This is a genomic window from Amycolatopsis sp. NPDC003731 (genome assembly GCF_053586895.1).
The window spans coordinates 1-56,273 of record NZ_JBSFNC010000012.1; the positions used below are offsets into that span (position 1 = coordinate 1).

53 protein-coding genes are annotated in these 56,273 nt (G+C 72.7%); 23 read left to right on the forward strand and 30 right to left on the reverse strand.

The genetic code is table 11. From position 1 onward, the window contains the following. The first annotated feature begins 162 nt into the window (after positions 1-162). The gene (locus tag ACWDN5_RS07515; RefSeq protein ID WP_449675245.1) at positions 163-717 is read left to right on the forward strand and encodes a transposase; all 555 of its coding nucleotides are present in this window, start codon (positions 163-165) and stop codon (positions 715-717) included. Between the two features lie 10 nt (positions 718-727). Here the strand turns inward: ACWDN5_RS07515 and ACWDN5_RS07520 are convergent, their stop codons facing one another. The 4 genes from ACWDN5_RS07520 to metH are packed head-to-tail and all read right to left on the reverse strand — an operon-like array spanning position 728 to position 6,987. Next, a complete protein-coding gene (locus ACWDN5_RS07520; protein ID WP_449675247.1) occupies positions 728-1,213 on the reverse strand; it encodes a methylated-DNA--[protein]-cysteine S-methyltransferase in 486 nt (161 codons plus the stop codon). 17 nt (positions 1,214-1,230) lie between these two features. Then, complete coding sequence (locus tag ACWDN5_RS07525) at positions 1,231-2,694, reverse strand: AlkA N-terminal domain-containing protein (protein ID WP_449675249.1); 1,464 nt, start codon at positions 2,692-2,694, stop codon at positions 1,231-1,233. A 58-nt stretch (positions 2,695-2,752) separates the two neighbouring features. Continuing rightward, complete coding sequence (locus tag ACWDN5_RS07530) at positions 2,753-3,385, reverse strand: HAD family hydrolase (RefSeq protein ID WP_396136953.1); 633 nt, start codon at positions 3,383-3,385, stop codon at positions 2,753-2,755. 47 nt (positions 3,386-3,432) lie between these two features. Further along, positions 3,433-6,987, reverse strand: a complete 3,555-nt coding sequence (metH, locus tag ACWDN5_RS07535; protein ID WP_449675251.1) for a methionine synthase — start codon at positions 6,985-6,987, stop codon at positions 3,433-3,435. A gap of 38 nt (positions 6,988-7,025) precedes the next feature. Here metH and ACWDN5_RS07540 point away from each other — a divergent pair, with 38 nt between their 5' ends. After that, positions 7,026-7,931, forward strand: a complete 906-nt coding sequence (locus ACWDN5_RS07540; protein ID WP_086839241.1) for a PAC2 family protein — start codon at positions 7,026-7,028, stop codon at positions 7,929-7,931. A gap of 1 nt (position 7,932) precedes the next feature. On the opposite strand, the gene ACWDN5_RS07545 is transcribed toward ACWDN5_RS07540, so the two are convergent. After that, positions 7,933-8,835, reverse strand: coding sequence for a phosphotriesterase family protein (locus ACWDN5_RS07545; RefSeq protein ID WP_449675253.1), 903 nt, complete (start codon positions 8,833-8,835; stop codon positions 7,933-7,935). 38 nt (positions 8,836-8,873) lie between these two features. On the opposite strand from ACWDN5_RS07545, the gene ACWDN5_RS07550 reads away from it, so the two are divergent. After that, entirely contained in the window at positions 8,874-9,419 is a 546-nt protein-coding gene (locus ACWDN5_RS07550; protein WP_449675255.1) for a CGNR zinc finger domain-containing protein, read from the forward strand. Here ACWDN5_RS07550 and ACWDN5_RS07555 read toward each other — a convergent pair. From ACWDN5_RS07555 to ACWDN5_RS07565, 3 genes are all read right to left on the reverse strand, one after another. After that, positions 9,414-10,247 carry a metallophosphoesterase family protein gene (locus ACWDN5_RS07555; RefSeq protein ID WP_449675257.1) on the reverse strand — a complete coding sequence of 278 codons (834 nt, stop codon included), beginning with the start codon at positions 10,245-10,247 and terminating at the stop codon, positions 9,414-9,416. The two genes, ACWDN5_RS07550 and ACWDN5_RS07555, sit on opposite strands and share 6 nt — an antisense overlap. Positions 10,248-10,335: 88 nt before the next feature. Continuing rightward, a complete protein-coding gene (locus tag ACWDN5_RS07560; protein ID WP_449675259.1) occupies positions 10,336-11,568 on the reverse strand; it encodes an MFS transporter in 1,233 nt (410 codons plus the stop codon). Then, complete coding sequence (locus tag ACWDN5_RS07565) at positions 11,565-12,152, reverse strand: ArsR/SmtB family transcription factor (RefSeq protein ID WP_449675261.1); 588 nt, start codon at positions 12,150-12,152, stop codon at positions 11,565-11,567. Before ACWDN5_RS07565 ends, ACWDN5_RS07560 begins: the two co-directional genes overlap by 4 nt. A 146-nt stretch (positions 12,153-12,298) precedes the next feature. Here ACWDN5_RS07565 and ACWDN5_RS07570 point away from each other — a divergent pair, with 146 nt between their 5' ends. After that, positions 12,299-12,775 carry a MarR family winged helix-turn-helix transcriptional regulator gene (locus ACWDN5_RS07570; RefSeq protein ID WP_310972969.1) on the forward strand — a complete coding sequence of 159 codons (477 nt, stop codon included), beginning with the start codon at positions 12,299-12,301 and terminating at the stop codon, positions 12,773-12,775. Positions 12,776-12,930: 155 nt separating this feature from the next. Then, on the forward strand, positions 12,931-14,556 hold the full coding sequence (locus tag ACWDN5_RS07575) for an ABC-F family ATP-binding cassette domain-containing protein (protein ID WP_449675262.1): 1,626 nt from the start codon (positions 12,931-12,933) through the stop codon (positions 14,554-14,556). A gap of 55 nt (positions 14,557-14,611) precedes the next feature. On the opposite strand, the gene mshC is transcribed toward ACWDN5_RS07575, so the two are convergent. From mshC to ACWDN5_RS07595, 4 genes are all read right to left on the reverse strand, one after another. Beyond that, entirely contained in the window at positions 14,612-15,850 is a 1,239-nt protein-coding gene (gene mshC / locus ACWDN5_RS07580) for a cysteine--1-D-myo-inosityl 2-amino-2-deoxy-alpha-D-glucopyranoside ligase (protein ID WP_449675263.1), read from the reverse strand. A 24-nt stretch (positions 15,851-15,874) separates the two neighbouring features. Beyond that, on the reverse strand, positions 15,875-16,651 hold the full coding sequence (locus ACWDN5_RS07585; RefSeq protein ID WP_449675265.1) for a MerR family transcriptional regulator: 777 nt from the start codon (positions 16,649-16,651) through the stop codon (positions 15,875-15,877). Between the two features lie 452 nt (positions 16,652-17,103). Continuing rightward, the gene (locus ACWDN5_RS07590; RefSeq protein ID WP_449675267.1) at positions 17,104-19,065 is read right to left on the reverse strand and encodes a hypothetical protein; all 1,962 of its coding nucleotides are present in this window, start codon (positions 19,063-19,065) and stop codon (positions 17,104-17,106) included. Beyond that, positions 19,062-20,459, reverse strand: coding sequence for an ATP-binding protein (locus tag ACWDN5_RS07595; protein WP_449675269.1), 1,398 nt, complete (start codon positions 20,457-20,459; stop codon positions 19,062-19,064). Before ACWDN5_RS07595 ends, ACWDN5_RS07590 begins: the two co-directional genes overlap by 4 nt. A gap of 100 nt (positions 20,460-20,559) precedes the next feature. Here ACWDN5_RS07595 and ACWDN5_RS07600 point away from each other — a divergent pair, with 100 nt between their 5' ends. Further along, positions 20,560-21,357 carry a hypothetical protein gene (locus tag ACWDN5_RS07600; protein WP_310972975.1) on the forward strand — a complete coding sequence of 266 codons (798 nt, stop codon included), beginning with the start codon at positions 20,560-20,562 and terminating at the stop codon, positions 21,355-21,357. A gap of 3 nt (positions 21,358-21,360) precedes the next feature. Beyond that, positions 21,361-22,119, forward strand: coding sequence for a class I SAM-dependent methyltransferase (locus ACWDN5_RS07605; RefSeq protein ID WP_449675271.1), 759 nt, complete (start codon positions 21,361-21,363; stop codon positions 22,117-22,119). Here ACWDN5_RS07605 and ACWDN5_RS07610 read toward each other — a convergent pair. Beyond that, positions 22,116-23,159: a ferrochelatase gene (locus ACWDN5_RS07610; RefSeq protein ID WP_449675273.1), complete on the reverse strand. Its 1,044-nt coding sequence runs from the start codon at positions 23,157-23,159 to the stop codon at positions 22,116-22,118. The two genes, ACWDN5_RS07605 and ACWDN5_RS07610, sit on opposite strands and share 4 nt — an antisense overlap. Positions 23,160-23,245: 86 nt before the next feature. Between ACWDN5_RS07610 and ACWDN5_RS07615 the strand changes: the two genes are divergently transcribed. Both ACWDN5_RS07615 and ACWDN5_RS07620 read left to right on the forward strand, forming a co-directional pair. Next, the gene (locus ACWDN5_RS07615; RefSeq protein ID WP_310972977.1) at positions 23,246-23,827 is read left to right on the forward strand and encodes a TetR/AcrR family transcriptional regulator; all 582 of its coding nucleotides are present in this window, start codon (positions 23,246-23,248) and stop codon (positions 23,825-23,827) included. Positions 23,828-23,895: 68 nt separating this feature from the next. Beyond that, entirely contained in the window at positions 23,896-25,056 is a 1,161-nt protein-coding gene (locus ACWDN5_RS07620; protein ID WP_449675275.1) for a Cmx/CmrA family chloramphenicol efflux MFS transporter, read from the forward strand. A 3-nt stretch (positions 25,057-25,059) separates the two neighbouring features. On the opposite strand, the gene fabI is transcribed toward ACWDN5_RS07620, so the two are convergent. Together fabI and ACWDN5_RS07630 are read right to left on the reverse strand one after the other, a co-directional pair. Continuing rightward, complete coding sequence (fabI, locus tag ACWDN5_RS07625) at positions 25,060-25,827, reverse strand: enoyl-ACP reductase FabI (RefSeq protein ID WP_449675277.1); 768 nt, start codon at positions 25,825-25,827, stop codon at positions 25,060-25,062. A 34-nt stretch (positions 25,828-25,861) separates the two neighbouring features. Continuing rightward, a complete protein-coding gene (locus tag ACWDN5_RS07630) occupies positions 25,862-26,566 on the reverse strand; it encodes a beta-ketoacyl-ACP reductase (RefSeq protein ID WP_310972979.1) in 705 nt (234 codons plus the stop codon). Between the two features lie 223 nt (positions 26,567-26,789). Between ACWDN5_RS07630 and ACWDN5_RS07635 the strand changes: the two genes are divergently transcribed. From ACWDN5_RS07635 to ACWDN5_RS07670, 8 genes are all read left to right on the forward strand, one after another. Next, positions 26,790-27,398, forward strand: coding sequence for a GntR family transcriptional regulator (locus tag ACWDN5_RS07635; protein ID WP_449675279.1), 609 nt, complete (start codon positions 26,790-26,792; stop codon positions 27,396-27,398). 80 nt (positions 27,399-27,478) lie between these two features. Next, positions 27,479-28,789 carry an MFS transporter gene (locus tag ACWDN5_RS07640; RefSeq protein ID WP_449675281.1) on the forward strand — a complete coding sequence of 437 codons (1,311 nt, stop codon included), beginning with the start codon at positions 27,479-27,481 and terminating at the stop codon, positions 28,787-28,789. 7 nt (positions 28,790-28,796) lie between these two features. Continuing rightward, the gene (locus ACWDN5_RS07645; RefSeq protein WP_449675283.1) at positions 28,797-29,465 is read left to right on the forward strand and encodes a response regulator transcription factor; all 669 of its coding nucleotides are present in this window, start codon (positions 28,797-28,799) and stop codon (positions 29,463-29,465) included. Positions 29,466-29,469: 4 nt separating this feature from the next. Continuing rightward, on the forward strand, positions 29,470-30,864 hold the full coding sequence (locus ACWDN5_RS07650) for an ATP-binding protein (RefSeq protein WP_449675285.1): 1,395 nt from the start codon (positions 29,470-29,472) through the stop codon (positions 30,862-30,864). After that, positions 30,861-31,805 (forward strand): TAXI family TRAP transporter solute-binding subunit, encoded by a 945-nt coding sequence (locus ACWDN5_RS07655; protein ID WP_310972983.1) that lies wholly within the window; start codon positions 30,861-30,863, stop codon positions 31,803-31,805. The genes ACWDN5_RS07650 and ACWDN5_RS07655 overlap by 4 nt, the downstream gene beginning before the upstream one ends. Before the next feature lie 14 nt (positions 31,806-31,819). Then, on the forward strand, positions 31,820-32,242 hold the full coding sequence (locus ACWDN5_RS07660; protein WP_310972984.1) for an acyl-CoA thioesterase: 423 nt from the start codon (positions 31,820-31,822) through the stop codon (positions 32,240-32,242). Positions 32,243-32,246: 4 nt separating this feature from the next. After that, positions 32,247-32,708 carry a tRNA (cytidine(34)-2'-O)-methyltransferase gene (locus ACWDN5_RS07665; protein WP_310972985.1) on the forward strand — a complete coding sequence of 154 codons (462 nt, stop codon included), beginning with the start codon at positions 32,247-32,249 and terminating at the stop codon, positions 32,706-32,708. Positions 32,709-32,731: 23 nt separating this feature from the next. Continuing rightward, the gene (locus tag ACWDN5_RS07670) at positions 32,732-33,241 is read left to right on the forward strand and encodes a hypothetical protein (protein WP_449675288.1); all 510 of its coding nucleotides are present in this window, start codon (positions 32,732-32,734) and stop codon (positions 33,239-33,241) included. A gap of 1 nt (position 33,242) precedes the next feature. On the opposite strand, the gene ACWDN5_RS07675 is transcribed toward ACWDN5_RS07670, so the two are convergent. Genes ACWDN5_RS07675 through ACWDN5_RS07685 form a run of 3 tightly spaced genes read right to left on the reverse strand, consistent with a single transcriptional unit; the run spans position 33,243 to position 36,245 of the window. Beyond that, positions 33,243-34,223 carry a VWA domain-containing protein gene (locus ACWDN5_RS07675; RefSeq protein ID WP_310972987.1) on the reverse strand — a complete coding sequence of 327 codons (981 nt, stop codon included), beginning with the start codon at positions 34,221-34,223 and terminating at the stop codon, positions 33,243-33,245. Beyond that, on the reverse strand, positions 34,220-35,164 hold the full coding sequence (locus tag ACWDN5_RS07680; RefSeq protein ID WP_310972988.1) for a DUF58 domain-containing protein: 945 nt from the start codon (positions 35,162-35,164) through the stop codon (positions 34,220-34,222). The genes ACWDN5_RS07675 and ACWDN5_RS07680 overlap by 4 nt, the downstream gene beginning before the upstream one ends. 7 nt (positions 35,165-35,171) lie before the next feature. Further along, positions 35,172-36,245, reverse strand: a complete 1,074-nt coding sequence (locus tag ACWDN5_RS07685) for an AAA family ATPase (protein ID WP_043784031.1) — start codon at positions 36,243-36,245, stop codon at positions 35,172-35,174. Positions 36,246-36,446: 201 nt separating this feature from the next. On the opposite strand from ACWDN5_RS07685, the gene ACWDN5_RS07690 reads away from it, so the two are divergent. From ACWDN5_RS07690 to ACWDN5_RS07700, 3 genes are read left to right on the forward strand one after another with little or no spacing between them, the layout of a single operon-like run. Then, the gene (locus ACWDN5_RS07690; RefSeq protein WP_449675291.1) at positions 36,447-37,982 is read left to right on the forward strand and encodes an HD domain-containing phosphohydrolase; all 1,536 of its coding nucleotides are present in this window, start codon (positions 36,447-36,449) and stop codon (positions 37,980-37,982) included. A 42-nt stretch (positions 37,983-38,024) separates the two neighbouring features. After that, positions 38,025-38,408 carry a hypothetical protein gene (locus tag ACWDN5_RS07695; protein ID WP_449675293.1) on the forward strand — a complete coding sequence of 128 codons (384 nt, stop codon included), beginning with the start codon at positions 38,025-38,027 and terminating at the stop codon, positions 38,406-38,408. A gap of 14 nt (positions 38,409-38,422) precedes the next feature. Next, positions 38,423-38,701: a DUF4242 domain-containing protein gene (locus ACWDN5_RS07700; RefSeq protein WP_449675295.1), complete on the forward strand. Its 279-nt coding sequence runs from the start codon at positions 38,423-38,425 to the stop codon at positions 38,699-38,701. Between the two features lie 496 nt (positions 38,702-39,197). Here ACWDN5_RS07700 and mobA read toward each other — a convergent pair whose 3' ends face one another. Both mobA and ACWDN5_RS07710 read right to left on the reverse strand, forming a co-directional pair. Continuing rightward, positions 39,198-39,749, reverse strand: a complete 552-nt coding sequence (mobA, locus tag ACWDN5_RS07705; protein ID WP_449675297.1) for a molybdenum cofactor guanylyltransferase — start codon at positions 39,747-39,749, stop codon at positions 39,198-39,200. Between the two features lie 9 nt (positions 39,750-39,758). Continuing rightward, positions 39,759-40,472, reverse strand: a complete 714-nt coding sequence (locus ACWDN5_RS07710; protein WP_449675299.1) for an SAM-dependent methyltransferase — start codon at positions 40,470-40,472, stop codon at positions 39,759-39,761. 61 nt (positions 40,473-40,533) lie between these two features. Between ACWDN5_RS07710 and ACWDN5_RS07715 the strand changes: the two genes are divergently transcribed. Further along, positions 40,534-40,932 (forward strand): DUF1801 domain-containing protein, encoded by a 399-nt coding sequence (locus ACWDN5_RS07715; RefSeq protein WP_310972995.1) that lies wholly within the window; start codon positions 40,534-40,536, stop codon positions 40,930-40,932. Here ACWDN5_RS07715 and ACWDN5_RS07720 read toward each other — a convergent pair. After that, positions 40,929-42,242, reverse strand: a complete 1,314-nt coding sequence (locus ACWDN5_RS07720; RefSeq protein ID WP_449675301.1) for an NlpC/P60 family protein — start codon at positions 42,240-42,242, stop codon at positions 40,929-40,931. The genes ACWDN5_RS07715 and ACWDN5_RS07720 overlap by 4 nt on opposite strands. 343 nt (positions 42,243-42,585) lie before the next feature. On the opposite strand from ACWDN5_RS07720, the gene ACWDN5_RS07725 reads away from it, so the two are divergent. Next, positions 42,586-45,399, forward strand: a complete 2,814-nt coding sequence (locus tag ACWDN5_RS07725; protein ID WP_449675303.1) for an aconitate hydratase — start codon at positions 42,586-42,588, stop codon at positions 45,397-45,399. Positions 45,400-45,450: 51 nt separating this feature from the next. On the opposite strand, the gene ACWDN5_RS07730 is transcribed toward ACWDN5_RS07725, so the two are convergent. The 8 genes from ACWDN5_RS07730 to ACWDN5_RS07765 form a co-directional block, all read right to left on the reverse strand. After that, positions 45,451-46,155, reverse strand: coding sequence for an MgtC/SapB family protein (locus ACWDN5_RS07730; protein ID WP_449675305.1), 705 nt, complete (start codon positions 46,153-46,155; stop codon positions 45,451-45,453). 207 nt (positions 46,156-46,362) lie between these two features. Beyond that, positions 46,363-47,967 (reverse strand): alpha/beta hydrolase, encoded by a 1,605-nt coding sequence (locus tag ACWDN5_RS07735; RefSeq protein ID WP_449675407.1) that lies wholly within the window; start codon positions 47,965-47,967, stop codon positions 46,363-46,365. Between the two features lie 142 nt (positions 47,968-48,109). Beyond that, the gene (locus ACWDN5_RS07740) at positions 48,110-48,532 is read right to left on the reverse strand and encodes a nitroreductase family deazaflavin-dependent oxidoreductase (protein WP_449675409.1); all 423 of its coding nucleotides are present in this window, start codon (positions 48,530-48,532) and stop codon (positions 48,110-48,112) included. A gap of 46 nt (positions 48,533-48,578) precedes the next feature. Beyond that, positions 48,579-49,556 carry an L-histidine N(alpha)-methyltransferase gene (egtD, locus tag ACWDN5_RS07745; protein ID WP_449675307.1) on the reverse strand — a complete coding sequence of 326 codons (978 nt, stop codon included), beginning with the start codon at positions 49,554-49,556 and terminating at the stop codon, positions 48,579-48,581. Then, complete coding sequence (egtC, locus tag ACWDN5_RS07750; RefSeq protein WP_310973000.1) at positions 49,553-50,308, reverse strand: ergothioneine biosynthesis protein EgtC; 756 nt, start codon at positions 50,306-50,308, stop codon at positions 49,553-49,555. The genes egtD and egtC overlap by 4 nt, the downstream gene beginning before the upstream one ends. A gap of 4 nt (positions 50,309-50,312) precedes the next feature. Then, positions 50,313-51,650: an ergothioneine biosynthesis protein EgtB gene (egtB, locus tag ACWDN5_RS07755; RefSeq protein ID WP_449675309.1), complete on the reverse strand. Its 1,338-nt coding sequence runs from the start codon at positions 51,648-51,650 to the stop codon at positions 50,313-50,315. Next, positions 51,647-52,909: a glutamate-cysteine ligase family protein gene (locus tag ACWDN5_RS07760; RefSeq protein WP_449675311.1), complete on the reverse strand. Its 1,263-nt coding sequence runs from the start codon at positions 52,907-52,909 to the stop codon at positions 51,647-51,649. The genes egtB and ACWDN5_RS07760 overlap by 4 nt, the downstream gene beginning before the upstream one ends. Before the next feature lie 121 nt (positions 52,910-53,030). Then, complete coding sequence (locus ACWDN5_RS07765) at positions 53,031-53,957, reverse strand: LysR family transcriptional regulator (RefSeq protein WP_310973003.1); 927 nt, start codon at positions 53,955-53,957, stop codon at positions 53,031-53,033. Between the two features lie 119 nt (positions 53,958-54,076). Between ACWDN5_RS07765 and ACWDN5_RS07770 the strand changes: the two genes are divergently transcribed. Beyond that, the gene (locus ACWDN5_RS07770) at positions 54,077-55,270 is read left to right on the forward strand and encodes a Glu/Leu/Phe/Val dehydrogenase dimerization domain-containing protein (protein ID WP_449675313.1); all 1,194 of its coding nucleotides are present in this window, start codon (positions 54,077-54,079) and stop codon (positions 55,268-55,270) included. Here the strand turns inward: ACWDN5_RS07770 and pip are convergent. Continuing rightward, positions 55,260-56,207, reverse strand: coding sequence for a prolyl aminopeptidase (pip, locus tag ACWDN5_RS07775; RefSeq protein WP_449675411.1), 948 nt, complete (start codon positions 56,205-56,207; stop codon positions 55,260-55,262). The two genes, ACWDN5_RS07770 and pip, sit on opposite strands and share 11 nt — an antisense overlap. Positions 56,208-56,273 lie beyond the last annotated feature (66 nt).

The window sequence follows — 56,273 nt, forward strand, 5'->3', positions numbered from 1 at the left end:
AGCCAGCTGGACCTGCCGATCAGCCTGGCGTTCCTGCGCCGGTTCCCGTCCGAGGCCAAGCCCGCCTGGCTTTCCCCGTCGAGAATGGCGCACTGACTCAAGGCCCACAGCTACAGCGGCCGCCAGAGCGCCGCCGACCTCAACGCCCACCTGCGAGCGGCAGTGACCGGACACACCACCGGGCCCGCCGCCGAGGCCGGCGAAGTCATCGTGCTCACCCTCGTCGACCTCCTCAGCCACCTGCGCACCCGGCAAACCGACCTCGAAACACGCATCAAAGAAGCGCTGCTGGCCCACCCCGACGGCCCGATCTTCCAGTCCCTGCCCCGAGCCGGGACCGTCCGCGCCGCTACCCTGCTCGCCGAAATCGGTGACTGCCGAGCCCGCTTCCCCGACGCCCAAGCACTGGCCGCCGCCGCCGGAGTCGCGCCCTCAACCCGCCAATCCGGCAAACACCGCACCGTCGCCTACCGTCGCGGCTGCAGCAAACAGCTCCGCGCCGCACTCATCGACTGGGCCCAAGACACCCCACGCGCCAACGCCTGGGCCCACGACACCTACTACCGGGCCCGCCAACGCGGCTGCCGCCACCCCCACGCAGCACGGATCCTGGCCCAGGCCTGGGCCAGGATCGTCTGGCGCTGCTGGCACGACCACCAGCCCTACAACCCCGGCCTACACCGCCGACTCAACACCCTCCCCCAACAAGCCGCTTGACATAGGGCTCTCAGAAGAGCGCGCCCTGTTCGAAGTCCAGCAGGTACCGCTTGCGCTCGAGGCCGCCGCCGTAGCCGGTGAGCGAGCCGGTGGAGCCGACCACGCGGTGGCACGGGACGATGATGCCGATCGGGTTCTTGCCGTTGGCCAGCCCGACCGCCCGCGACGCCGCCGGCTTGCCGAGCCGGTCGGCCAACTGGCCGTAGGAGATCGTCGTGCCGTACGGGATCTTGCGCAGCTGGGCCCAGACCGACTGCTGGAACGGCGTGCCCACGAACGTCAGCGGGACTTCGAACTCGTGGCGTTGCCCGGCGAAGTACTCCTTCAGCTCGGTCTCGGCGCGGTCGAAGATCTCAGCACCGGGGTCGTGGGCGCCGAAGGTCAGCTCGTCCGGGCGGTGACGCTGGTCGACCATGTAGAGGCCGCAGAGCGTGGCGCCCTCGGCGACCAGCGTCAACGGGCCGCAGGGGCTGTCGACGACGGCGTGGGTGCGCATCGGTTCTCCTGTCGGTTTCATGCCGCGGGCATCCGGTTGATCGCGTGGTCACCGGTGGCCCACAGGTGCTGGGTGGCGTAAGCGCGCCAGGGGCGCCACGCCGCGGACCGGACGACGACGGCCGCCTGGCCGCCGAGGCCGAGGGTCTCCGCCGCGTACTTGATGCCGAGGTCGGTGGGGAGGAACGCGTCCGGGTCGCCGAGCGCGCGCATCGCGATGGTCTCGACCGTCCACGGCCCGAAGCCGGGCAACGCGCTCAACGCGGCCCGTGCCGCCTCCCAGTCGCTGCCCGCGCTGAGGTCCAGCCCGTCCGTCAACGCCTCGACCAGCCCGAGCAGCGTGCGACGGCGACTGCGAGGCATGGCCAGGGTTTCGGGGTCCAGCGAAGCCAGCGCCGCCGGGGACGGGAACAGGTGCGTCAGGCCGCCTTCGGGGTCGTCGACCGGTTCGCCGTGCGCGACGACGAGCCGGGCCGCGTGGGTGCGGGCCGCCGCCGTCGAGACCTGCTGGCCGAGCACCGCCCGCACGGCGAACTCGGCGCCGTCGACGGCCCGCGGGACCCGGCGGCCGGGCGCGGCCGCGACCAGCGGGGCGAGCAGCGGGTCGGTGGCGAGCTGCTCGTCGACGGCGACCGGGTCGGCGTCGAGGTCCAGCAGCCGCCGGCACCGGCTGGTCGCGGCGGGCAGGTCCCGGAGGTCGGCCAGGCTGAGCCGGCACGCGATGTGCCCGTCCTCGGGCCGCAGCGCGACGACGCCGTGGCCGTGCGGCAGCCGCAGCGTCCGGCGGTAGGCGCCGTCCCGCCACTCCTCCACGCCCGGCACGCCGGTGGCGACCAGGTGCCCGAAGAGGTTGTCCGGGCACAGCGGCTTCCGGTACGGCAGCCGCAGGACGAGCGCGCCGGGGGCCGCGGTGGGCCGGCCCTTCGCGCGCTGCCGCAGTTCGGTCGGCGAGAGCGCGAACACCTCGCGGACGGTGTCGTTGAACGTCCGGATGCTGCCGAACCCGGCGGCCAGGGCCAGCTCGGTCATCGGCAGCGTGGTCGTCTCGATCAGCGTCCGCGCGGTCTGCGCGCGCTGGGCCCGGGCCAGCGCCAGGGGTCCGGCGCCGAGTTCGGCGAACACCTGGCGTTCGACCTGCCGGACGCTGTAGCCGAGGCGGGCGGCGAGGCCGCGGACGCCTTCGGTGTCGACGATGCCGTCGGCGATGAGCCGCATCGCCCGCGCGACGAGGTCGGCGCGTTCGTTCCACAGCGGCGAGCCCGGGCTGGCGTCGGGGCGGCAGCGTTTGCACGCCCGGAACCCGGCCTGCTGCGCGGCCGCGGCGCTCGGGTAGAAGCTCATGTTCTGCCGCTTGGGCGGTACGACCGGGCAGCTGGGCCGGCAGTAGATCCGGGTGGTCAGGACCGCGCAGTAGAACCACCCGTCGAACCGGGCGTCCTTCGCCTGCACGGCCCGCACGCACCGTTCGAAGTCCTCATGCACCACGCCAGCATCGCGGACTCCGGCGGCCCGGGCTAGCGGAAAAGCGACATGGTCGTGGTCAGCCGAGCAGGGCCGCCAGCGCCGCCACGTCGATGCCGGTCAGGGAGTCGCGGAACACCCGCCGCTCCCCCGTCTCGACCTCGACGTCGTTGGGGACGACCAGTACCGTGCAGCCCGCCGCGACCGCCGAAGCCGTGCCCGGCGGCGAGTCCTCCACCGCGACGCAGCGCTCCGGCGAAACGCCGAGCAGCTCGGCCGCCTTGAGGTACGGGCGCGGGTGCGGCTTGTTCAGGCCTTCGACTTCGTCGCCGCACACGGTGACGTCGAAGAAGTCCCGGCCGATCGTGTTCAGCGCGAGTTCGGTCAGTTCGCGCTCGGTCGAGGTGACCAGCGCCGAGCGCAGGCCCGCCTCGCGCACCGCCGTCAGGGCTTCGCGGGCGCCGGGGCGCCACGGCAGCTCGTCGTCGAAGAGCCCGGCCGTGCGGCGGCGGATCTCCGCCCCCGTCGACGCGATCGCTTCCGGCGTGACCGGAAGGCCGACCACCTCGAGGAGGTAGGCCGAGGTGTCGTCCATGTTGGACCCGACGAGCGTCATCCGCTGCTCTTCGGAAAGCTTGCCGCCGAGGAACTCCGCTGTCTCGTAGAGGGCGACGTCCCACAGCTTCTCGGAATCGACGAGCGTGCCGTCCATGTCCCACAACACGGCGTCGAGACCGTCCACAGTGGATTCCCTCCGGATCAGGTGTTGAAGTACTTCGCTTCGGGGTGGTGGCAGACGATCGCGTCGGTCGACTGCTCGGGGTGCAGCTGGTACTCCTCGGACAGCTTCACGCCGATCCGGCCCGGTTCGAGGAGGGCGACGATCTTCGCCCGGTCTTCGAGGTCGGGACAGGCGCCATAGCCCAGGGAGAACCTCGCCCCACGGTAGCCGAGCTCGAAGAAGTCCTCGACGTCGTCGGGGTCCTCTGAGGCGACCGCCACACCGCCGGGAAAGGTCAGCTCACCGCGGATGCGGCAGTGCCAGTACTCGGCCAGTGCTTCGGTGAGCTGGACGCCGAGGCCGTGGACCTCGAGGTAGTCGCGGTAGGCGTCGGCCGCGAACAGCTCGTTCGCGTAGTCCGCGATCGGCTGGCCCATGGTGACGATCGTGAGCGGCACGACGTCGACTTCGCCCGAGTCCCGCGGCCGGTAGAAGTCGGCCAGGCAGAGCCGCCGGTCGCGCCGCTGCCGCGGGAAGGTGAACCGAACCCGCTCCGGCGCGTCGAGCGACGGCTCGGTGAGCACGACCAGGTCGTCGCCCTCGGCGACGCACGGGAAGTAGCCGTAGACGACGGCCGCGTGGGCGAGGACGCCGTCGGCGGTCAGCCGGTCGAGCCAGTACCGCAGCCGCGGCCGGCCCTCGGACTCGACGAGTTCGTCGTAGGTCGGCCCGGCACCGCCGCGGGCGCCCTTGAGCCCCCATTGGCCCATGAAGGTCGCGCGCTCGTCGAGCATCGCGGCGTAGTCGGCGAGCGCGACGCCCTTGACCACCCGCGAACCCCAGAACGGCGGGCTCGGCAGCGGGACGTCGGTGGCGACGGCCGAGCGCGCGGGCGGCGGCCCTTCGAGGGCTTCTTCCTCGGCCTTGCGGGCTTTGCGCGCCTCGGCGATCCGCAGCGAGCGTTCGCGGCGTTCCTTGCGCTCCTGACGCTTTTTCTCCGCGTCGGCGTCCACCAGCGGCGACTCCCCGCGCTTGGCGGCCATGATCGCGTCCATCAGCCGCAGGCCTTCGAACGCGTCCCGCGCGTACCGGACGTCGCCGAGGTAGAGCTCCGTCAGGTCGTTCTCCACATAGGACCGGGTGAGCGCGGCGCCGCCGAGCAGCACCGGCCAGCGCGCGGAGACGCCCCGGGAGTTCATCTCCTGGAGGTTCTCCTTCATGATCACCGTGGACTTCACCAGGAGCCCGGACATCCCGATCGCGTCCGCGCCGTGCTCGGCGGCCGCGTCGAGGATGGTCGTGATGGGCTGCTTGATGCCGAGGTTGACGACCTCGTAGCCGTTGTTGGACAGGATGATGTCGACGAGGTTCTTGCCGATGTCGTGGACGTCGCCGCGCACGGTGGCCAGCACGATCCGGCCCTTGCCGGAGTCGTCGCCGGACTCCATGTGCGGCTCGAGGTGGGCGACGGCGGCCTTCATCACCTCGGCGGACTGGAGCACGAACGGCAGCTGCATCTGCCCGGAGCCGAACAGCTCGCCGACGGTCTTCATCCCGGACAGCAGCGTGTCGTTGATGATCTGCAGGGCCGGCCGCTGCTCCAGGGCCGCGTCGAGGTCGTCGGTGAGGCCGTTGCGTTCACCGTCGACGATCCGGCGTTCGAGGCGTTCGAACAGCGGCAACGCGGCCAGCTCCTCGGCGCGTGACGCCTTCGACGACGCCGCGCTGACGCCCTCGAACAGGGCCATCAGCTCCTGCAGCGGGTCGTACCCCGGACGGCGGCGGTCGTAGACGAGGTCGAGGGCGACCGCGCGCTGGTCGTCCGGGATGCGGGCCATCGGCAGGATCTTCGACGCGTGCACGATCGCGGTGTCGAGGCCGGCCTGCACGCATTCGTGCAGGAACACCGAGTTGAGCACCTGCCGCGCGGCCGGGTTGAGGCCGAAGGAGATGTTCGACAGCCCGAGCGTGGTCTGGACCTCGGGGTGGCGGCGTTTGATCTCGCGGATGGCTTCGATCGTTTCGATGCCGTCGCGGCGGGACTCCTCCTGGCCGGTGGCGATGGTGAAGGTGAGGGCGTCGATGATGACGTCGGAGGTGCGCAGGCCCCACTTGCCGGTGATGTCCCCGATCAGCCGGGTGGCGATGTCGGCCTTCTTCCGCGCGGTCCGGGCCTGGCCTTCTTCGTCGATGGTGAGCGCGACGACCGCGGCGCCGTACTCGCTGACCAGGTCCATGACCTGGGTGAACCGGGACTCGGGGCCGTCGCCGTCCTCGTAGTTGACGGAGTTGACCGCACACCGGCCGCCGAGGCGTTCGAGGCCCGCGCGCAGCACGGCGACCTCGGTGGAGTCGAGCATGATCGGCAGCGTGGACGCGGTGGCCAGGCGCCCGGCGAGCTCGGCCATGTCCGCGGTGCCGTCGCGGCCGACGTAGTCGACGCACAGGTCGAGGAGGTGGGCGCCGTCGCGGGTCTGTTCGCGGGCGATCTCGACGCAGTCCTCCCAGCGGCCGTCGAGCATCGCGGTGCGGAAGGCTTTCGAGCCGTTGGCGTTGGTCCGCTCGCCGATCATCAGGACGCTGGCGTCCTGCTTGAACGGCACGGCCTGGTAGAGCGACGACACGCCGGGTTCGGGCCGTGGCCGCCGGGGCACCGGTGCCGTGTCCGCGACGGCCGCGGCGAGCTGCCGGATGTGTTCGTCGGTGGTGCCGCAGCAGCCGCCGACCAGGCCGACGCCGAATTCTCGGACGAACCCGGTCAGCGCCTCGACCAGGGCTTCCGGGCCGAGCGGGTAGACCGCGCCGTCCGGGCCCAGCTCGGGCAGGCCGGCGTTCGGCATGACCGACAGCGGCACCCGGGCGTGCTTGGCGAGCTGCCGCAGGTGCTCGCTCATCTCGGCCGGCCCGGTGGCGCAGTTGAGCCCGATGACGTCGATGCCGAGCGGTTCGAGCGCGGCGAGCGCCGCGCCGACCTCGGTGCCGAGCAGCATGGTGCCGGTCGTTTCGACGGTGATCGAAACGAGGATCGGCACGGACCGGCCCTCCGCGGCCATCGCCCGCTTGGCGCCGATGACCGACGCCTTCGTCTGGAGGATGTCCTGGGTGGTCTCGACGATCACCGCGTCGACACCGCCGGCGAGCAGGCCGCGGACCTCCTCGCGGTAGGCGTCACGCAGCGTGGCGAAGGGCGCGTGGCCGAGCGTCGGGAGCTTGGTGCCGGGCCCGACCGAGCCGAGCACGAACCGGGGGTGGCCGGGCGTCGCGAACTCGTCGGCGGTCTCGCGGGCCAGCCGGGCGCCGGCCTCGGCCAGTTCGAAGATCCGGCCGGTGATGTCGTACTCGGCGAAGTTGGCGAAATTGGCCCCGAAAGTGTTGGTCTCGACGGCGTCGGCGCCCGCTTCGAGGTACCCGCGGTGCACCGAGCGGACCACGTCCGGCCGGGTGACGTTGAGGATCTCGTTGCACCCTTCGAGACCGCCGAAGTCGTCCAGGCCGAGGTCGTGGGCCTGCAGGGCGGTGCCCATCGCCCCGTCGGCCACCAGGACACGCGAACGGAGGGCGTCGAGGAACGGTGACGACAGGCGGTCGGACATGCTGAACAGCGTAGAGCCGGTGGTCGTAGGCTGGTCCGGTGAGTGAGCCCGTCGACGAGACCCCGCGGCCGCCCGGCGGCCGCCCCGAACCCACCCGGCCGCTGATGGTGGTCGCCTTCGAAGGATGGAACGACGCGGGTGACGCGGCCAGCCGGGCGGTCGAGCACCTGCAGCTGAACTGGGACGCCACCCCGCTGGCGGAACTGGAGCCCGACGACTACTACGACTTCCAGGTCAGCCGCCCGACCGTCCGGATGGTGGACGGCGTCACTCGACGGGTGGACTGGCCGACGACGCGGCTGTCGGTGTGCCGCCCCGACGGCTTCGACCGCGACGTGGTCCTCGTCCAGGGCCCCGAGCCCAACATGCGCTGGCGCGCGTTCTGCGCGGAGCTGCTGGAGCACATCCAGCAGCTCGACGTCGCGACCGTGGTGACGCTGGGGGCGTTGCTCGCCGACACCGCGCACACCCGGCCCGTCCCGGTCACCGGAACGGCCTACGACAAGGACACGGCCTCGCTCTACGGCCTCGACCTGAACAACTACCAGGGCCCGACCGGCATCGTCGGCATCCTGCAGGACTACTGCGTGCAGGCGGGCATCCCGGCGGTGTCGATCTGGGCCGCGGTGCCGCACTACGTGTCGCACCCGCCGTCGCCGAAGGCGACCCTGGCGCTGCTGCACAAGCTGGAGGACATCCTCGACGTCGAGATCCCGCTGGGCGCGCTGCCCGAGCAGTCCGAGGAGTGGCAGCGCACGGTCAGCGAAATGGCCGACGAGGACGAGGAGATCAGCGAGTACGTCCGCAGCCTCGAGGAGCGCGGCGACGCCCAGAGCGAGGTCGCGGAGCAGGACGTGAGCGGCGACAAGATCGCCGCGGAGTTCGAGCGCTACCTGCGCCGCCGCGGCCGTGGCGGCGGGCAGGAAGGCTTCGGCCTGCGCTGAGTCACCGGCGCCAGCTGGTGGCGAACGCCCGCGCGGGGTTCGCCACCAGCATGGCCGTGACGACGTCGCCGCCGAGCCGCCGGGCCAGCCGTGGCGCGAGCGTGGTGAGCAGGTAGGCCGCGCCCGGCTGGAACCGGGCCGCGGCCGTCGTGGTGTCGCCGCCCAGCAGGATCCGCCCGCCGTGCCCGGCCTCGACGAGCGCTTCGAGGCCGTCGAAGAGCCGCTGGTCGGTGCCGTGGTTGGCCCGCGACGGGCCGTCGAAGCCGAGGAACACGCCGGTCTCGGCGATTTCCCGCTGCAGCGGCGCGTCCGGGTTCCGGTTCAGGTGCCCGAGGATCACCTTTCCGGGTGAAACACCGAGCTTGCCGCAGAGCAGGTCGACCGTCTCCAGGCCGGCCGTGCCCAGTTCGAGGTGCACGGCGATCGGCGCGCCGGTCTCCTCGTGGGCGACCGCGGCGGCGGTCATCGTCAGCCGGGCGTGCGCATCGATCGTGTGGAAGGCGCCGGCGACCTTGATCAGCCCGGCGCGCGGTGCGGCGGTCCCGGTCAGGTCTTCGACGAAGACGCCGGCGAGGTCGTCGACGAGCCGGCTCAGCGCGGCGGGCGCGTAGTGCTCGGCGCGGTGCAGACCGGTGGCGCCCACCAGGTGGACGCCCGTCTCCCGCGAGATCCGGGCGAGCTCCGGCATCCGGCGGCCGAGCCCGTGCGGCGTCCACTGGACGAGGGCCGCGCCGCCCGCCGCCTTGAAGTGGAGGACCTGCTCCATGGCCGGCTCCCGGCCGTCGAGCTCCTGGCCGGGCAGCAGCTTCGAGGCGAAGAAGAGGTGGTCGTGCGAGTTCGTCACGCCCAGTTCGGCCGGGTCGATGTCGCCCAGCACCGTCCGGACCTCGGGTTCCCCAGTCACGAGGCCGAGTGTAACGCCTAAGCCGTTACACTGGCGAGGTGTCCGAAGACTTCCGCCTCGACATGGGCGCACCCTGGCTCAACCTGCTGGCGACCCGCGGCCGTCACTTCGGCGCGCAGCCGGTCGAGCGGCTGCCGACGCCCGCGCGGCTGCGCGAGTGGCTCGCTCTTTCCGAGCTGACCCCGCTCGCCCCGGTCACGGACACCGACTTGGACCGGGCCCGCGAACTCCGCGAGACACTCCGGCCGCTGGCACTGGGCGCGGTCGACGGCCTCGCGCCGACCGCGGAGCAGGTCCGGGCCCTGGCACGGGCGCTTGCCCGGGAGCCGGTGCACCTGGCGGCGCTGGAGAGGCTGCACCGGAGCGCCCCGCCGACCGCCGCGGCCGCCTTGGCCCGGCTGGCCCACCAGGCCACGGACTGGCTCACCGGCCCCCTGCGGCACGACCTGCGGGCCTGCCCCGAGCAGGACTGCCGCGGGGTGTTCGCCGACCCGGGCGGCCGGCGGCGGTGGTGCCCGTCCCCGGCGTGCGCCAGCCGGGGGCGGGTGCGCGCCCTCAGGGAGCGGCGGCGCGAGGGATCATGACGGCCACAGGATGCGGCGCATCGGCACCGCACCCCGGGCCCGCTTGCGCCACTCGCGCGGATAACCCAGCGAGACCTCTTCGAACCGGACGCCGTCGGCCTCGGTGCTGCGCGGGATGTGCAGGTGCCCGTACACCGCGATCTCCGCGCGGTAGCGGACGTGCCAGTCCTCGGTCTTCGTCGTGCCGCACCACAGCGCGAACTCCGGCCAGTACAGCGGCGCGGTCGGGTGGCGGTGCAGCGGCCAGTGGGACATCAGGATCGTGCCGTGGTCCTCTCCGATTGCGTCGAGGCGCTCGGTGCTGATCTTCAGCCGGTCCGCGCACCACGCCTGGCGGCTGGGGTACGGGTCCGGGTACAGGAAGTACTCGTCGGTGCAGACCACGCCGGCCTCGCGGGCCTGGCGCAGGGCCTCCTCCAGGGACTTGCCCTCGGCCTCCGGGGTCCGCCAGCTGTAGTCGTAGAGCAGGAACAGCGGGGCGATCGTCAGCGGCCGCGGGCCGTGGGTCCAGACCGGGAACTCGTCCTCCGGCGTCAGGACGCCGATCTCGCGGCACTGCTCCACCAGGTACTCGTACCGGGCCTGGCCCCGCAGCTGGCAGTCGTCGTTCTTCGTCGTCCACAGCTCGTGGTTGCCCGGCACCCAGACGACCTTGGCGAACCGGCTGCGCAGCGTCTTCAGCGTCCCGATGGTGGCCTCGGCCAGCTCGGCGACGTCGCCGGCGACGAGCAGCCAGTCTTCGGGGGTTTCCGGGACGACGGAGTCGAGGATGGGGCCGTTGCCCTCGTGGGTCACGTGGAGGTCGCTGGTGGCGAACAGGTGCGGCACCCCTCCACCGTAACCACCGCGGCCAGGGTGGTTGCGCGAAACCTGCGGATCGCTTCGCGCCGGGCGCCGGCGGCATCACGTCCGCGCTCTACGACCTTGCCGACGCCGCCGCCCGGCAGGCCGGCTGCCGGGTCCATCCCCGGCGCGGGAGCAGCATCAGCAGCCCGGCGACGACGTAGACGCCGGCCTGGGCGTTCAGCAGGACGGCGGGCCCGGTCGTCGCGACGAGCGCGCCCGCCAGCAGCGCGCCGGCGGTCGTGCAGGCGGCCACGGCGGCGAACGTCGTGCTCAGCACCCGGCCGGCGCGCTCGGGTGCCACCGCGCTCTGGATCTCGGACAGCACCCCGGCGCCGACGGCCACGCCCGGCGCCCCGACCACGACGAACAACCCGACGTACAGCCCCAGCGCCGTCGTGACCAGCGAGAGGTTCCAGATCAGCGCGGACACCAGCCCGAGCCCGAGAGAACCCCAGCCCAGCAGCGCCGCCGGTGCGACGCGCCGCGCCACGGTGGCCAGGGCGAACCCGGCGGCCAGCCCGCCGATCGCCTGCACGCCCCGCAGCAGGCCCGCGTCGGCTTCGCTGCCGCCGAGCACGTCGAGGACGTAGACCACGAACAGCACCAGGAACATGCCCTGCGCCAGCGACGTGAACACCAGCGCGAGCCCGGTGCGCCGCAGCCGCGGGTTGTGCGTCAGCTCGCGCAGGCCGGCCAGCCAGGCGCGCACCACCGGTTCCCGCGCCGCCACCGGGGCCGGCGCGGCCACCCGGCGGAACGGCTTGGCCAGCAGGGCCGCGGCCACCACGAGGACGGCCAGGTAGCCGGTGATGACGTCGGTCAGCCCGCCGAAGCCCAGCAGGGCACCCCCGGCCCAGCCGCCGGCCAGCCGGGCGACACTGCCGTTCACGCTCATCAGCCCGTTGGCCGCGGTCACCTCCGCGACGCCGACCAGTTCCGGCACCAGCGCGTTGCGCGCGGGTTCGAACACCGACGCCAGCGCCGCCTGGGCGGCCATCACCGCGTAGACCACGGTGACGCCGGGCTCGGCCAGCAGCGGCAGCGCCACCACGGCGAGCCCGGCGCAGACGCCGAAGAGCACCGCGCGGCGATTCCACCGGTCGGCGACGACACCGGCGACCGGGCTCAGCAGCACCGCGGGCAGCAGCCCGAGCACGATGCTCAACGCCGTCGTCGCGGCGGAGCCGGTGCGCTGGAAGACGTAGACGGGCAACGCCACCTGCAGCATCCACTCGGCCGTCTCGCCGAAGAAGGCGGCCACCCACAGCCGTGCGAACGCCGGAATCCCCAGCAGCTGCTTCATTCCTCCGCCTTCCCCGAGTGTTCGATGCGCGGGAACGCCCGCAGGCCGACGTGCACCGGGCGCGCTTCGGCGGGGGCGTCCGTGCGGATGGCGCCGACGTACGGCCGGACCAGCGCGTCGATCGCCTCGGTCAGCCGGGTCAGCTCCGCCGGCGTGACGCGCAGCGCGTAGGTGGCCAGCCCGGTCGCGGCGCGCCAGGCCGGGTCGAGGTCGTCGAAGGAGTCCAGGTACCGCTGGGTCAGCTCCTGCTCGTGGCTCAGCTGCGCGCCGACCACGCCCAGCTGCGCGGCCCGGTGCGCCGGGTCGTCGGCGGGCTCCCCCAGCTCCAGGCCGACCTGCCGGGCGCGCCACGGCCGCTCCCGGCCGTCCTCGGCGTCGGCCCGCTCGACCAGGCCGTACTGCGCCAGCTGCCGCAGGTGCCAGCTGCAGTTGGACGCCGTCGAGCCGACCGCCTCGGCGCACTCGCTCGCGGTGCGCGGGCCGACCGCGGTCAGGTGGTTCAGCAGCGCCGACCGCAGCGGGTGCGCCAGCGCGCGCAGGAGCTCGACGTCCTCGATCCGCTTGCGCGGTGGCAGCCCGGCCATCGGTCGTCCAATCTGAAAGAAATATTTCGAAAGTGCTCTTTCATAGTTGGTCCCGCCTGCTGGTTTGTCAAGCGGCTCGGCTATCGTTCGCGGGGCAGTGACTGCACCGAGCAGTGACTGCGTCGTCACCGAGCCTTGGATGGACGTTGCCCGACCAGCGCGAACTCGCCACCGCCGCCGCCCTCGCCCTCCCCCGGTTCGTCGGGTCGACCGCGCTCTTCCACGCGGCGGTCGCCGAGCGGATGGCCGTCACCCCGACCGAGCTGCACTGCCTGCACCTGCTCCACGGCGGCGTCAGCGATTCGCCGTCCGAGCTCGCCCGGCTCCTGGGGATGAGCACGGGCGCGTTCACCCGGCTGCTCGACCGGATGGAGCGGCACCGGCTCGCCGAGCGCGCACCCGATCCCGCGGACCGCCGCCGGCTCGTCGTCCGACCGCTGCCCGACCGGATGGCCGAGCTCGCCGAGCTGTACGCGCCGATGGCCCGGTTCGTCGGCGAACGCCTGGCCCGCTTCGACCGCCGCCAGCTGACCGCCCTGCTCGAATTCCTCACCGACGGCACCGCGGCGGCCGAACGGTCGACGGCGGACCTGCCGGATGTGACCCAGGCCATAACCCGTTGACTAACTCTACGGTTGTTGCGTTAACCTGGTGCCACTATGAGGAACTGAACCGCGCCCATCCCGCTTGAGGCGGCACCGGTCGAGCCGACGCTCCCGCGTGCCACGACGCCCGGCGTGGATCCCGCTTTTCTTCCCCCAGGGCCCGGTGATCGCACATGTCTCCCGTTTTCCCGTTGCAGGCCAAGGACGTCGTCTTCGGCTACGGCACCCGCGTCGTCCTCGACGGCGTTTCCCTCACCGCGTCGGCCGGGCAGCGGCTCGGCCTGGTCGGCGAGAACGGCGCCGGCAAGTCCACCCTGCTGCGCCTGCTCGCCGGGCTCGAAGAACCGCGCTCCGGCGAGGTGCTCCGCGGCCCGGACGTCGGGTTCCTGCTGCAGGAACTCCCCTTCGCCCTGGACGCGACCTTCGCCGACGTGCTCGACGACGCGCTCGCCGAGATCCGCGCCGCCGCGGCCCGGCTCGACGAGCTGACCGCGGCCATGACCGACCGGCCCGACGACCCGGGCGTGCTCGAGGAGTACGGCCGGGTCCTGGAGTGGGCCCAGGCCCACGACCTCTGGGACGCCGACCGCCGCGCCAAGCTCGTCTGCGACGGGCTCGGCCTCGGCGGCGTCGCCCCGGACCGGCGGCTCGGGACGCTGTCCGGCGGGCAGCGGTCCCGGCTCGGCCTGGCCGCGCTGCTGATCCGGCAGCCGGAGACGCTGCTGCTCGACGAGCCGACCAACCACCTCGACGACAGCGCGATGGCGTTCCTGGAGCGTCACCTCACCGAGCTGACCGGGATCGTGGTGCTGTCCTCGCACGACCGGGTGTTCCTCGACGCCGTCTGCACCGACATCGTCGACCTGGACCCGGCCGCGGCCGACCGGCAGGCCGGCGGCGCGGTGCGCTACGGCGGCAGCTACACCGACTACCTCGGCCACAAGAAGGCCGAACGCGCGCGGTGGGAGCAGCGGTACGCCGAAGAGCAGGAGGAGCTGAAGGAGCTGCGGGAAACCGTCGCGGTCACCGCGCGGAACGTCGCCTACGGCCGCGGTCCGCGCGACAACGACAAGTTCATCCACCACTTCAAGGGCGCCCGCGTCCAGAAGACGATCTCGCGGCGGGTGCGCGACGCCGAGCAGCGGCTGGAGAACCTGGAACGCGACCAGGTCCGCAAACCGCCGGCACCGCTGCGGTTCCGGGCCGAGCTCACCGGCCGCGCGACCGGCGACGGCCCGGCGATCTCGGTGCGGTCGCTGGAAGTCCCGGGACGGTTGTCGTTGCCGCGGCTGGACGTCGACGGCTCGGCCCGGCTGCTCGTCACCGGCGGGAACGGCGCCGGGAAGTCGACCCTGCTGTCGGTGCTGGCCGGCCGGCTCGCCCCGGCGGCCGGAACGGTCCACTTCGGACACGGTGTCCGGGTCGGGCTGCTGGAGCAGGACGTCGTGTTCGCCGCACCGGAGCGGACCGCGGCCCGGGTGTACCGGGACGCGCTCGGCGAGGACGCTCCCCCGTTGAGCCGGCTCGGTTTGCTGGCGTCACGGGATCTGCGGCAGCCCGTCGGGGCGCTTTCGGTCGGCCAGCGGCGGCGGCTGGCGCTGGCGATCCTGCTGGCCGAGCCGCCGGACGTCCTCCTGCTGGACGAGCCGACGAACCACATTTCGCTGACCTTGGCGGAAGAGCTGTTCGCGGCCCTGGAGACGGCGCCGGGCGCGGTCGTCATCGCGTCCCACGACCGGTGGCTGCGGCGCGACTGGTCCGGCGACCACCTGGAACTGGCCGGAGGCCGGCCAGTATAGGGCGTTATACACGCAACCGGGCCCGGCACTCGCGGGAGTGCCGGGCCCGGTTGCGTCAGAGGGTGACGCCGAGGAGGGCGTCGACGGCGTCGCGGATCAGGCCGGGTGCCGTCGGGTCGGTGCCGGCGCGGCGCAGGGCCTCGTTCGCCCACGCGTCGATCGCTGCCAGGGCCTTCGGCGTGTCGAGGTCGTCGGACAGGTGGTCGCGCAGCCGCGTGACAGTGTCATCCGCCGCCGGTCCGGTCGCCAGGGAGACGGCTTCGCGCCAGCGCGCGAGCCGGGTTTCGGCTTCGGCGAGGAGCGCGTCGGTCCACGGGCGGTCTTCGCGGTAGTGGCCGGCGAACAGCGCGAGCCGGATCGCGCCCGGGTCGACCCGGTCGGCGCGCAGCCGCGACACGAACACGAGGTTCCCGCGCGACTTCGACATCTTCTCGCCGTCGAGGCCGATCATCCCGGCGTGCACGTAGTGGCGGGCGAACGGGCCGTCCTTGGCGACGGCCTCGGCGTGCGCCGCGCTGTACTCGTGGTGCGGGAAGATCAGGTCCGAACCACCGCCCTGGAGGTCGAAGCCCAGGCCGAGCCGGTTGACCGCGATCGCGCTGCACTCGATGTGCCAGCCGGGCCGCCCGGCGCCGAGCTCGGAGTCCCAGGACGGCTCGCCTTCGCGGGCCACGCGCCACAGCAGCGCGTCCAGCGGGTGCCGCTTGCCGGCGCGGTCGGGGTCGCCGCCGCGCTCGGCGAAGAACTTCCGCATGGTCGGCTCGTCGTAGTTCGACTCGTAGCCGAACTTCCCGGTCGCGGTGTGGTCGAAGTAGACGTCGGGGAACTCCGGGTCGTCCGCGCGGTAGGCGGCGCCGTTGGCCAGCAGTTTCGCGATGACCTCGACGATCTCCGGGATGCTCTCGACGGCGCCGACGAACTGTTTCGGCGGCAGTACGCGCAGGGCGACCATGTCCTCGCGGAACAGCGCCGTCTCGCGCATGCCCAGCACGACCCAGTCGTCCTGGTCGCGTTCGGCCCGCTCCAGCAGCGGCTCGTCGATGTCCGTCACGTTCTGCACGTAGTGGACGTCGTGCCCGTTGTCCCGCCAGACGCGGTTCACCAGGTCGAAGGCGAGGTACGTCGCGGCGTGCCCCAGATGCGTCGCGTCGTAGGGCGTGATGCCGCAGACGTACATCCGGGCGGTGGCGCCGGGCGCGGTCGGGCGGATCTGCCCGGTGGCCGTGTCGTGGAGCCGCAGCGGGCGGGGGGTGCCGGGGATGCGGGGCACGTCGACCGATGACCAAGTCTGCATACCTCGACTGTAAGGGCTGGTGCGTCACGCCTTCCCGAGCGGTGGGACGAGCCTCACGCGGGCGTAGGCTTCGATCGCCCGCGCCAGCCACGCCGGGAGCGCCGGATCGGCCCGCTCGGCCAGCGCCCGCTGCCGCGGATCGGTGACGTAGAGCCCGCCCATCGCCGCGTAGGCCGCGGCGGTCGGCTGCCAGAAGTGGCTGACGGACCGGTGGTGCTCGGCGACGGCGTCGAGCGCGGCGGGATCGTCCGGCGCCGCCCCGGACCGCATGACGGCGGCCAGCCGCCGGAACAGAGCCGCACTCCGGGCGGCGGCGTGCTCGTAGTCGGCGGCGGTGAGCCCCTCCTGGGCGGCTTGGGCCGTGTCGAACGCCACGGCGGCCCCCTCGCCGAACGTCTCCCGGTAGTGCCGCCGCAGGGCGGCACCGTCCTTCCGCAACCCGGCGAAGAACCGTTCGGGATCCTCGATCCGCGCCCGGCCGAGGTCCCCGAGCGTCTCCTCGACGGTCCCGATGACCCGATCGAGGCGGCGCCGCTCTTCTTCGAGCTGCGCCAGGTGCCCGCGCAGGGCGGTGGCCTCGTCGACGTGCTCGCCGAGCACGGCCCCGATCTCGGCCAGCCCGAGCCCGAGCCGCCGCAGCAGCAGGATGCGCTGCAGGCGCAGCAGCTCGAACCGGCCGTACCAGCGGTAGCCGTTCGGCGCGACCGAAGCCGGGGTCAGCAGGCCGATCGCGTCGTAGTGGCGCAGCATCCGCGCCGAGACGCCGGACGCCTTCGCGACCTGGCTGATCGAGTACTGCATCAGGCCAGCTTAGGAGGCGGCCTTCACACCCTGGCAAGTTTTGCGGCCCCGCCGGCAGCGCGGGCCCGGTGGGGCGAGCGCACCTCGCCGACCAGTGCGAACCCGCCGGGCACGAGTGGCCGCCACCGAGCCCCGACGCGCAGCCGACACACGTGAGCCGCCCGGGCGCTCACTCACGCAGGTGAGCAAACGCGCCGGCCCGGTGGGGCGAGCGCACCTCGCCGACCAGCGCGAACCCGCCGCGGCCACGAGCGACCGGGCCCGCCGCACCGCCGGCTTGCGTGGCAGCGCGGGCACTCCCTCAGCCGATCGAGCGACCGCTCCAACCCGCAGGGCAGCGCATCTCACCCGCGTCCGCGCATTCGCCGAAATCTCCGCCGGGCGCGAGCGGCCGCCGCAGCGACCGGGCCCCGGCCGGGGCGCTCACCCAGCCGGGTGAGCGCCCGTGCCGGTCACCGCCGGGTGCGCAGGTAGTCGCCGACCACCGCCGCGCCCAGGCCGTCGAGGTCCGGGGCGATCACGCGGCCGCCCGAGCGGCGGGCGATCAGGTCCACGAACGACGTCAGCCTCGGGTCATCACCCAAGCGGAACACCGAGATCGACGCGCCCAGCTTGGCCAATCGATCCACTTCGGACAGTGTCTTGTGGAGGGTCCGGGGCTGGGGCGGGTAGTCGAAGACCGCCTCGCCGTCGGGTTCCAGGTGGGCCGTCGGCTCGCCGTCGGTGACCATCAGGACCACCGGCTGGGCGTCCGGGTGCCGCCGCAGGTGCTGACCCGCCAGCAACAGCCCGTGGTGGGCGTTCGTGCCCTGCTCCCACGCGCCCTCCAGGCCGACCAGCTCCGGCAGCTCCATCGACTGGGCGTAGCGGCCGAACGTGATCAGCTGCAGCGCGTCGTTGCGGAACCGGGTGCTGATCAGCTGGTGCAGCGCGAGCGCCGTGCGCTTCATCGGCAGCCAGCGCCCCTCCTGCACCATCGACCACGATGTGTCGACCAGCAGCGCCACCGCCGCGCGCGTCCGGTGCTCGGTCTCGACCACTTCGACGTCCTCGACGTCGAGCCGGACCTGCCGCTCCCCCACCGACACCGACCGGAGCACGGCGTTGCGGATGGTGCGCGGCACGTCCCAGGGCTGCATGTCCCCGAACCGCCACGGCCGCGACGCGCCGGTGGGTTCGCCCGCCGCACCCGCCGACTCGGTCTCGCGCTCGCCGGTCTTGCCGCGCAACGCGTTCACGATGTCGGACAGCACCGTCTCGCCGAGGCGCCGCAACGCCTTGGGCGACAACCGGAGCGAGCCGTCGGCGGCGCGTTCGAACAGGCCCTGGCGACGCAGCTCGCGCTCCAGTTCGGCCAGCCGGCGAGCGTCGACGCCGGCGTCCTTGCCGAGCTGGCGCTCGAGAGCCTCCAGGTCGATGTCCTCCAGCCGCGCGCCCGGATAGGACTGGCCGAGCTGCTCGGCCAGCGCGTCCAGCTCGGCGAGGTCCTGCATGGCCTGGGCGCCTTCGCCCATGCCCAGCGGGTTGTTGCCGCGGAAGCGCGCCGAGCCCGTCCAGTCCTCGCCCGGCCGGGCCGCGCGCAGCTGACCGTCCAACCGGGACAGTTGCTGGGCCAGCCGGGGGTCACCGAAGGCCTGCTGGGTCAGCTCCGCGAGTTCCGCCCGCTGCTCCGCGGACATCGAGTTCAGCATCCGCTGGGCGGCCGCCGACCGCTCGGCCAGCGCGTCGATCAGCTCTTCGACGTTCCGCGGGTTCTCCGGGAAGAACTCGCCGTGCTTGGCCATGAAGTCGTCGAAGCGCTGCTGGATGTCCTCCGCGCCCTGGGCGTGCGCGGCGAGCAGGTCGTTGAGGTCGGAGAGCATCTCGTTGATCCGCTCGACGTCCTCGGGCCCGGCGTTCTGTAACGCCTGCTTCATGCCCTGGAACCGCGACTCCATCAGCTCCTGGCCGAGCAGGTCCCGGATCTTCTGGTAGTTCTCCCGGCCCTGTTCCGAGCGCCAGTCGTAGTTCGCCAGCTCGTTGACGGCGGCGGCCGTCCCCGGCGGCAGCGCGTCGAGCTGGGCCTCCCGGAACCGGGCGTCGTCGTCCGGGTCCGGGAACAGCTCTCGGCGCTCGGCGTCGAGAGCCTCCTGCAACAGGCGCTGGACCTCCTGCAGGGTGCCGTCGAGGTTGTTGCGGCGCTGGATCTGCGACCGGCGCTGCCACAGCCGGCGGGTCAGCTCGTCGAGGCCCGCCGTGCGGTTCGTGCCGCGCCGCAGCATCTCCTCCAGCGCGGCCCGCGGCGACGCGCCGGCCATGACGTCCTGGCCGATCTCGTCGAGCGCGTCGCGCAGGTCGGCCGGCGGCGCGAGGGGGTCCGGCCCGTCGTGCCACGGGCCGTAGGAGTAGCCGTCGGGAAGCGGGACCGCGGTCATCGGCCGTAGACGGTCGTCGCGTCGTCGGAGTCCTTCGCGAGCCTGCGCGAGAGGAACAGCGATTCGAGGGCGAGTTCGACGGCCGCCGCGATCCGCCCGGCGGGCTCGTCGGCGGCCACCCCGGCACGCTGGGCGACCTCGTGCAGGACCGGCAGTTCCGGCAGCGCTTCGAGGACGTCCTTGCCCGGCACGCGCTCGCCGGTGGACACCAGGTGCCCTTCGCCGACCGCGTCCGCCAGGGGCCGCAGGTCGAGACCGGCGAACCGGTCGCGGGCGGTCTCGGCGATCGCCATCCGCAGCAGGTGCACGAGGTGCTCGATCTCGCGGCCCTCTTCGCCGGGCTCGAACTCGATCTTGCCGCGCAGCACCGACGGGACGGCGTCGAGGTCGACCGGGCGCGCCACCGCGGGCTCCTCCCCGGTCAGCGCCGAACGCCGCAGCGCCGCGGCCGCCACGGTTTCCGCCGCGGCGACGGCGAACCGCGCCGACACGCCGGAGCGCTGGTCGATCACCGTGGATTCCCGGAGGTTCCGGACGAACCGGGCGAGCACTTCCAGGAGCGGCTCGCCGACTTCGGCGACGAGGTTCGCCTCCTGCCGCACGACCGCCACTTCCGAGGCCACATCCAGGGGGTAGTGGGTGCGGATCTCGGCGCCGAAGCGGTCCTTCAGCGGGGTGATGATCCGGCCGCGGTTGGTGTAGTCCTCGGGGTTTGCGGTGGCGACGAGCAGGACGTCCAGGGGCAGCCGCAGCGTGTAGCCGCGGACCTGGATGTCGCGCTCCTCCATCACGTTCAGCAGCGCGACCTGGATGCGCTCGGCGAGGTCGGGCAGCTCGTTGATGGCCACGATGCCGCGGTGGGCGCGCGGGACGAGACCGAAGTGGATGGTCTCGGGGTCGCCGAGGCTGCGGCCTTCGGCGACCTTCACCGGGTCGACGTCGCCGATCAGGTCGCCGACCGAAGTGTCCGGGGTGGCCAGTTTTTCGGTGTAGCGCTCGGAGCGGTGGCGCCAGGCCACCGGCAGGTCGTCGCCGAGCTCGGCGGCTCGCCGGATCGACGCGGGCGTGATCGGCTGCAGCGGGTGTTCGGCCAGCTCGGAGCCCTCGATGACGGGTGTCCACTCGTCGAGCAGGCCGGCGAGGGTGCGCAACAGGCGGGTCTTGCCCTGGCCGCGTTCGCCGAGCAGGACGACGTCGTGGCCGGCCAGCAGCGCGCGTTCGAGCTGCGGCAGCACGGTGCGCGAGAAGCCGACGATGCCGGGCCAGGCGTCCTCGCCGTTCTTGAGGGCGGTCAGCAGGTTGTCGTGGATCTCTCGGGCGATCGGGCGCGGCTCGTACCCGGCCGCGCGCAGGGCCCCGGCAGTGCGGGGAAGAGCGTCTGGAACAGCGTTCACCTCCTCGACGCTACTGCCGGATCGGCGGTGCGTCGATGTGGAGCGGCTCCAGCGTGGGCGCGCTCCCGGCGGACCGGGCGGCCCGGTAAAATAGGGCGTCGTGTGCCGTCCCAGTGCGACTTTCGCCGTCTGGTCGAGCGCGTGGCTCAACGGGGCCGCCGCGTCCGACGATGTCCTCGATGCCCTGCTCGCGTGGGGTGAGGCCCATGACGTCGTGGCCGCCGACGCGGCCGCGGCCGACGCGTTCGCGCTCCCGCTGGCGTTCAACCGGGCGGCCACGCCGGTGCAGCTGCTGATGGCGCTGCGTTCGCAAGGAGCGAAATCCCTGCACCTGGTCCTCCCGGTCCCGGGCGACGTCCGCGGCCTGGGCGGCGGCGGCCCGTTCACCGAAGCGGCGTTGCGCGCGGGTGACGCACTCGTGCTGCCGGACCTCGGCTTCGGCCTGGTGCCGGAGCCGATCGCCGAAGGCCTGGTGCGCTGGACGGTCTATGCGCTGCCGTCACCGACGACCCCGGAGTACGTCCCGCTCGGCGAGGCCGAGCACGGGCTGACCGACGCGATCCGCGCCAGCGCCGGGGCATTGCAGACCCTCGACGTGGCTTCGGACCGGCCGGGGGTGCGCGCGGAGCTGTCGGCCCACCTGCGCTCCCGCCCGAACGTGGATTGGCCGGCGGGCACGCCCGGACGCGCGTTGCGGGTGCTGCAGCGGGCGGAGGAGATCGCGGCGATCCTGGCGATCGCGTCCTCGGACGATCCGGGCGGCGCGCTGTCGGCGTCGGCGTCGACGTTGCGCGCCCAGGCGCTGCGGCCGTTGTCGGACGCGGTCCGGACGGCCCGCTGCGCGGCGATCAACGAAGCGGTCCGGGTGTTCGCGGAGCAGACGGCCCGCGAAGGCTGAGCGGTGCCGGACGACACCTGGGCCGCAGTCGCCGACGATTTCGCCGACGGCGCCTACGCGACGGCCAAGGGGCGCGTCCGCACCTACGTGATGCACCGGCAGCTGCTGGAGCACCTGCCCGCCCCGCCGGCTTCGGTGCTGGACGTCGGCGGCGGCGCCGGTCGCCAGTCGTTCCCGCTGGCCCGCGCGGGCCACGACGTCACGCTGCTCGACTCGTCGGCGGCGATGCTCGCCAAGGCCCGGCAGCGGCTGCCGGACCGGGTGACGCTCGTGCAAGCCGACGCCGCGAACGCCGCGGAGGCGGTCGGCGGCCGTCGTTTCGACGCCGTCCTGTGCCACGGCGTGCTCGGCTACCTGGACGACCCGGACCCCGTGCTCGACCAGCTGTGCCGGTGCGCCGCGCCCGGCGGGCTCGTCTCGGTCATGACCGGCAATGCCGAGGCCGCGGCCGTGCGCCCGGCCTTGGAAGGACGCTGGGAAGACGCCCTGGAGGCGTTCGGCGCCCGCACCGAAATCGGGGTGCTGGGCCTGCCGACCCGCGCCGACACGGTGGCCGAACTCAGTGGGTCACTCCGCAGCCGCGGGGTGGAACCCGTTGCGTGGTACGGGGTCTGGCTGTTCGTCGACTGGCTCGACCTCAGTGGCGCCGGCCCGGACCCGGCCGACGCCGAACGGATCGCGGCCGTCGAGTTCGAGGCCGGCCGGCGGGATCCGTACCGCCGGCTCAGCCGCGCCTTCCACCTCGTGGGGCGCCGGACCTAGCGGGCCGGGCGCTTCGCCGGTTCGCAGCAGCCGATCGCGCAGGGCGCGCCGTTGACGGTGCAGCCCGCCGACGGGAACGACGACAGCTTGCGCGGCTCCACGCCGTGCGTGTGCTCGCGGATCAGCTCCACCACCAGCTCCGCGAAGCGGGGATCCGCGCCCGCCGTCGCCGCGCGGGCGAACTTCATCCCGTGCTCGGCCGCGCGCTCCGCCGCCTCGTTGTCCAGGTCCCAGATCACCTCGAGGTGGTCGGACACGAACCCGATGGGCGAGACGACCACCCCCGGCACCCCGGCGGCGTGCAGCGCGTCGAGGTGGTCGACGATGTCCGGCTCCAGCCACGGCACCTGCGGCGGCCCGGACCGCGACTGCCAGACGACGTCGTACTCCGCGATGCCCGCCTCGGCCGCGACCAGGCGAGCCGCCTCCGCGATCTGGCGCGAGTACCGGCGGCCGCCTTCCGACGGCGGGCCCGAGGCGCGATCCGCGCTCTCCGGCACCGAGTGCGCCGTGAACACCGTGCGGATCCCCGGCTCGTTCCCGAGCGACGCGTGGGCCGCGCGCACGCCGTCGGCGACCGCCGACACGAACAGCGGGTGGTCGAAGAACTGGCGCAGCTTCACCAGTTCGGGGGCGCCCTCGCCGACCGCCGCGCGGGCGCGTTCGATGTCCTCGTCGTACTGGCGGCACGCCGAGTAGCCGCCGTACGCGCTCGTGGGGAACACGAGGATCTTCTTCGCGCCTTCCGAGGTCAGCGCGGCCAGGGTGTCCTCGACCATCGGGTGCCAGTTGCGGTTGCCGAAGTGCACCGGCAAGTCCATGCCGGCCGCCGAGAGCTGCTTCTCGACCGCGGCCATCGCGTCGCGGTTCAGCTTGTTGATCGGCGAGACCCCGCCGAAGTGCTGGTAGTGCTCGGCGACCTCCAGGAGCCGCTCGCGCGGCACCCCCCGGCCCCTGGTCACGTTCTCGAGGAACGGCATGACGTCGTCGGGCCCTTCCGGGCCGCCGAACGAGAGCCACAGCAACGCGTCGTATCCCACCCCGTCATCTTGCCGATGTGGCCGCCCGCACGCCGACTCGGGCCCGTTATGAATCGACCAGTCCAAAACTGTGCTACGGTCTTCCCATGGCCAGGCCACGGGAGTTCGACGAGACCGCCGCCGTCGAGAAGGCGATGCACGCCTTCTGGGAACGCGGCTACGAAGCGACCTCGACCCAGGACCTGTGCGAGGCGACCGGGCTCGGCCGCAGCAGTGTCTACAACACTTTCACCAGCAAGCGGGCCCTGTTCCGGCGCTCGCTGACGCACTACACCAGCACGCAGCTGGACCGGCGGCAGGCGCTCCTCGACGGCCCGGGCACGGCGGCCGAGCGGATCGCCGCGGTTCTCGACAGCGCCGTCGAAGACGACCTCGAAGAGCGCCGCCGCGGCTGCCTGGTGGTCAATACGCTGGCCGAGCTGGGCCTGCCCGAGGACGAGGTGGGAGCCGCTCTGCAGGCCGACACCGACCGGAATCTCGCCATGTTCACCGAGTGCGTCCGCGAGGGCGTGCTCGACGGCAGCCTGCGGGACGGCCTGGACCCCGCCGAAGTGGCGGAGTTCCTGCTCAGCACCACCTCGGGCCTGCGGGTGATGGCCCGCCGGGGCACCAGCCGCGAAAGCATGCACGCGGTCGCCGACATCGCCCTTTCCGCCATCACGCGCTGAGCGCCGCCCGACCGGGGCCGCGCACGGCCCAGTTTTGGACCGATCAATACACAACCGGAGGAGAACCCATGCCCCTGGCCGTCTTCGTCCTCGGGCTCAGCGTGTTCGCGCTGGGCACGTCCGAGTTCATGATCACCGGCCTGCTCCCCGGCATGGCCACTGACCTGCACGTGAGCATCCCCGACGCCGGGCTGCTGATTTCGGCGTTCGCCATCGGCATGGTCGTCGGCGCGCCGCTGCTGGCGATCGGGACGCTGCGGCTCCCCCGCCGCCGCACGCTGCTGGCCCTGCTCGGCGTGTTCGCCGTCGCGCACGTCGTCGGCGCCCTCGCCGAGGGGTACGCGCTCTTGTTCGCGACCCGCGTGGTCGCGGCGCTCGCCTGCGCGGGGTTCTGGGCCGTCGCGCTGGCGACGACGATCGCGCTCGTGCCCGTGGAACGGCGGGGGCGCGGGATGGCGGTGCTGGTCGGCGGGCTGACCGTGGCGAACATCGCCGGGGTGCCCGCCGGCACGTTCCTCGGCCAGCACGCGGGCTGGCGGACGGCGTTCTGGGCGGTGACGGTGGTGACGCTGGTGGCGGTCGCCGGGGTGGCGCTGCTGGTGCCGGAGACGACCGGCGGGCCGCTGGACGTGCGCGGTGAGCTGCGGCTGTACCGGCGGGGCCGGGTCTGGCTCGCGCTCGGCGTGATCGCCCTGTGCCAGGCCATGATCTTCGCCGCGTTCAGCTACCTGGCGCCGTTGCTGACCGAGACCGACGGCCTGCCCGGCGAGTGGGTGCCGGGCGTGCTCGCGCTCTTCGGCGTCGGCGCGCTGATCGGGATCAGCGCGGGCGGCCGGCTGGCCGACCGGCGGCCGTTCGCGACGCTCTACGGCTGCCTCGCGCTCGCGCTGGCCGCGTTGCTCGTGCTCGCCCTCACCACCGACGCGCTCGTGGCCGTCGCGGCCGTGCTCGTCTTCGGCGTCGCCGCGTTCGGCGCCAACCCGGCGCTGAACCTGCGCGCCTTCCAGGCCGCCGGCGACGCGCCGACACTCGTCGGGGCGAGCACGACGTCGGCGTTCAACGTCGGCAACACCGCCGGGCCGTGGCTGGGCGGTGTCGCGATCGACGCGGGGCTGGGTTTCCCGAGCGTGGCGTGGACCGGGATCGCGCTCGGTGTCGCCACACTGGCCGCGCTCACGGTCGCCGCCGTCGTCCAGCGCGGCGACGACCGTGAGCTCGTGGCCGTGTGAGGGTCAGACGCCGAGGAAGTGGACCCCGCCGTCGACCATGATCATCGAGCCGGTGGTGGCCGGGAGCCAGTCCGAGAGCACCGCGCAGACGCTCTTCGCCACCGGGTCCGGATCCGTGCTGTCCCAGCCGAGCGGCGCCCGCTCGCCCCAGCCGTCCTCCAGGTCGACGAAGCCCGGGATGGACTTGGCGGCCATCGTCTTCATCGGGCCGGCGCTGACCAGGTTGACCCGGATGCCCTGCGGGCCCAGTTCCTTGGCCAGGTACCGGTTGACCGACTCGAGCCCGGCCTTCGCGACGCCCATCCAGTTGTAGACGGGCCACGCGACGCGCGCGTCGAAGTCCATGCCGACGTACGACGCACCCCGGCCGAGCAGCGGCAGGCACGCCTTCGCCAGCGACATGTACGAGTACGTCGAGATCTCGATCGCGGTCTTGACGTCCTCGGCCGGGGCGTCCATGAACGGCGCGCCGAGGCAGGTCTGCGGGGCGAAGCCGATCGAGTGCAGCACGCCGTCGAGGCCGTCGACGTGTTCGCGCACCTTGTCGGCGAGGCCGTCGAGGTGCTCCTGGTTGGTGACGTCCAGCTCGATCACGGGCGCCTCTTCGGGCAGCCGCTTGGCGATGCGCTCGACGAGCGACATGCGGCCGAAGCCGGTCAGCACCACCATCGCGCCCTCCTGCTGCGCGATCTTGGCCGCGTGGAAGGCGAGCGAGGCGTCGGTGATGATGCCGGTGATCAGCAGGCGCTTGCCTTCGAGCAGTCCGGGCACGGGTCCTCCAAGTCTTGTTCGGGTCGGTTTTCGGTCAGTGGCCGAGGCCGAGGCCGCCGTCGACGGGCAGCACGGCCCCGTTGACGTAGCCGGCTTCTTCGGAGGCCAGGTACCGCACGGCGGCGGCGATCTCCGACGGCTCGGCGTACCGGCCGGAGGGCACCTGCGCGAGGATTTCCTTCTTGCGCGCCTCGGGCAGCTCGTCGGTCATGTCGGTGTGCACGAACCCGGGCGCGACGACGTTCGAGGTGATGTTGCGCGAGCCGAGCTCCCGGGCGAGCGACCGCGCGAAGCCGACCAGCCCGGACTTCGACGCGGCGTAGTTGGCCTGCCCGGCCGAGCCGGAGAGGCCGACGACGGAGGAGATGAAGACGAACCGGCCCCACTTGCCGCGCAACATGCCCCGCGAGGCCCGCTTGGCGACCCGGAAGGCCCCGGTGAGGTTCGCGTTCACGACGCGCTCGAACTGCTCGTCGCTCATCCGCATCAGCAGCGTGTCATCGGTCAGCCCGGCGTTGGAGACGAGCACCTCGACCGGCCCCTGGTGCTCTTCGACGAGCTTGAAGGCGGCGTCGACCTGCTCGGAGTCGGTGACGTCCGCCTGAACCCCGAAGAGCCCCTCGGGCGCCCCCGAACCACGGTGCGTGACGGCGACCCGGTGCCCCTGCTCGGCGAGGTCCCGGGCGATCGCCAGACCGATGCCCCGGTTGCCCCCGGTGACCAGAACCGACCGTCCCACTGTGCTCTCCACTCTTCGTCTGCGCGGCTGACGCGCACGAGGTTATCGGCAGTGCTCGCGGGTCGCGCACCCGCGTTGGCGGTGTCCGCGACCGTGTCGAGCGGGTGCCGGGAACTGCCTTCCGACCTTGGTGGTTACCCGCTGGTTGGTCACCGTGAGTCGCGACACAGCCGGTCGTCGCTCACCCCTGCACCTCGCCGAGGCGAGTGGGAGGATTTGCCGCATGGTCGATCGGACGAGCGAAGTTTCCGCCTTGCCGCATCCGCCGGCCGGCGTCCAGCGGATCGCCCGATCGCCGCGGCTGTCCCGCGAGGCGCGCGAGGGCGATCGCGGCGCCTTCCTCGCCGACGCGGCAGCCGGTGGTTTCGCGCCGTCGGCGAACGTCGAGATCCGCTTCGAGCCGGCCGACGCGCGCGTGGCCCGCCACCTCGACCTCGGCGAAGGTGCCGAGGTCACCGTCCGCGACCGGGTCATGTCCGCCGACGGGCAGCCGGTCCAGCTGGCTGTCTCCCGCCTCCCGCGCGAGCTGACCCGCGGCACCGCCATCGAGGACGTCGACACCGGACCGGGCGGCACGTACGCGCGGCTCGAAGAGGCCGGGCGGACGATCGGCTCGTTCGCCGAGCACGTCGGTGCGCGGATGCCGACCCCCGCCGAGGCAACGCGGCTCCGGCTCGCCGGCGGGGTGCCGGTCGTCACCGTCACCCGCGTCGCGTATGCCATCGACGGCGCGCCGCTGGAGATGAACGACATCGTGTTCGCGGCCGGCCGCTTCGAGCTGTCCTACGAATGGCCCGCCGGCCTGACTGCCCAGCGGACCTCACCGTCCTAAGCCCACGTTAGGAACTGCCCTCCGGCCTTGCTGCGCCCTCACCCCTTGGTCACCGTGAGTCGCAACACAGGAGGTCGACGATGACAACCCGGATCAGCCCCGCGACCACGGGGACCGTGAACGAAAAGCGTGTGATCGGCAACGTGCTGCGCGGCTCGATCGGCAACTTGGTCGAGTGGTACGACTGGTACGCCTACGCGGCGTTCACCACCTACTTCGCCAAATCCTTCTTCCCCACCACCGACACCACCGCCGCCTTCCTCGGGTCCGCCGCGGTGTTCGCCGTCGGGTTCCTCATGCGGCCGCTCGGCGGGTGGCTGCTCGGGCGGATCGCCGACCGGTTCGGGCGCCGGGGTGCGCTGGTGCTCTCGGTCACCATGATGGCCGGGGGCTCGCTGCTCATCGCCGTCACGCCCGGGTACCAGACCATCGGGATCGCCGCGCCGATCCTGCTCGTGCTCGCCCGGCTGGTCCAGGGCCTCTCGGTCGGCGGCGAGTACTCCACCTCGGCGACCTACCTGTCCGAAGTGGCCACTCCCGGCAAGCGCGGCTTCTACTCGAGCTTCCAGTACGTGACGCTCTACGGCGGCCAGCTGCTCGCCCTCGGCCTCCAGCTGATCCTCCAGGCCCTCCTCACCGAGCAGCAGCTGACGGCGTGGGGCTGGCGGATCGCGTTCGCCGTCGGCACGGTCGCCGCGCTCAGCGTCATGTGGCTGCGCCGCGGGATGGACGAATCGGAGAGCTACCAGCGCGAAGCCGGGGAGACCAAGGGCAGCCGCGGCACGCTGCGCGAGCTGGCGAAGTACCCCAAGGAGATCGCGCTCGTCGTCGGGCTGACCCTCGGCGGCACCGTCAGCTTCTACACCTTCGCCACCTACAGCCAGAAGTTCATGGAGAACACCGCGCACATCCCGCGGCGGTCGGTCACCGTGGTCCTGTTCCTGGCGATCCTGGTCGCCGCGATCCTGCAGCCGGTGTTCGGGCGGCTGTCCGACCGGATCGGCCGGCGCCCGCTGCTGCTGTTCTTCGGCATCGGCGGCACGCTGCTCACCGTGCCGATCATGACGGTGATGGGCTCGACCCGGAACCCGGTCGGCGCGTTCTTCCTGGTCCTGGCCGGGCTCGTCGTGGTGGCCGGCTACACCTCGATCAACGCGATCGTGAAGGCCGAGCTGTTCCCGACGAAGATCCGCGCGATCGGCGTCGGCCTGCCCTACGCGCTGACCGTCGCGATCTTCAGCGGGACCGCGGAGTTCATCGCGCTGGCCCTCAAGAGTGCCGGGCACGAGCAGGTCTTCTTCTGGTACGTCGCGGGCACCGTCCTGGTCTCGCTGATCGTCTACGGCACAATGCGGGAAACCTCGAAGACCTCGGAGCTGGAACGACGCTGACAAGGAGATGGCCGTGCGCGTGCTCCTCGTCGAAGACGACGCGGGTGTCGCCGGCGCGCTCGCCGAGTCGCTGCACGCGCGCGGTCATCCCGTCACCAGCGTCGCCCGCGGGGCCGACGCGCTGCACCACCACCGCGGCGCCGACCTCGTCCTGCTGGACCTGGGCCTGCCGGACCTCGACGGCCTCGACGTCCTCCGCAAGATCCGGGCCGTCTCGCCGGTCCCGGTGATCGTGCTGACCGCCCGCGGCGACGAACGCTCGGTCGTGCGCGGGCTGCGGCTCGGCGCCGACGACTACCTCACCAAGCCGGTGCGGCTGGCCGAGCTGCTGGCCCGGATGGACGCCGTCGTGCGGCGGGCGGTCGCCCGGGCCACCCCGGCCGGTGACGTCGTGCGCGTCGAAGACGTCGAGATCGACCTCGGCGCCCGGCGGGTGCTGGTCGCCGGGCACGACATCGGGCTCACCACCAAGGAGTTCGAGATCCTGGCCGTGCTCACCGCGCGCCCCGGCACCGCGGTCAGCCGCCAGCAGCTGATGGACGAGGTCTGGGGCGACGCCTACCTCGCGGTGTCCCGCTCGCTCGACGTCCACCTCACCGGGCTGCGCGCCAAGCTCGACCGGCCGGGCCTGCTCACCACCATCCGCGGCTTCGGCTACCGGCTCGGCCGGGACTGACCCCGTGCGCACCCGGCTCCTGGTGGTCCTGGTCGCCTTCGCCCTCGCGGTGGTCGCCGCGTTCGCCGTGCCGCTGCTGACGGCGACCGCCGAGCAGCGCACCCAGCAGCTGGTCATCTCGCGCACCGCCGACGTCGACCGGTTCGTCGTGCTCGCCCAGCAGGCCGTCGACACCCACGATCCCGCGGCCCTCGCGGCCGACGCCGAGCGCTACGCCCAGCTGTACGGCGAAGGCGTCGTCATCGTCGACGCCCGGCGTCTCCCCCTGGTCCAGGCGGGCGGCCTGACCGCGGGCGACCCGGCGGTGCGCGGGCTCGTGGAAGCCACCATGCGCAACGAACCGGCGCCGCGGGTGGACCGGCTCGACCCGTGGTCGGCCGAACCGGCCTACTTCGCCCGCCCGGTCGGCACCGGCACGCGCGTGTCCGGGGTGGTCGTGCTGCGCGCGTCGGTGACGGCGTCCGCCGCGGACGTCGCCACCCGGTGGGGCACCATCGGCGCCGGCGCGGTGCTGGTCGCGATGGTGTTCGTGCTGCTCGCCGTGGTGCTGGCCCGGTGGATGGTGCGGCCGCTGCACGAGCTCGAAACCGGGGTGCTGGCGGTGGCCGGCGGGCACCGCGCGCACGTCCCGGAACGCACCGGGCCGCGCGAACTGCGGTCCCTGGCCGCCGAGGTCAACCGGATGTCCGAGGCCGTGCTCGAAGCCGCCGAGCAGCAGCACCGGCTCGTCGCCGACGCCTCGCACCAGCTGCGGAACCCGATGGCGGCCCTTCGGCTGCGCGTCGACTCGCTGGCCGGGCGCATCGACGGCGACGACCGGACCTACCGGGCGACCGTCGCCGAGGTCGAACGCCTGGAGAAGCTCCTCGACGGCCTGCTCGCCCTCGCCCTGGCCGAGAGCACGGCGACCCGCGTCGCCGCCGGCGGCGCCGACGAGGCCTGCGACCTCGCGTCCGTGCTCGCCGAACGCGTCGACGCCTGGCGCCCGGCGGCCGAGGACGCCGGCGCGACGCTCGTTCCCCCGCCGGGACACGACGAGCCGGTGACCGTGCGCTGCCCGGAAGGCGAGCTCGCGCAGATCCTCGACGTCCTGCTCGACAACGCCGTCCACTACGCCGGCCGCGGCGCGAAGATCACGGCCGATTGGGAGAGCGGCGGGGAAACCGCGACCCTCGTCGTCACCGACGACGGACCAGGACTGTCCGAAGAGGACAGAGCGCGGGCGACCGAACGGTTCTGGCGCGCGGGCGGCGAGGGGGCGCCGCGCGGCACCGGCCTCGGCCTGGCCATCGCGCACCAGCAGGTGCGCACCCGCGGCGGCGTCCTCGAACTGCGGCCGGCGCACCCGCACGGCCTCGAGGTCCGCGTCACGCTGCCGCTGCGGGAGGTGCCGGGATGACGCTCACCCGCCGCACGGCCCTGCTCGGCGGCCTCGGCCTCGCCCTGGCCGGGTGCTCGACGGCTGGTTACCGCGGCCCGGAACGCCCGCTCACCATCGCGGCCGGCGAGCGCGGCGGGTTCTACCTCGCCTTCGCCGAGCTGCTGTCGGCCGAACTGAACCGCGCGGAACCGCTGCTGCACGCCACCGCCGTGCCGACCGAGGCGAGCGTCGCCAACGTCGGCCTGGTGCAGCGGGGGCAGGCCGACTTGGGGCTGGTGCTCGCCGACGTCGCCCAGACCGCCCTGTCCGGCGGCCCGCCGTTCGCCGGGACGGTACCGCTGCTCGCCCTCGGCCGCGTCTACGAGAACTACCTGCAGCTCGTCGTGCGGGCGGACGGCCCGGTGCGCGAGCTCGCCGACCTCGCCGGGCGGCCGGTGTCCCTGGGCGCGAGCGGCTCCGGGGCGGCGCAGCTCGGCGAGCGCGTGTTCGCCAAGGCGGGGGTCGCGGTCGACGCCCGGCACCTGCTGTTCGACGACGCCGTCCGCGCGCTGGCCGGCCGCCGCGTCGACGCGATGCTGTGGTCCGGCGGTGTCCCGACGCCGAAACTGGCCGAGCTCACCCGCACCACCCCGATCGCGCTGCTCCCCCTGGATTCGGTGGTGCCCGCCCTGCGCGCGGCCTACGGCCCGGTCTACGACCAGGTCCAGGTCCCCGACGGCGCGTACCGCGGGGTCGGCGCGCTGAGCACGATCGGCGTGGCCAACCTCCTGGTGTGCGCGCCTTCGCTGCCGGACGACGTCGCCGCGGCCGTGGTCCGGCTGCTGGTCGAGCGGGCGACGGCGCTGGTGCCCGCCGAGGCCGTGGGAACGCAGTTCCTCGACGTGCGAACGCTGATCGGGACCCAGCCGGTGCCCCTGCAACCGGGCGCGGCGGCCGCTTACCGGGCCCTGCACGGCTGAACTAGATTGGGCCGGTGACCGCACCTCGCCGCCCGATCGCCGAGATGCCGCTGCGCGTGCGCTACCACGAGTGCGACGGGCAGGGCATCGTCTTCAACGCCCACTACCTGGCCTATGTGGACATGTGCTCGTTCGAGGCGGAGAAGGCGCTCTTCGGCTCGCACGACGAGTTCCTGGCCCACGGCGCCGACGTCGTGGTCGCCGAGGCGAACGTCAAGTTCCGCGCGCCGGCCCGCTACGACGACGACCTGGTCGTCTCGCAGTACCTGAACCACCTCGGCACGACGTCGCTGCTCTTCGACTTCGCGATCCACCGCGGCGAAACCCTGGTGGCGGAGGCGGCCCTCCGGTACGTCTTCATCGACCCGGCCACGCTGCGCCCGCAAGCGCCGCCGGACGCGGTCCGCAAGGTCTACGCGGCCCTGCTCGGGGACTGAGCCGGTGTTCCGCGTTCTCTTCTACCAGCCGGAAATCCCGCCCAACACCGGCAACGCGATCCGCCTGGCCGCCAACACCGGCTGCGAACTGCACCTGGTCGAGCCGCTCGGCTTCACGTTGGAGGACAAGCAGTTGCGCCGCGCCGGCCTCGACTACCACGACCTCGCGCGGGTCCACGTGCACGCCTCGCTGGCGGCGGCCTGGGAAGTGTTGCTGCCGGCCGAGGTCTACGCGTTCACCGCGTCGGCGACCCGGCTGTACACCGACGTTTCCTACGCACCGGGCGACGTCCTGATGTTCGGGCCGGAGTCGGCCGGCCTGCCCGCGGCGGTCCTGGACGCGCCCGAGGTGACCGACCGCGTGCGGTTGCCGATGCGGCCGTCGAACCGGTCGCTCAACGTGGCCAACACCGCGGCCATCACGGTCTACGAAGCCTGGCGCCAGAACGGCTTCGCGGGCGCTTGATCGGCTTCCGGTAGGTTCGCCGGATGCGACAGCAGTTTCTGGGGGCGCTCATCGGCGCCGCGTTCGGTACCGTCTTCGTCCTGGTCAACGCCGGTGACCCACTCCCCTCCGCGCTCGGCTGGGTGCTGCGCGCCCTCGCCGTGCTCGCCTTGGCGGCGGTGGTGGTCCTGGGCGTGCGCGCGGGCGGGCGGCCGACGCTCGAAGGCCGGCCGATGTTCGGGCCGAGCTACCGGTTCATCGTGCTCGGCGAGGTCGTGCTGCTCTTCGCCGGGTTCTTCGTGCTGCGCCTGCTGGAAGCGCCCGTGCAGGCCAACGTCGCCTGGATCGCGACCGTCGTCGGGCTGCACTTCGTCGCGCTGGCCTCGGCGTGGAAGACCCGCTCGATCCTGGTGGTCGGCGTCGTCCTGACCGCGCTCGGCGTCGTCGGGCTCGCCCTGCTCGGCAGCGCCGCCGCGTGGGTGCCGTTCATCAGCGGCGTGCTCTCCGGGGTGACCCTGCTCGGCGGAAGCCTCTACGGCGTCCGCCGAGCCTGAGTCACGGCAGTCTCTGCCCGAAGAACAGGCTGGCCGCCGCGCCCAGCATGAGGATCAACGTCCCCACCACCACCCACGGCTTGCTCGCGTCGGCGTCCTTGAGCTCGTAGCCGATCTGCTCCCCGAGGTCCGCGTAGACCTTCTTCAGCTCCTCGGCACTGGCCGCCTTGTAGAAGTCGCCGCCGGACAGCCGGGCGATTTCGCGCAGGGACTCGTCGTCCACGCTGACCGGCTGCTGCTTGTCGTCGATGGTGACCGAGCCGTGGGTGGTGCCGAACGAGATCGACGAGATCGGTACCCCGGCCTGCTTCGCCGCCTGCGCCGCGGTGTACCCGCCGCGCGCCGCGTACAGGTCCTCCGGGACCGTCTGCTTCCCGTCCGACATCAGCACGATCCGCGCCGGCGGCGGCCCGTCGGCGCCACCGACGACGCTCGAGAAGCTCTCCACCGACTGCAGCGCCGCGAAGATGCCCTCACCGGTCGCCGTCGACTGGGCCAGCTTCAGGTTCTCGATCGCCTTGATCACGCCGTTGCGGTCGGTGGTCGGGTTGACCAGCACCGTGGCCGTGCCCGCGAAGGAGATCAGCCCCAGGTTGATGCCCGGTGTCATGTTCCGCGCGAAGCTCGTCGCCGCTTCCTGCGCCGCCTGCAGCCGCGTCGGGGCGACGTCGGTGGCCTCCATCGACAGCGAAACGTCGATCACCAGCATCACGGTCGCCCGGTTGCGCGGCACCTTCTGCTCGGCGGTCGGTCCGGCCAGCGCCACGGTGAGCAGCAGCAGCGACAGCACGATCAGCACCGCCGGCACGTGCCGCACCCAGCCCTGGCTCTTCGGCGCGACCTTCTCCAGCAGGTCGAGGTTCGCGAACCGCATGGTCCGCTTCCGGCGCGCCCGCTGGGCGAGCACGTACCCGACGGCGACCGCGGCGACCGCGATCAGCAGCAGGAACCACCAGGGTGCGGCGAACCCGGTCAAGCTCACGCCACACCCCCCGACCAGCGGCGCTTGCGGGCGACGACGAACCGCACCATGTCGGCGATCCAGTCGGCGTCCGTGCGCAGCGTCAGGTGCGCCGCACCCGCGCGCCGCAGGCCGGCCGCCACGCGCTGGCGGTGGGCGTGGGCCGCGGCCCCGAACTCCTTGCGCAGCAAGGCCGAAGCGTGCACTTCGCGCTGTTTCCCTGTCTCCGGGTCGGCCAGTACGACGGTGCCCACCTCGGGCAGGTCGACGTCGCGCGGGTCGAGGACTTCGATCGCGATCAGTTCGTGGCGCCCGCCCAGTGCCCGCAGCGGCCGCTCCCAGGACTCGTCGCCCAGGAAGTCGGAGATCACCACGGCCAGGCCACGCCGGCGCGGCGGACGGCGCAGGGCCTCCAGGGCCTGGGCGAAGTCGCCCCGGGTGCCCTCGGCCGCGCGCGGGGTCTCGGCGAGCTTGCGCACCAGCCCGCGGGCGTGCGCCAAGCCGCCGCGCGCCGGGATGCGGGTCGTGTCGGCGCCGGTGGAGACCAGCGCGCCGATCCGGTTGCCGCCGCCTCCGGTGAGGTGCGCGACCGCCGCGACGGCGCAGATCACCAGGTCGCGCTTCTCGCACAGCGCGGTGCCGAAGTCCAGGCTCGCCGAAAGGTCGGCGACGACCCACGTTTCGAGTTCGCGGTCGGCCACGGTCTCGCGGATGTGCGGGGTCGTGGTGCGGGCGGTGACCGCCCAGTCCATCCGGCGGACGTCGTCGCCGGGCTGGTACGGGCGGGCCTCGCCGGGTTCGGATCCCGGCCCCGGCACCAGGCCGAGGTGGTTGCCCTGCAGCAGCCCGTCGAGCCGGCGGCGGACGTCGAGCTCCAACGTCCGGAGCCCGGCTTCCAGGCGGTCGCCGCGCAGGACCGGCGGCGCCCAGGACGGGCGCGCGCCCTGCTCGTTCTTCGCCATCGCCGGGTTACCTGACCGGCGCGCCCGCCGGGACCGGGCCGCCCTGGCCGGCCCCGCCCTGCGGCCGGGCCGAGACCTGCGGCAGCGGCACGGTCTGCAGCACGCGCGTGATGATGTGGTCGATGGGCACGCCGTCGGCGAGGGCGTCGTAGGACAGCACGAGCCGGTGGCGCAGGACGTCGGGGACGACGTCGACGACGTCCTGCGGCAGCACGTAGTCGCGGCCGCGGACCAGGGCGAGCGCGCGGGCGGCGGCGATGATGCCGAGGCTCGCGCGCGGCGAAGCGCCGTAGGAGACCCAGCCGGCGACGTCGGCGAGGCCGTGCTCGTTCGGCGTCCGGGTGGTCAGCACCAGCCGCACCACGTAGTCGACGAGGGCGTGGTGCACGAACACCTGCGACGCGACGCCCTGCAGCCGGACCAGCTCGCCCGGGCTGAGCACCTCGTGCGGGGTGGGCGGGGTGACGCCCATCCGGTAGATGATCTCGCGCTCCTCCTCGGCGGAGGGGTACTCGACGACGATCTTGAACAGGAACCGGTCGCGCTGGGCTTCCGGCAGCGGGTAGACACCCTCGTTCTCGATCGGGTTCTGCGTGGCGAGCACGAGGAACGGGTCGGGCATCGGGAACGTCTGGCCGCCGATCGACACGTGCCGCTCGGCCATCACCTCGAGCATCGCCGACTGCACCTTGGCGGGCGCGCGGTTGATCTCGTCGGCGAGCACGAAGTTCGCCACGACCGGGCCGAGCTCGACGTCGAACCGTTCGGCGCCCTGGCGGTAGATCCGGGTGCCGAGGATGTCCGCGGGCACCAGGTCGGGCGTGAACTGGACGCGGGAGAACGAGCCCCCGACGACCCGCGCGAACGTCTCGACGGCGAGGGTCTTCGCCACGCCGGGCACGCCTTCGAGCAGCAGGTGGCCCTTGGCCAGCAGGCCGACCAGCATCCGCTCGACCAGGCGGTCCTGGCCGACGATGATCCGCTTGACCTCGAACACGGTCCGCTCCAGCAACTGGGCGTCCCGCGCCGGCGTTGCGGGCTGCTGCCCGTTCCCGCCCTCGGCGTAGCCGGGCTCGGTCACTCTGCCTCCTCGAATTCTCGTGCGCCGCCCCCGCGACGGTGATCACGCGGTGCGACCGTACTGCGCCCCCGGTCGTCCGGCTCATCCGGCACGCGGACGACCACGGCCGGCCCCACGATCAGCCAACACGGTCAGCGGTGTGGCACCTGTGAAGCACTCCTCCGACCTGACAGCGCCGCCGCGCTGAGCGAGGATGCGGGGGTGACCCGTGTCCGGCTCGCCGAGCTCGTCGCCACCCTGTCGCTGGTGGCCGACCTCGGCATGGGCCGCCCCATGGAGCGCGTCCTGCGCCAGACGGTGATCACGCTGCGGCTGGCCGACGCGGCCGGTGTCGAGCACGGGATCCGGGCCGCGGCCTACTACACGTCGCTGCTGACCTGGATCGGCTGCGCGGCGGACACGAGCGAGCTGGCCGAGCTGTTCGGGGACGAGACGCAGCTCTACGCCGACAGCCACGACGGGGACCTGGCCGGGGTCACGATGGCGATGTTCGTCGCGCGCCACCTGGGTGCCGGCGGCTCGCGGCTGCGGCGGGCGGGGCTGGTAGGCCGGTTCCTGGCCACGGCCGGGAAGTCGGTGCAGCGCGTGATGCAGGAGCACTGCCAGGGCGCCAGCGAGCTCGCGGACCGGCTGCGGCTCGGCGACGACGTCTGCCGCCCGCTGCTGCAGGCCTTCGAGCGCTGGGACGGCCGCGGCGTGCCGGGGCAGGCCGGCGGCGACGAGCTCGCCCTGGCGATGCGGCTGGTCCAGCTCGCCGACAACGTCGAGGCCTTCCACCACACCGCCGGCGTCGAGGGCGCGCTCGCGGTCGCCCGCGAACGCCGGGGCACGCAGTTCGACCCGCGGCTCGTGGACTGCTTCCTGGAGCACCACGCCGTGGTGCTGGCCGGCCTCGAGGACATCCGGGCCTGGGACGAGGTGATCGCGCTCGACCCGCGGCTCGGCGAGCAGCTCCCCGACGACGAGCTCGACCAGGCCCTGCAGGCGTTCGCCGACTTCGCCGACCTCAAGTCGCCGCACCGGCTCGGGCACTCCCGCGGCGTCGCGGAGCTCGCGGCGGCCGCGGCCACCCGGCTGGGCCTGGCCCCGGACGACGTCCTGGTGGTGCGCCGGGCCGGCTGGGTGCACGACATCGGGATGATCGGCGTGCCGAGCGCGGTGTGGAACGCGCCGAAGCCGTGGTCACTGTCCCAGCGCGAGCGGGCCCGGACCCACCCGTACCTCACCGAACGGATGCTGGCCCGGGTGCCGGCGCTGGCCTCGGTGGCCCGGTGCGCGGCCCAGCACCACGAACGCCTCGACGGCTCGGGCTACCCCCACGCCCTCTCCGGTGACGGCCTGGCCATGCCTTCGCGGGTCCTCGCGGCGGCCGACGTCTACCACGCGCTGGGCGAGCCGCGCCCGCACCGCGCGGCCCTGCCGCCCGCCGAGGCCGCGGAGGTCCTGGCCGGGGAAGCCCGCGCGGGACGTCTCGACGGCCAGGCGGTCGACGCCGTGCTGGCCGCGGCGGGGCGGCGGGTGCGCCGGACGCTGCCCGGCCGGTCCGGGCTGACGTCCCGGGAGACGGAGGTCCTGGTCCAGCTGGCGCGGGGGCTGTCCAACGCCCAGATCGCGACGGCGCTGACCGTCTCGCGCAAGACCGTGTCGACGCACCTGGAGCACATCTACGCGAAGCTCGGCGTCTCGACGCGGACGCAGGCGGCGCTGTTCGCGATGCGGAACGGGCTCATCGGGTAGATGCCCGATCCGCCGGGCCGCCGTCGCCCGTAGAACGGGGGCATGACCACCACACAGACGGCGCCCGGGACCTTCCTCGACGGCCTGGCCGCCCAGGACTTCGCCCGGCTGGCATCCGCCTTCGCCGGCGGCGCCCAGCTGAGCGCGCTGGTCCCGCGAGGGCTGCGGGAGGCGCAAGGGGCGGCCGAGATCCAGGCGGTGTTCACGCGCTGGTTCGGCGACACGCTCGCCTTCGAGCTGGTCGCCGCGGACGTGTCACGGATCGGCTTCCGACTGCACCTGCGCTGGCGGGCGCGGCTGCGGGCGGAGCGCCTGGGCGACGGCTGGTTCGTGGTCGAGCAGCAGGCGTTCGCCGACACCGAGGCCGGCGGCCGCATCACCCGGATGAGCCTGCTCTGTTCCGGCTACTGCCCGGACGAGCGCTGAGAGAGGAGAACGAAATGCCCCGCTACCTGATCGAGCGCGAGATCCCCGGCGCCGGCCGCATGACGGCGGACGAGCTGCAGGCGATTTCGGCGAAGTCCAACCAGGTCCTGGCCGGGATGGCCGGACGGGCCCAGTGGGTGCACAGCTACGTGACGGCCAACGCGATCACGTGTGTATACCTGGCCGAGAACGAGGACGCGGTCCGGGAGCACGCGGACTGCGGAGGCTTCCCGGTGACCGGGATCCGCGAGGTCGCGGCGGTGATCGACCCGGCCACCGGCGAGCCCGCCTGACGCACTCAGCGAGGGACCGGCCGGAGTGCGGTGCTCTCTAACGAGAGCACCGCTCTCGAATCGGAGCACCGGACTGCTCACAAGCGAAAGCACCGCTCACACATCAGAGCAGCGCACCGCCCCCAATCGAGAGCGCCGCCCCGATCGAGAGCGCCGCTCACAACCGAGAGCACCGCTCCCGGGTCGAACCGGCGGCCTGCTCACATCCGAGAGCACCGCTCACGGGCCGGAGCAGCGCACCGCCCGCAAGCGAGAGCACCACTCTCGGGCCGAAGCAGCGGATTCCTCACAACCGAGAGCACCGCTCTCGAACCGGACCAGCGGACTGCTCACAACCGAGAGCACCGCTCTCGAACCGGACCAGCGGACTGCTCACAAGCGAGAGCACCGCTCTCAGATCGAACTAGCGGACTGCCCACAAACGAGAGCACCGCTCACACACCAGAGCAGCGGACCGCCAACAGCCGAGAGCGCCGCTCACAACCGAGAGCACTGCTCACCCCGCGCCGTGCCGCTCGAGGTCCTCCGGGGTGTCGATGTCGTCCGCTTCGCCCCGTTCCGCCGGGACCTCCGCCACCACCAACCCGCCCAGGACCCGGCGCAGGGCCGCGTTTTCCGCCTGCTCCGGCACCGCCGCCCGCAGGGCCGCGAGCCGCCACGCGCCCAGGAGCCACTGGCGCTTGCCCGCCGCGTCCACCAGGACCGCTCCTTCGGCGTCGCCGATCGACGACACCAGCCTGTCCACTGTGGACCGGCGGACGCCCGGCAGGTCGGCGGCCAGCAACACGACCGCCTCGACGTCGTCCGGCACGAACACCAGGCCCGCCGCCAGCGCGGCCACCGGTCCGGTGCCCGGCACCGGCTCGCGGGTCCACACCACGTCGAAGCCCGGCCGCCGGGGGCCGACCGCGATCACCCTCTGGGCGCCGTCGAGGGCGTGGATCGCGCGGGCCAGCAACGGTTTGCCGCCCACCGTCAGCGCCGGCTTGTCCACACCGGACAGCCGGCGGGCCGCTCCACCGGCCACCACGATCCCCGCGTAGCGCACCGGGGCACCCTAGCGGCCCAGCACGAGGTAGGTGAAGCCCAGCACGCCCCGGTACTCCCGGATGTACTCCCGCAACCGCCGGTCGAGCCACGCCCGCACCTCCGGAGCACGCGGGTCGTCCGGGTGCGCCGTCAGCCACTCGGCCCAGCCGGCCCGGGACGTCGACTCGAAGTCGTCCCATTCCAGCTGGTCGGCGGTGCTGAAGTGCAGCACGCGCCAGCCGGCGCCGTCCGCCGCGGCGAGCAGCTCCGGCAGGGTCAGCAGGTCGGGGCCGAAGATCTCGCGCGCCGCCGGGCCGGGCGGAGCCGCCCAGAAGCCGTCGCCGTAGAGCAACCGTCCCGAGGGCCGCACCACCCGGGCGAGCGCTTCCAGGGCGGCCTTCGTCGAACCGAAGATGTGGGCCGCGCCGATGCAGAACGCCCGGTCGGCCGGAGCGTCCCAGGTCGCGGCGTCCGCCGCGGTGAACTCCACCGCCAGACCCCGCTCCGCGGCCGCCGCCCGGCCCCGCGCCAGCCCCGCCTCGTCGGTGTCGATGCCGGTCCCGCGCAGGTTCGGTGCCCGCTCGAGCGCCCGCAGCAGCAGCTCACCCCAGCCGCAACCGAGGTCGACGAGGTGCCCGCCGTCCAGGGCCATCCGGTCGAGCAGCAGCTCCGCGTGCGGTTCGGACAGGGGCGTGTTCCAGCGCATCCGGGTGCGCCGCAGCGCGTTCAGTTCGTCGTCCACCCGGCGATCCTGGAGCCCGGACGGCGACCACGTCGACCGGGTTTTCGCGCATACTCGCCCCATGACCTACGTCGTCGAGCCCCGCGTGGACGCCTACATCGACGCCCTGCCCGGCTGGCAGCAGGCGATCTGCCGGGAGGTCCGGGAGCTGGTGCACGCGGCCGACCCCGAGGTCGTCGAGACGATCAAGCGCACCCGGCAGCCCTACTTCGTGCTCGAGGGCAACATCTGCGCCCTGCTGGCGGCGAAGGACCACGTCAACGTGTTCGTCTACGACGGCGGCATCGTCCCCGACCCGGACGGCATCATCACCGCCGGGCACGGCAACAAGACCGCGCGGACGGTCGCCTTCCGCGAGGGCGAGCGGATCAACGCCCCCGCTCTGACGGCGATGTTCCGCCAGATCATCGCGAACAACCGCGCGGGCGGCTGGCGCAAGCTCAAGGCCGCCGGCGGCTAGCCGATCAGCCGGGTCGCGTACGGCATGATCCCGCCGTACCGCACCGGGGCGACCCGCACCCGCAGGCCGGACTGCGGCGCCTCGACCATCTGCCCGCCGCCCAGGTAGAGCGCCACGTGGTGGATGCCGCCCGGGCCGCCCCAGAACAGCAGGTCGCCGCGGCGCATCTGGGACAGCGGTACCTGGCGGCCCGACGAGTACTGGTAGCCGCTGTAGTGCGGCAGCGCGCGGACCCCGGCGAACGCGTAGATCATCAGGCCGGAGCAGTCGAAGCCGATCTTGTTGTAGTCGCCGTAGCGGTCGGCCACCCCGCCGTCGCGGATGCCGCGGGTCGGGCCGCTCGCGTTGCCGCCGCCCCATGCGTACGGCATGCCGAGCTTCGACATCGCCCGGGCGATCACCGCCTCGATCGACGAGCCGGCCGGGCCCGACGGCGCCGGGCGGCCCGACGGACGGCCGCCGCCCCCGGACGCGGCGAGCGCGGCCTGCCGAGCGCGTTCTTCGTCCTCGCGCTGCTTCTGGGCGAGCCAGTCCTGGTACCGCTGCCGCTGCCCCTGCAGGCCGCTGACCTTGGCCTGGGCGGCGTAGAGCTGCTGCTCGACGTCGGTCTTGTTCTTCTCCAGCTGGGCGGTTTGCGCGGCCTGACCGTCCTGGGCCTGCTCGGCGGTGGTCTGCGCCGCGTCGGCGCTGCTCTTCGCCCGGCGCGCCGCGTCCTGCTTCTGCTGGGCGATCTCGGCGGCCTTGCGGGCGGCGGCGTCCTTGTTGGACTTCTCGGTCTGCGCCTGCTGGAGCCGGTCGAGGGCGTTGAGCCGGTTGCCGCCGACGGCGTCGAGGAGCTGCGCGCGGGCCAGCATGTCCTTGGGGCTGTCCGCGCTCAGGTACGCCGAGAGCGAGCCGACCGTGCTGCCCTGCTGGAAGCTCGCCGCGGCGAACGTCCTGAGGTCGGCGCGGGCCTGCTCGATCGCCGCCGAAGCGGCGTCCGCCTCGGTGCGCGCGGCCTTCGCGTCGTTCTCCGCCCGCGCCGCGTCGTCCTGCGCGGCCTGCAGGTCGACCAGGGCCTTGTTGGCCTGCTCCTGCTTGAGCTCGACGTCGTCCTGCAGCTGCGTCAGCTTCTGCTCGGCCTGGGCCAGCTGGTTGGTCAGCCGGCCGACCTCACCGGCCTTGGCGTTCGCTTCGGCCTTGCCGGCCTGGATCTCGGAGTCGCTGGGGTTGGGCGGCGGCGGGGGCGCCGCGAGGCCCGTGCCGCCGGCCCCGAACAAGATCACCAGCGTGAGCGCGCTCACGCTGAGTCCCCGGCGGACGTGCGGCACCCTCGGACCACGGCACCGTCCAAACAAGACCGCCACCTCCGCTCACCAGCGCACACCGCGTGTCACTGCAGTCACACCACTATCACAAGCATCAGCGGAAACTTACACAACGTAGGCACCAATTCCCCTCATTGAGGGACCCACGAATCAGATGGCGCAGCCCACACCGCGTGTCGTCTTGTCCGTTAAACAGGACACGCGTACTGTTTGAAGCACCGCGAGGTGTGGCATCCCGAATCCGGTCCTACGGTGGGGGTGCGCAAGACTCGCCACCACCGAACCGACCGAACTGACCCGGGACCGGCGCCGCACCGGCGCGGTGTCCCCGCCACTGGAGTTAGACGTGACCTCACCCGCCAGCAAGGACAGCTTCGGCGCCAAAGACACGCTGAAGGTCGGCGACGCCTCGTACGAGGTGTTCCGCCTGAACAAGGTCGAGGGCGCCGAGCGCCTGCCCTACAGCCTGAAGATCCTGCTCGAGAACCTGCTGCGCACCGAGGACGGCGCGAACATCACCGCCGACCACATCCGCGCGCTCGGCTCGTGGGACCCGAACGCCGACCCGTCGATCGAGATCCAGTTCACCCCGGCCCGCGTGATCATGCAGGACTTCACCGGCGTCCCCTGCGTGGTCGACCTGGCCACCATGCGCGAGGCGGTCACCGACCTCGGCGGCGACCCCGACAAGGTCAACCCGCTCGCCCCGGCCGAGCTGGTCATCGACCACTCGGTCATCATCGACGTCTTCGGCCGCGCCGACGCCTTCGAGCGCAACGTCGAGATCGAGTACGAGCGCAACCGCGAGCGCTACCAGTTCCTGCGCTGGGGCCAGGGCGCCTTCGACGAGTTCAAGGTCGTCCCGCCGGGCACCGGCATCGTGCACCAGGTCAACATCGAGCACCTCGCCCGCACGGTGATGTCGCGCAACGGGCAGGCCTACCCCGACTCCTGCGTCGGCACCGACTCGCACACCACCATGGTCAACGGCCTGGGCGTGCTGGGCTGGGGCGTCGGCGGCATCGAGGCCGAGGCGGCCATGCTGGGCCAGCCGGTGTCGATGCTCATCCCGCGCGTCGTCGGCTTCAAGCTGACCGGTGAGATCCCGGCCGGCGTCACCGCCACCGACGTCGTGCTCACCATCACCGAGATGCTGCGCCGCCACGGCGTGGTCGGCAAGTTCGTCGAGTTCTACGGCGAGAGCGTCGCCGAGGTGCCGCTGGCCAACCGCGCCACCATCGGCAACATGAGCCCGGAGTTCGGCTCCACCGCGGCGATCTTCCCGATCGACGACGAGACCGTCCGCTACCTCAAGCTGACCGGCCGCTCGGCCGAGCAGGTCGCGCTGGTCGAGGCCTACGCCAAGGAGCAGGGCCTCTGGCACGACCCGTCGCGCGAGGCCGCCTACTCCGAGTACCTGGAGCTGGACCTCTCGACGGTCGTCCCGTCGATCGCCGGCCCGAAGCGCCCGCAGGACCGCATCGAGCTGTCCGACGCGAAGTCGTCGTTCCGCAAGTCGATCCACGACTACGTGGACGGCGAGGACCCCACGCCGCACACCAAGATGGACGAGGCTTCGGAGGAGTCCTTCCCGGCCAGTGACGCCCCGTCGCTGTCGTTCGCCGAGGACGACGCCGCGCCGGTGACCAGCTCCGCCGCGAACGGCGCGTCCGGCCGCCCGAGCAAGCCGGTCAAGGTCAGCTCGGCCGACCGCGGCGAGTTCGTCCTCGACCACGGCGCCGTGGTGATCGCCTCGATCACCTCGTGCACCAACACCTCGAACCCGTCGGTCATGCTCGGCGCCGCGCTGCTCGCCCGCAACGCCGTCGAAAAGGGCCTCGCGGTCAAGCCGTGGGTGAAGACGTCGATGGCGCCGGGCTCGCAGGTCGTCACCGACTACTACACCAAGGCCAACCTGTGGCCGTACCTGGAGAAGCTGGGCTACCACCTGGTCGGCTACGGCTGCACCACCTGCATCGGCAACTCCGGCCCGCTCTCGGACGAGATCTCCGCGGCCATCCAGGAGAACGACCTCACCGCGGTCTCGGTGCTCTCGGGCAACCGGAACTTCGAGGGCCGGATCAACCCCGACGTGAAGATGAACTACCTCGCGTCGCCGCCGCTGGTCATCGCCTACGCGCTGGCCGGCACGATGGACTTCGACTTCGCGAACCAGCCGCTCGGCCAGGACACGGACGGCAACGACGTCTTCCTCAAGGACATCTGGCCGACGGCCAAGGAGATCCAGGAGACCATCGACCACGCGATCACGCAGGAGATGTTCACCAAGGACTACGCGGACGTCTTCGACGGCGGCGAGCGCTGGAAGTCGCTGCCCACCCCGGAGGGCAAGACCTTCGAGTGGGACGCCGAGTCCACCTACGTCCGGAAGCCCCCGTACTTCGAGGGCATGACGCCGGAGCCGGCCCCGGTCACCGACATCACCGGCGCGCGCGTGCTGGCGAAGCTGGGCGACTCGGTCACCACCGACCACATCTCCCCCGCCGGCGCGATCAAGCCGGGCACCCCGGCCGCGCAGTACCTGACCGAGCACGGCGTGGAGAAGAAGGACTTCAACTCCTACGGCTCGCGGCGCGGCAACCACGAGGTGATGATCCGCGGCACGTTCGCGAACATCCGCCTGCGCAACCAGCTCCTCGACGACGTGCAGGGCGGCTACACCCGCGACTTCACGCAGGAAGGCGCCCCGCAGGCGTTCATCTACGACGCGGCCCAGAACTACGCGGCGGCGGGCACCCCGCTGGTCGTGCTGGGCGGCAAGGAGTACGGCTCGGGCTCGTCGCGCGACTGGGCGGCCAAGGGCACGTCGCTGCTGGGCGTCCGCGCGGTGATCACCGAGTCGTTCGAGCGCATCCACCGGTCCAACCTGATCGGCATGGGCGTCATCCCGCTGCAGTTCCCGGCGGGCGAGTCGGCCTCGTCGCTCGGCCTGGACGGCACGGAGACGTTCGACATCGCGGGCATCACGGCGCTGAACGAGGGCTCGACCCCGCGCACGGTGCACGTCACGGCCACCAAGGCGGACGGCACCAAGGTCGAGTTCGACGCGGTCGTCCGCATCGACACCCCCGGTGAGGCGGACTACTACCGCAACGGCGGCATCCTGCAGTACGTGCTGCGGAAGATGACGCAGGCGTAAGGGTTTTGCGGTTCAGGGCCTCCCCGCTCGGCTGAGCGGGGAGGCCCTTTCTCATGCGGGCACGGCTTCCCAGCGCACGCTCGACACCGACGGCTCCAGCGACAACCGCGAGACCGCCGCCTCCATCTGGGCGTCGTCGCGCTGGTCGCCGACCAGCTCGGCGCGGACTTCCACGGTGCGGTCGTCCCGGTCCGTGCTCAGCACCGACAGCAACCGGAAGTCGGTGCGCGTCAACGACTGCACGAGCAACGCACGTACGTGCGCTTCCGTCGCATCGCGTGTGACGGCCTGGAACGCGTACCTCGTCGGCGTCTCGTCGCCGGCGTCGGGCCGGCGGTCGACGACGCGGCCCAGCGGCCGCAGCACCACGTTCACTCCGACCACGACGGCCGTCCCGGCCGCCGCGACGACGTACAACCCGGCTCCGGCCAGCGCGCCCACCGCCGCGGAGCACCAGAGCGTGGCGGCCGTGTTGAGGCCGCGGACGTTGAGGCCGTCACGCAGGATCACTCCGGCGCCGAGGAACCCGATGCCCGAAACGATCTGCGCCGCGACCCGGGTCGGGTCGGCGTCACCGCTCGAGGCCAGGCCGCCGAAGCCGTGGGCGGACAGCAGCACGAACAAGGTGGCACCCACCGCGACCAGGGCGTTGGTGCGCAGCCCGGCCATCCGGGCGCGGAACTGGCGCTCGACCCCGATGACGGCACCCAGGCCGACACCGGCGCCCACGCGCAGCAGCATGTCGAAAATGGTCATGATCCGGCTCTTTTCCGGCGTGCGCGCACTGCCGGACAGGGGGCGGCCGGAAGCTAGCCCCGCCGGAAACCTCCGGTGAGCGCGCGCCCGGCCGTCCGGGGACTGTCCGCTGGCATGTGCCGCTCACCTCGCTTCCCGTGTTCGTCGATGATCAACCCGGCCAGGGTAGCCGGTCCCGCGGCCCGGGGAAGGGCCGCGGGACCGGGCTCACACTCCGAAGGGCTGGACGTTCGGCTGGAACACCTGCCCGTTCGCCGGCACCTTCAGGTCGGTCAGGTAGTCGGCCACGGCCTGGTCGACACCGAGGGAGTCGCCCAGGATGCAGTGGCCGAACGCGTCGACCGACAGCAGCCGGGAGTTGCCGAGCTCGGCCGCCATCCGCTGGGCGAACTTGTACCGCGTGGCCGGGTCGTAGAAGTTGCCGACCACGACCACCGGGACGTCGGTCTTGGCGCGCCACGGACCCCGGTAGGCGTCCGGCTTCTTCGCCGGCCACACCGGGCAGGCCGCGGTGTCCGAGAACGCCTGCGACCGGCCGAAGGTCCGCGACTCGCGCTCCCACTTCGCGGCGATGTCCGGCACCTGTTCCTGCCTGATCCGGAACGGCTTGTCGGCGCAGTTGACGGCGAAGTACGAGTCGTCGCCGGTGTACGGGCTGTCCGGCCTCAGGTCGGCCAGGCCCCGGTGCCCGAGGGCGGGTGCCGTCAGCGGCCGCGGCCGCAGCGACTGTGTCTGCGCCTGCGCGGACGGGTGGATCGCGGTGTAGTACGTCTGCAGCCAGTCGGCCAGGGCGGCGAACGCACCCGGGCTGTAGAGGACGCCGCCCACGGTGCCGGTGAACTCGCTGATGTCGAGCGGGTCGGAGCCGGGAAGCGTGATCGGCTGCTTGCGGAGGTACTCCCGCAGCTCGTCGAACTTCGCCCGCGGGTTGCCGTCGCTGAAGGCGCACTTCGGGCCGGCCTGATCACAGCGCTTGAGGAAGGCGTCCAGCGCGATTTCGAAGCCCTGCGCGCGTTCCCGGTCGTACTGCACGCCGTCGCTGGTGCGCAGGGCCGGGTCGACGTTGCCGTCGATCACGATCGCCCGCGACTGCTTCGGGAACATCGCCGCGTACGTCGAGCCGATCAGCGTGCCGTAGGAGAAGCCCACGTAGTTCAGCTTCCGGTCGCCGACGGCGGCCCGCAGCGTGTCGAGGTCGCGGACGACGTCCTTGGTGGACATGTGGTCGAGCAGCGAACCGGCGTTGTTCTTGCAGAACCGGCCGTAGTCGCGGTAACTGGCCAGGGTGCCCGAGATTTCGGCGCGCGAGATCGGCACGCCGACCTGGGCGGCGAAGACCTCGTCGGCGTCTTCCTGGGTGGTGAAGCAGCGCAGCGGGTTGCTCGCGCCGACCCCGCGCGGGTCGAAGCCGATGAGGTCGAACCGGTCGAGGACCTGCGGCCGGAAGATCGCCTGGCCGGCGATCGGCATGGTCAGGCCCGGGCCGCCGGGACCACCCGGGTTGAGGAACAGCGACCCGACGCGCTTGTCGGGGGTGCGCGCGGCGCGCTTGAGCAGCGCGATGTCGATGGTGCCCAGCGAAGCGTCGTCGTGGTCGATGGGGACGCGGTAGCGGGCGCAGCTGTAGAACTTGACCTGGTCGGCGGGAACGCCGGCGAGGACGTCGCTTTCGCAGGTGCCCCAGGCGACGGCCGGGGTCGCGCCGACGACGGCGGGCTTGACGACCGAGTCTTCCGCCGCGGCGGCGGTCCCGGCCGGCCCGGCCAGCCCCACGCCGGCCACGAGCGCCCCCACCAGCGCCAACGACCGCACCCGGCCCTGTGTGGATCTCGGCAAGATGGTTCCTCCCTGGGTCGCACACTTCGCCGCGAGTTCACGACGTCACGGCGCGTTACCCGGGAGAGACTGGCACAAACCGGTGAATCCCGGCACCGGCCGAACGGATGGTCAGAACCTATCGAGCCACCCGAGCAAGCACGAAAACCGGCAACCGCCGGGCCGCCTCGCGCTGCTCCATCGCATACCCCGGCCAGAACGCCAGCAGCTCCGCCCACATCCGCTCGTACTCCTCGCCGTGCAGTTCCCGCGCGACGACGTCGACCGGCTTGCCCGCCAGGGCCACCGTGCACTTCGGGTTCGCCCGCAGGTTGTGCGCCCAGGCTGGGTCGTGGGGGCGGCCCCAGTTCGAGGCCGTCAGCACGAAGCCGTCTCCGCGGGGGTAGTAGAGCAGGTTGGTGCTGCGGGGCAGCCCGCTCTTGCGGCCCGTCGTCGTGAGGCGCAGGGACGGCAGCCCGGCGAGCGCCACGAGGCTCACCCGGCCGCCGAACGCCTTGTGCAGTTTCTGGTCCGCCCACACGACGAACCGGGCTGTGCGCATCAGCCACGGTTTCGTGCCGGCGGCCCGCGCCAGCGCGCGGAGAGGATTAGCCACGCACGGATTTTGCCAGGCTCACCCCGAACCGCTGCTGGGAGTCGGTCCACCAGTGCTCGAGGGCGAACCCGGCCGCGGCCAGCTCCGCCTCGACGCCGCTCGGGCGGAACTTCGCCGAGATCTCCGTCCGGACGTGCTCGCCCTCGGCGAAGCTCACCGTCAGGTCCGCTCCCGGGATCTCGACGGTCAGCGCCCGCCGGGCCCGCAGGCGCATCTCGATCCACTCGTTTTCCGCGTCCCAATAGGAGACGTGCTCGAACTCGTCGACGTCGAAGTTCGCGCCGAGCCGGGCGTTGATCACCCGCAGCACGTTCTTGTCGAACTCCGCCGTGACGCCGGCCGCGTCGTCGTAGGCGCGTTCGAGGATCCGGGGGTCCTTGACGAGGTCGGTGCCGAGCAGCAGCCACTCCCCCTCGTCGAGCACCTCCCGGACCGACTGCAGGAAGGTCGCGCGTTCGGCGGGCAGGAAGTTGCCGATCGTGCCGCCGAGGAAGGCGACCACCCGCGGCTGGCCGTCCGGCAGCAGGTCGAGGTGCTGGGTGAAGTCGCCGACGACCCCGCGCACCGCCAGCCCCGGGTAGTCCTTCGAGATCGCCTCGGCGGCCTCGGCCAGCGCGGATTCGGACACGTCCAGGGGGACGAACGCCTCCAGGGTGCCGTGGCCGGTGAGCGCGTCGAGCAGCAGGCGGGTCTTCTCGCTCGATCCCGAGCCGAGTTCGACGAGAGTGTGCGCGCCGGTCAGCTCGGCGACGTCGCCGGCGTGCGCGGCCAGCACCTCGCGCTCGCTGCGGGTCGGGTAGTACTCCGGCAGCTGGGTGATCTTCTCGAACAGCTCGCTGCCGTCGGCGTCGTAGAACCACTTGGGCGGCAGCCACTTCTGCGGCGCGGTGAGCCCGGCGACGACGTCCGCGCGCAGTTCCGCGGTGACGGCGTCGCCGGAGCGGTGGTGGTCGAGATCGACTTCGGTCATGACAGCTCCTGGGTCAGGGGAAGCAGGTCGACGCCGGCCGCGGTGGCGCGCACGGCGTGGTGGTCGGGGACGGGCCGCCAGCGCGGGTCGCCGTCGAAGGGTTCGGACGCCAGCCACACTCCGGCCGGGGTCTCCAGCACGGACAGTGCGTGCGTCCAGGTCGTGCCGATCAGCGTGGTGCCGTCGGTGAGCAGGAAGTTCAGCCGGGAGCCGGGCGCGGCCGCTTCGACGGCGAGGGTCAGCTCCGCCACCGCCGTCAGCGGGTCCGCGCCCGTGGCGAGCCGGGCGCGCAGCAGCGCCCAGAGCACCACCGAGTCCGTCGGCGCCTCCAGGGTCAGCAGTTCGGTGACCGGCAGGGTCTTCGCCAGTTCCGCGAGCGAATCCGGGTAGCCGCGGACGACGCCGTTGTGGCTGAACAGCCACGGCCCGGCGGTGAACGGCGCCGCGGCCGCCTCGGTCACCGGCAGGCCGGTGGTGCCGTTGCGGACCGCGGCGACGAACGCGCCCGAAGTGACCGCCGCGGCCAGCGGCGGCAGCGTCTCGTCCGTCCACAGTGGAGTCGAACGCCGGTGGCGCAGCGGCGGCGAGCCCGGGCCGGGGTACCACCCCAGCCCGAACCCGTCCGCGTTGACCGAGCCGCCGCCACGCATGTCCGCCGGCGCGTACGACTGCACCAGCAGGGAATGCGGGGCGTGGAAGAGCGCCTCGGCGGGCGAGAGCGGCTCGCCGAGGTAGCCGATGTGGCGGCACATGCGCCTACCCCACCTCGCCGGGGGCCGCGTCGCGGGCGGTGCGGAAGCCGGCGAAGATCTGCCGCCGGATCGGGTAGTCCCAGTTGCGGAAGGTGCCCCGGATGGCCGCCGAGTCGGTGCCGAACGACCCGCCGCGCAGCACCTTGTACTCGGGTCCGAAGAAGACCTCCGAGTACTCCCGGTACGGGAAGGCGGAGAACCCCGGGTAGCCGTGGAAATCGGTCGACGTCCACTCCCAGACGTCGCCGATCAGCTGGTGCACCCCGGTCGGCGACGCGCCGGCCGGGTACGCCCCCGCCGGCGCCGGGCGCAGGTGCCGCTGGCCGAGGTTGGCGTGCTCGGCCGCCGGTTCCTCGTCGCCCCAGGGGAACCGGCGCGACCGGCCGGTGGCCGGGTCGAACCGCGCCGCCTTCTCCCACTCCGCCTCGGTCGGCAGCCGCCGCCCGGCCCAGGCCGCGTACGCCTCGGCCTCGTAGTAGGAGACGTGCACGACCGGCTCGTCGGCCGGCAGCCGCTCGTAGACGCCGAAGCGGGTCCGCCACCAGCCGTCCTGTTCCCGCTTCCAGAACCGCGGCGCGGTGATGGAGTTTCCGGTCCGGTAGGCCCAGCCGGCCTCGCTCCACCACCGCCGGTCGTCGTAGCCGCCGCCGTCGAGGAATTCGGCGTAGGCACCACAGGTCACCGGCACCGTGTCCATCCAGAACGCCTCGACGGCGACCTCGTGCGCCGGACGCTCGTTGTCCAGGGCCCACGGCTCGGCCGACGTGCCCATCGTGAAGGCCCCGCCCGGGACCAGGACCTCGGCCGGCAGCGTGCCGGACCGTGCGGGCGGCGGCTCCGGCGCGTGCAGCACCGGGTCGCCCTTGCGGAGCTGGTGGGTGGCCAGCATCGTCTCGTCGTGCTGCTGCTCGTGCTGGGTGATCATGCCGAACGCGAACGCCTGCTCGGTCAGCCGCCGGCCTTCCATCGGCGCGTGCTCCAGCACGTCGAAGGCCTTCTCGCGGACCTGCTTGACGTACGCGCGCGCCTCGGCCGGGCCGAGCAGCGGCAGCTCCGGCCGGTCGGCGCGGGCGTGCTGGAAGGCGTCGTAGATGTCATCGATGTCCGGGCGCAGCGGTTCCCGGCCGCCGACGTCGCGGACCAGCCACAGCTCCTCCTGGACGCCGATGTGCGCCAGGTCCCAGACCAGCGGCGACATCAGCTTCGAATGCTGGCGGACGAGGTCTTCGTCGTCGACCGCGTCGGTCAGCGCGACGCTGCGCGCCCGCGCCCGGGTCAGCGCCTCCGCCGCCCGCGCGCGCAGGTCCTGCGCGTTCAGTTCGCCCAGTGCTTCCGTGCTCATGCTTCGCTCCTCGATCGGTCCGCGCGCCCCAGCACGCTCTCGCTGATCCCGGTGATCGACTCCTCCGCCAGCCCCGTCACGCCCAGCTCGGCGCAGCCGAGGCCGGCCAATGCCGCCGCGGCGGCCGCCAGGTCCGGGTCGGCCAGGCCGCGCCGCGCCGCCGCGGTCCACCGGCCGTCGACCGGCGCGCAGATCTCGCGCACCTTCTCGACGGTGGCCGGCCGGGCGAGCAGCGCCGACACCAGGGCGACCGGGGCCAGCCACTCGTCCGGCGGTTGCGCGTCGAGGTACCGGATCTCCAGGTAGCCCTGCGGGCGGACCGGCGTGAACATGGTCGTGAGGTGGTAGTCGAGGTCGGCCACCGTCGGCCGCGGCAGCAGCGCCGCCGCGCCCCGGCCGTCGATCCAGTCGGCGAACGTCAGCCCCTCGGGCGCGTCCCACGGCCGGTCGCCGCGGGGCAGCACCATCAGGGGGACGTCCATCAGGCGCTCCGCCCACGCGCCGGCCGGGTCGTCGCCCGCCACGGCGGCCGTGCGCGTGCGCACCGCTTCCGTGTCGTGCACCGCCAGCCAGCGGGCGGAGGCGTGTCCCGTGTCCCGTCCGGCGTGGACGCGGGAGTTGGCGAAGAGGGCGAGCAGCGGCGGGCCCATCGCGTGCGCGGCCGCCCACCGCGCCGCGTAGTGCTCGGGCTCCCCCGCGTCGACGCAGACCTGCAGGCCGGCGGTGCTGCACATCATGGTGAGGCCGCCGGGACCGATCGGCGCGAACCGGCGCTCCATGGCCGCGTACCGCGGGGTGTGGAGGAGCCGGCGGGGCGCGCGGTGGGCGTCGATGCCCGTTTCGCCCAGGACGAGGTCGTGCCGGGCGAGGCTGTCACGCAGGTGGAGGAGGTCGGCCGTGACGACTGCGTCGAGCTCACGCAGCGAGGCCTGGGGAAGGGCGGAAATCTCGACCTGGCACCCGGGTTCGAGGCTCACGGGCGAGCCGGCCGGGAGAGGTGCGGCGGGGCTGCCGGGGCGGAGCGTCCGCGGGGTGTGCGGGCCCAGCGCCGCGGCGAGGACGTCGGGATCGAGGGGTCTGGCCGGGTCGTCGGCATGGTGCACGGTGAACTCCAGCTCCACGCCGGTCAGGCGCGGTGGTCCGTGCTTGAAGCACACCGATGCGACGTACGCCTCGCCGGCCGCGCGATCCGCCAGGACCCGCGCGGTGCGGTTCGACGCACTACCCGACTTCTCGGGGAAATCGTGCACCGCTGTCATGTCCGTTCCTGTTCCGTGGGTGGGGAACTTCTCGCCTTCGGACGCTACACGCGGGGTACGACAAATTCAGGGCGGATCCTGCGGGCCGGGAGGTGTTCACCACCCTGTAAGAAGTCCCTGATCAGGGCAAAGCCGGTTCGGTACCGAGTCCGAGCTCGGCCGCGGAAGCCCGCACCGCGTCGATCACGAGGTGCAGCGCGGGCCGCCGGAACGCGGTGCGCCGGTAGGCGATCGACACCGTCCGCAGCAGCGGCGTGGTGAGCGTGACGACGTCGATCCCGGGCGGCCGCAGCAGGCGCAGGCCCAGGTCGGACACGAGGGTGATGCCGAGCCCGGCCCCCACCATCGCCATCGCCGTCGACTGCTCTTCGACCTCGTGGTTGATCTTCGGCGAGAAGCCGTGCCGCTGGCAGGCGGTGCGCATCGCGCGGCCGAAGTGCGACTTGGCGCCGGCCAGGATCCACGGGTGCTCGGCCAGCTCGTCCAGGGCCGCCGACCCGGACGGCACGGCACCCCGCGGCACCGCGGCGTGCAGCCGTTCGACGGCGACGACCGCGCGTTCCAGTCCGGCGTCCCACGGCGTCGGCGCGTCGGAGTAGTCGATGACGAAGGAGAGGTCGAGGCTGCCGTCCCGGACCGCTTCCGCGGTGTCTTCGGGGGCCAGTTCGCGGGTGCGCACCTCGATGCCGGGGTGCGCGCCGGCCAGGGCGGTCAGCGCCGTGGGCAGGAGGCCGGAGGCCACCGACGCCCACACCCCCGCGGTCAGCCGGACCGTGCGGGCGTCCTGGGCCTCCTCCAGGGCGAGGGTCGCCCGCTCGACCGAGCCGAGGATCTCCTCGGCGTGCTCGGTGAGCAGGGTGCCGAGCTCGGTCAGCTGGACGCGCCGGCCGAGCCGTTCGAACAGCTTCGCCCCCACGTCCCGCTCGAGCTGCGCAAGCTGCTGCGACACCGCCGAAGCGGTGTAGTGCAGGGCCGCGGCCGCCGCCGTGACCGTGCCCCGGCGGTGCAGCTCGCGCAGCATCCGCAAGCGGTGCAACGAAAGCTCCATACACAAAACTTAAACGAGATCGTGCAGCAGCGTTAAATGGACGGGCGGGCCACCGGGGGCGCACGCTCGTGATGGCGGTCACGAGGCCGCCCCGGACTTCCCTGGAGGTGAGTGGCCCGATGACCCCCGCCGAACCGCTGATGCGGCTCACGTGGACCGACCCCGTCACTGGCGCGCACGGCTACCTGGTCGTGCACAGCCTGGTCTCCGGCGTCGCCACCGGCGGCACCCGGATGCGGGCCGGCTGCACGATGTCCGAGGTCGAGGACCTCGCCCGGGGCATGGCGAACAAGACCGCGACCTTCAACCTGCCGGTCGGCGGGGCCAAGGGCGGCATCGACTTCGACCCCAAGGACCCGCGCGCCTTCGACGTGCTGAAGCGTTTCTGCGCGTTCCTGCGGCCGTGGCTGGACGCGCACTGGGTGACCGCCGAGGACCTGGGCGTCCCCCAGCACCTGATCGACTCGGTGTTCGCCGAGCTCGGGCTGGAGCAGTCGTACCACGCGGCGATCCGCCGTTCGGCCGATCCGGCGCGCACCCTGCGCCGGGTGCAGGCGGGCCTGAACGCGCCGGTCCCCGGCGGGCTGCTGCTCGGCGACGTCGTCGGCGGCTACGGCGTGGCGCAGGCGTGCCTGGGCGTCGCGGCGGCGTGGGACTGGAATGTGCGCGAGACGACGGTGGCGATCCAGGGCATCGGCACGATGGGCGGCGGCGCGGCCTGGTACCTGCACGAAGCCGGCGTGAAGGTGGTCGCGGTGGCCGACGCCGCGGGCACGCTGTACGACCCGGCCGGGCTCGACGTCCCGGCGCTGCTGGACCTGCGTGACCGCTTCGGCGAGGTGGACCGCTCCCCGCTGCCCGCCGGAGTCCGTTCGCTGCCGCGCGAGACGATCGTCGGGATCGACGCGGACATCCTCGTGCCGGCCGCGATCTCCTACGCGCTGCGGCCGGACAACGAGAGCGTGGTGAAGGCCAAGGTGGTCGTCGAAGCGGCCAACGCGGCGACGACGCCGGACGCGGAAGCCGCGCTGTCGGCCCGCGGGATCGCGGTGGTGCCCGACTTCGTCGCCAACGCGGGCGCGGCGGCCTGGGCGTGGTGGCTGCTGCTGGGCGAGGTCGGCGCGGACCCGGCCGACTCGTTCCTGCGCCTGCGCACCGAAATGCAGGCGAAGATCGCGCTGCTGCTGGCGGAGTGGAACATGGACCGGCTGCCGCTGCGCGTCACCGGGCTGCGGCTCGCCGAGGCCAATCGCACGCGGCGCGCCGAAGCCGCGCTCGCCCCGGAAGGCGAGCCGGGCCTGCTCATCCCCTGAGCGCGAACCGGTCGGTCGCGCCGATCAGGACGTCCTGCATCGACGCGGCCGACACGGTGTGCCCGACGTCGCCGAGCAGCACCAGTTCACTGCCCGGCCAGGCGTGGTGCAGCAGCCAGGGCGTGCCGACGAGGTTGCTCGTGTCCAGCACGCCCTGCGCCAGCACCGCGGGGATGCCCGCGAGCTTCCCGGCCTGGCGCAGGATCTCGCCGTCTTCGAGGAACGCGCGGTTGCTGAAGTAGTGCGTGACGATCCGGGCGAAGCAGAGCCGGTAGGCCGGGTCCTCGAAGACATCGGGCGGCGGGACGCCCGGCAGCATCGCGTCCTCCCAGGCGCACCAGTCCTTCGCGGCCCGGTGGTGGACGGCGGGGTCCGGGTCCATCAGGAGCCGGTGGTAGGCCGCCGAAAGGTCGTCGTCGCGCTCGCCTTCCGGCACGCCTTCGCGGAACTTGGCGAAGCCCTCCGGGAAGTAGGCGCCGAGGCCGCGGATGAGCATTTCGATCTCGACGTACCGGTCGGTCGCGAGGCCCATCAGGACCATTTCGCTGACGCGCTCGGTGTGGCGCAGCGCGTAGGTCAGGCTGAGCACGGAGCCCCAGGAACCGCCGAACAGCAACCACTTCTCGATGCCGAGGTGGGTGCGCAGGCGCTCGAAGTCGGCGACCAGGTGGCCGGTGGTGTTGGCGGACAGGTCGGCGACCGGGGCACCGGCGTGCGGGGTGCTGCGGCCGCAGCCGCGCTGGTCGGCCAGGACGATCCGGTAGCGCGCGGGGTCGAAGAACCGGCGGACGTTCGCCGAGCAGCCGGAGCCGGGGCCGCCGTGCACGACGAGCGCGGGCTTGCCGTCCGGGTTGCCGCAGGTCTCCCAGTACATCTCGTGGCCGTCGCCGACATCGAGCCGGCCGTGGTCGTAGGGCTCGATCTCGGGGTACATCAGCGCGTCCTCCCGCCCGGATACAACAGCGCTGTCACATTAGCGCCTGGGCGCATTCACGTGCACGCT

Coding starts and splice junctions, on each gene's coding strand:
- ACWDN5_RS07520 (WP_449675247.1), bottom strand. CDS start 1,213: ATGCGCACCCACGCCGTCGTCGACAGCCCCTGCGGCCCGTTGACGCTG.
- ACWDN5_RS07530 (WP_396136953.1), bottom strand. CDS start 3,385: ATGGACGGCACGCTCGTCGATTCCGAGAAGCTGTGGGACGTCGCCCTC.
- metH (WP_449675251.1), bottom strand. CDS start 6,987: ATGTCCGACCGCCTGTCGTCACCGTTCCTCGACGCCCTCCGTTCGCGT.
- ACWDN5_RS07560 (WP_449675259.1), bottom strand. CDS start 11,568: ATGAAGCAGCTGCTGGGGATTCCGGCGTTCGCACGGCTGTGGGTGGCC.
- ACWDN5_RS07565 (WP_449675261.1), bottom strand. CDS start 12,152: ATGGCCGGGCTGCCACCGCGCAAGCGGATCGAGGACGTCGAGCTCCTG.
- ACWDN5_RS07575 (WP_449675262.1), top strand. CDS start 12,931: ATGTCTCCCGTTTTCCCGTTGCAGGCCAAGGACGTCGTCTTCGGCTAC.
- mshC (WP_449675263.1), bottom strand. CDS start 15,850: ATGCAGACTTGGTCATCGGTCGACGTGCCCCGCATCCCCGGCACCCCC.
- ACWDN5_RS07585 (WP_449675265.1), bottom strand. CDS start 16,651: ATGCAGTACTCGATCAGCCAGGTCGCGAAGGCGTCCGGCGTCTCGGCG.
- ACWDN5_RS07590 (WP_449675267.1), bottom strand. CDS start 19,065: ATGACCGCGGTCCCGCTTCCCGACGGCTACTCCTACGGCCCGTGGCAC.
- ACWDN5_RS07615 (WP_310972977.1), top strand. CDS start 23,246: ATGGCCAGGCCACGGGAGTTCGACGAGACCGCCGCCGTCGAGAAGGCG.
- ACWDN5_RS07620 (WP_449675275.1), top strand. CDS start 23,896: ATGCCCCTGGCCGTCTTCGTCCTCGGGCTCAGCGTGTTCGCGCTGGGC.
- ACWDN5_RS07635 (WP_449675279.1), top strand. CDS start 26,790: ATGGTCGATCGGACGAGCGAAGTTTCCGCCTTGCCGCATCCGCCGGCC.
- ACWDN5_RS07640 (WP_449675281.1), top strand. CDS start 27,479: ATGACAACCCGGATCAGCCCCGCGACCACGGGGACCGTGAACGAAAAG.
- ACWDN5_RS07645 (WP_449675283.1), top strand. CDS start 28,797: ATGGCCGTGCGCGTGCTCCTCGTCGAAGACGACGCGGGTGTCGCCGGC.
- ACWDN5_RS07655 (WP_310972983.1), top strand. CDS start 30,861: ATGACGCTCACCCGCCGCACGGCCCTGCTCGGCGGCCTCGGCCTCGCC.
- ACWDN5_RS07670 (WP_449675288.1), top strand. CDS start 32,732: ATGCGACAGCAGTTTCTGGGGGCGCTCATCGGCGCCGCGTTCGGTACC.
- ACWDN5_RS07680 (WP_310972988.1), bottom strand. CDS start 35,164: ATGGCGAAGAACGAGCAGGGCGCGCGCCCGTCCTGGGCGCCGCCGGTC.
- ACWDN5_RS07695 (WP_449675293.1), top strand. CDS start 38,025: ATGACCACCACACAGACGGCGCCCGGGACCTTCCTCGACGGCCTGGCC.
- ACWDN5_RS07700 (WP_449675295.1), top strand. CDS start 38,423: ATGCCCCGCTACCTGATCGAGCGCGAGATCCCCGGCGCCGGCCGCATG.
- ACWDN5_RS07715 (WP_310972995.1), top strand. CDS start 40,534: ATGACCTACGTCGTCGAGCCCCGCGTGGACGCCTACATCGACGCCCTG.
- ACWDN5_RS07730 (WP_449675305.1), bottom strand. CDS start 46,155: ATGACCATTTTCGACATGCTGCTGCGCGTGGGCGCCGGTGTCGGCCTG.
- ACWDN5_RS07740 (WP_449675409.1), bottom strand. CDS start 48,532: ATGCGCACAGCCCGGTTCGTCGTGTGGGCGGACCAGAAACTGCACAAG.
- egtD (WP_449675307.1), bottom strand. CDS start 49,556: ATGACCGAAGTCGATCTCGACCACCACCGCTCCGGCGACGCCGTCACC.
- egtC (WP_310973000.1), bottom strand. CDS start 50,308: ATGTGCCGCCACATCGGCTACCTCGGCGAGCCGCTCTCGCCCGCCGAG.
- egtB (WP_449675309.1), bottom strand. CDS start 51,650: ATGAGCACGGAAGCACTGGGCGAACTGAACGCGCAGGACCTGCGCGCG.
- ACWDN5_RS07760 (WP_449675311.1), bottom strand. CDS start 52,909: ATGACAGCGGTGCACGATTTCCCCGAGAAGTCGGGTAGTGCGTCGAAC.
- ACWDN5_RS07765 (WP_310973003.1), bottom strand. CDS start 53,957: ATGGAGCTTTCGTTGCACCGCTTGCGGATGCTGCGCGAGCTGCACCGC.
- ACWDN5_RS07770 (WP_449675313.1), top strand. CDS start 54,077: ATGACCCCCGCCGAACCGCTGATGCGGCTCACGTGGACCGACCCCGTC.